The sequence below is a fragment of the Flexivirga caeni genome (genome assembly GCF_003724155.1).
In the GTDB taxonomy this organism is placed as follows: Bacteria; Actinomycetota; Actinomycetes; order Actinomycetales; family Dermatophilaceae; genus Flexivirga; species Flexivirga caeni.
This window is the reverse complement of sequence record NZ_RJJQ01000010.1, coordinates 110,502-165,762: the sequence shown is the minus strand read 5'-3', so window position 1 is coordinate 165,762 and position 55,261 is coordinate 110,502. Positions and strand designations below refer to the sequence as shown.

Annotated in this window: 56 protein-coding genes, 3 tRNA genes and 2 pseudogenes (2 of these 61 only partly in view); 37 read left to right on the top strand and 24 right to left on the bottom strand. The window is 68.7% G+C overall.

Annotation, left to right across the window (positions count from 1 at the left end; genetic code table 11):
* The 4 genes in view from EFY87_RS10995 to lon are tightly spaced (at most 37 nt apart) and all read right to left on the bottom strand, a layout consistent with a single transcriptional unit that may run on beyond the window.
* Window positions 1–265, bottom strand: partial view of an urease subunit alpha gene (locus EFY87_RS10995; protein ID WP_123271521.1) — the 5' portion only. 1,478 nt of this gene lie to the left of the window's left edge; the window shows 265 of its 1,743 coding nt (coding positions 1–265); its start codon is at window positions 263–265; its stop codon lies off the left edge, out of view.
* Window positions 258–599: an urease subunit beta gene (gene ureB, locus EFY87_RS10990; RefSeq protein ID WP_123271520.1), complete on the bottom strand. Its 342-nt coding sequence runs from the start codon at window positions 597–599 to the stop codon at window positions 258–260. Before ureB ends, EFY87_RS10995 begins: the two co-directional genes overlap by 8 nt.
* Window positions 596–925 carry an urease subunit gamma gene (locus EFY87_RS10985; RefSeq protein WP_123271519.1) on the bottom strand — a complete coding sequence of 110 codons (330 nt, stop codon included), beginning with the start codon at window positions 923–925 and terminating at the stop codon, window positions 596–598. Before EFY87_RS10985 ends, ureB begins: the two co-directional genes overlap by 4 nt.
* Window positions 926–962: 37 nt before the next feature.
* Entirely contained in the window at window positions 963–3,323 is a 2,361-nt protein-coding gene (lon, locus tag EFY87_RS10980; RefSeq protein WP_123271518.1) for an endopeptidase La, read from the bottom strand.
* A gap of 147 nt (window positions 3,324–3,470) precedes the next feature.
* Between lon and EFY87_RS10975 the strand changes: the two genes are divergently transcribed.
* On the top strand, window positions 3,471–4,373 hold the full coding sequence (locus EFY87_RS10975) for a serine hydrolase (protein WP_123271517.1): 903 nt from the start codon (window positions 3,471–3,473) through the stop codon (window positions 4,371–4,373).
* Between the two features lie 123 nt (window positions 4,374–4,496).
* Here the strand turns inward: EFY87_RS10975 and EFY87_RS10970 are convergent, their stop codons facing one another.
* Entirely contained in the window at window positions 4,497–5,069 is a 573-nt protein-coding gene (locus EFY87_RS10970) for a DinB family protein (RefSeq protein ID WP_123271516.1), read from the bottom strand.
* Between the two features lie 39 nt (window positions 5,070–5,108).
* Between EFY87_RS10970 and EFY87_RS10965 the strand changes: the two genes are divergently transcribed.
* Window positions 5,109–5,774 (top strand): class I SAM-dependent methyltransferase, encoded by a 666-nt coding sequence (locus EFY87_RS10965; protein ID WP_158607592.1) that lies wholly within the window; start codon window positions 5,109–5,111, stop codon window positions 5,772–5,774.
* 4 nt (window positions 5,775–5,778) lie between these two features.
* On the opposite strand, the gene EFY87_RS10960 is transcribed toward EFY87_RS10965, so the two are convergent.
* On the bottom strand, window positions 5,779–6,417 hold the full coding sequence (locus EFY87_RS10960) for a GNAT family N-acetyltransferase (protein WP_123271514.1): 639 nt from the start codon (window positions 6,415–6,417) through the stop codon (window positions 5,779–5,781).
* Between the two features lie 145 nt (window positions 6,418–6,562).
* Here EFY87_RS10960 and EFY87_RS20010 point away from each other — a divergent pair, with 145 nt between their 5' ends.
* Window positions 6,563–6,787, top strand: a complete 225-nt coding sequence (locus tag EFY87_RS20010) for a hypothetical protein (RefSeq protein ID WP_148043307.1) — start codon at window positions 6,563–6,565, stop codon at window positions 6,785–6,787.
* Here the strand turns inward: EFY87_RS20010 and thyX are convergent.
* From thyX to EFY87_RS10945, 3 genes are read right to left on the bottom strand one after another with little or no spacing between them, the layout of a single operon-like run.
* Entirely contained in the window at window positions 6,784–7,482 is a 699-nt protein-coding gene (thyX, locus tag EFY87_RS10955) for an FAD-dependent thymidylate synthase (RefSeq protein ID WP_123271513.1), read from the bottom strand. The two genes, EFY87_RS20010 and thyX, sit on opposite strands and share 4 nt — an antisense overlap.
* 27 nt (window positions 7,483–7,509) lie before the next feature.
* Window positions 7,510–8,070, bottom strand: coding sequence for a TetR/AcrR family transcriptional regulator (locus EFY87_RS10950; protein WP_158607591.1), 561 nt, complete (start codon window positions 8,068–8,070; stop codon window positions 7,510–7,512).
* A 44-nt stretch (window positions 8,071–8,114) separates the two neighbouring features.
* Window positions 8,115–8,501: a hypothetical protein gene (locus EFY87_RS10945; RefSeq protein WP_123271511.1), complete on the bottom strand. Its 387-nt coding sequence runs from the start codon at window positions 8,499–8,501 to the stop codon at window positions 8,115–8,117.
* A gap of 163 nt (window positions 8,502–8,664) precedes the next feature.
* Between EFY87_RS10945 and EFY87_RS10940 the strand changes: the two genes are divergently transcribed.
* Genes EFY87_RS10940 through EFY87_RS10930 form a run of 3 tightly spaced genes read left to right on the top strand, consistent with a single transcriptional unit; the run spans window position 8,665 to window position 11,675 of the window.
* Window positions 8,665–9,741 (top strand): DNA polymerase IV, encoded by a 1,077-nt coding sequence (locus tag EFY87_RS10940; protein ID WP_123271580.1) that lies wholly within the window; start codon window positions 8,665–8,667, stop codon window positions 9,739–9,741.
* A 44-nt stretch (window positions 9,742–9,785) separates the two neighbouring features.
* Window positions 9,786–10,607: an isocitrate lyase/PEP mutase family protein gene (locus EFY87_RS10935; RefSeq protein ID WP_123271510.1), complete on the top strand. Its 822-nt coding sequence runs from the start codon at window positions 9,786–9,788 to the stop codon at window positions 10,605–10,607.
* An 18-nt stretch (window positions 10,608–10,625) separates the two neighbouring features.
* Window positions 10,626–11,675 (top strand): serine hydrolase domain-containing protein, encoded by a 1,050-nt coding sequence (locus EFY87_RS10930; RefSeq protein WP_123271509.1) that lies wholly within the window; start codon window positions 10,626–10,628, stop codon window positions 11,673–11,675.
* 26 nt (window positions 11,676–11,701) lie between these two features.
* Here EFY87_RS10930 and EFY87_RS10925 read toward each other — a convergent pair whose 3' ends face one another.
* Window positions 11,702–12,442, bottom strand: a complete 741-nt coding sequence (locus EFY87_RS10925) for an AraC family transcriptional regulator (RefSeq protein WP_123271508.1) — start codon at window positions 12,440–12,442, stop codon at window positions 11,702–11,704.
* A gap of 53 nt (window positions 12,443–12,495) precedes the next feature.
* Here EFY87_RS10925 and EFY87_RS10920 point away from each other — a divergent pair, with 53 nt between their 5' ends.
* Genes EFY87_RS10920 through htpX form a run of 12 tightly spaced genes read left to right on the top strand, consistent with a single transcriptional unit; the run spans window position 12,496 to window position 23,426 of the window.
* Entirely contained in the window at window positions 12,496–13,692 is a 1,197-nt protein-coding gene (locus EFY87_RS10920; RefSeq protein WP_220093599.1) for an MFS transporter, read from the top strand.
* A gap of 57 nt (window positions 13,693–13,749) precedes the next feature.
* A complete protein-coding gene (locus EFY87_RS10915) occupies window positions 13,750–14,139 on the top strand; it encodes an NADH-quinone oxidoreductase subunit A (RefSeq protein ID WP_245988588.1) in 390 nt (129 codons plus the stop codon).
* Window positions 14,129–14,719 carry an NADH-quinone oxidoreductase subunit B gene (locus tag EFY87_RS10910; RefSeq protein ID WP_123271506.1) on the top strand — a complete coding sequence of 197 codons (591 nt, stop codon included), beginning with the start codon at window positions 14,129–14,131 and terminating at the stop codon, window positions 14,717–14,719. Before EFY87_RS10915 ends, EFY87_RS10910 begins: the two co-directional genes overlap by 11 nt.
* Window positions 14,716–15,255: an NADH-quinone oxidoreductase subunit C gene (locus tag EFY87_RS10905; protein ID WP_123271505.1), complete on the top strand. Its 540-nt coding sequence runs from the start codon at window positions 14,716–14,718 to the stop codon at window positions 15,253–15,255. Before EFY87_RS10910 ends, EFY87_RS10905 begins: the two co-directional genes overlap by 4 nt.
* Complete coding sequence (locus tag EFY87_RS10900) at window positions 15,252–16,214, top strand: complex I subunit 1/NuoH family protein (protein WP_245988587.1); 963 nt, start codon at window positions 15,252–15,254, stop codon at window positions 16,212–16,214. The genes EFY87_RS10905 and EFY87_RS10900 overlap by 4 nt, the downstream gene beginning before the upstream one ends.
* Window positions 16,211–16,678, top strand: coding sequence for a NuoI/complex I 23 kDa subunit family protein (locus tag EFY87_RS10895; RefSeq protein WP_123271503.1), 468 nt, complete (start codon window positions 16,211–16,213; stop codon window positions 16,676–16,678). The genes EFY87_RS10900 and EFY87_RS10895 overlap by 4 nt, the downstream gene beginning before the upstream one ends.
* Entirely contained in the window at window positions 16,675–17,205 is a 531-nt protein-coding gene (locus EFY87_RS10890; protein ID WP_123271502.1) for an NADH-quinone oxidoreductase subunit J family protein, read from the top strand. Before EFY87_RS10895 ends, EFY87_RS10890 begins: the two co-directional genes overlap by 4 nt.
* Window positions 17,202–17,507, top strand: a complete 306-nt coding sequence (gene nuoK, locus EFY87_RS10885; RefSeq protein WP_123271501.1) for an NADH-quinone oxidoreductase subunit NuoK — start codon at window positions 17,202–17,204, stop codon at window positions 17,505–17,507. Before EFY87_RS10890 ends, nuoK begins: the two co-directional genes overlap by 4 nt.
* Window positions 17,504–19,558, top strand: a complete 2,055-nt coding sequence (locus EFY87_RS10880) for an NADH-quinone oxidoreductase subunit 5 family protein (RefSeq protein ID WP_123271500.1) — start codon at window positions 17,504–17,506, stop codon at window positions 19,556–19,558. Before nuoK ends, EFY87_RS10880 begins: the two co-directional genes overlap by 4 nt.
* Window positions 19,552–21,054 (top strand): complex I subunit 4 family protein, encoded by a 1,503-nt coding sequence (locus EFY87_RS10875; protein WP_123271499.1) that lies wholly within the window; start codon window positions 19,552–19,554, stop codon window positions 21,052–21,054. Before EFY87_RS10880 ends, EFY87_RS10875 begins: the two co-directional genes overlap by 7 nt.
* Window positions 21,051–22,502: an NADH-quinone oxidoreductase subunit N gene (locus tag EFY87_RS10870; RefSeq protein WP_123271498.1), complete on the top strand. Its 1,452-nt coding sequence runs from the start codon at window positions 21,051–21,053 to the stop codon at window positions 22,500–22,502. Before EFY87_RS10875 ends, EFY87_RS10870 begins: the two co-directional genes overlap by 4 nt.
* A 39-nt stretch (window positions 22,503–22,541) precedes the next feature.
* Window positions 22,542–23,426, top strand: a complete 885-nt coding sequence (gene htpX / locus EFY87_RS10865) for a zinc metalloprotease HtpX (RefSeq protein WP_123271497.1) — start codon at window positions 22,542–22,544, stop codon at window positions 23,424–23,426.
* Between the two features lie 57 nt (window positions 23,427–23,483).
* On the opposite strand, the gene EFY87_RS10860 is transcribed toward htpX, so the two are convergent.
* Complete coding sequence (locus EFY87_RS10860; protein ID WP_181445474.1) at window positions 23,484–24,482, bottom strand: PDDEXK family nuclease; 999 nt, start codon at window positions 24,480–24,482, stop codon at window positions 23,484–23,486.
* Between the two features lie 174 nt (window positions 24,483–24,656).
* On the opposite strand from EFY87_RS10860, the gene pepN reads away from it, so the two are divergent.
* The gene (gene pepN / locus EFY87_RS10855) at window positions 24,657–27,167 is read left to right on the top strand and encodes an aminopeptidase N (RefSeq protein ID WP_123271496.1); all 2,511 of its coding nucleotides are present in this window, start codon (window positions 24,657–24,659) and stop codon (window positions 27,165–27,167) included.
* A complete protein-coding gene (locus tag EFY87_RS10850; RefSeq protein WP_123271495.1) occupies window positions 27,164–27,961 on the top strand; it encodes a serine hydrolase in 798 nt (265 codons plus the stop codon). The genes pepN and EFY87_RS10850 overlap by 4 nt, the downstream gene beginning before the upstream one ends.
* Window positions 27,962–27,968: 7 nt before the next feature.
* Here EFY87_RS10850 and EFY87_RS10845 read toward each other — a convergent pair whose 3' ends face one another.
* The 5 genes from EFY87_RS10845 to EFY87_RS10825 all read right to left on the bottom strand — a co-directional run bounded on the left by EFY87_RS10845 (window position 27,969) and on the right by EFY87_RS10825 (window position 33,844).
* Complete coding sequence (locus EFY87_RS10845; protein ID WP_158607590.1) at window positions 27,969–30,851, bottom strand: helix-turn-helix transcriptional regulator; 2,883 nt, start codon at window positions 30,849–30,851, stop codon at window positions 27,969–27,971.
* 62 nt (window positions 30,852–30,913) lie between these two features.
* The gene (locus EFY87_RS10840) at window positions 30,914–31,114 is read right to left on the bottom strand and encodes a hypothetical protein (RefSeq protein ID WP_123271493.1); all 201 of its coding nucleotides are present in this window, start codon (window positions 31,112–31,114) and stop codon (window positions 30,914–30,916) included.
* Between the two features lie 143 nt (window positions 31,115–31,257).
* A complete protein-coding gene (gene fabG / locus EFY87_RS10835) occupies window positions 31,258–32,013 on the bottom strand; it encodes a 3-oxoacyl-ACP reductase FabG (RefSeq protein WP_123271492.1) in 756 nt (251 codons plus the stop codon).
* Window positions 32,014–32,057: 44 nt separating this feature from the next.
* The gene (locus EFY87_RS10830; protein ID WP_123271491.1) at window positions 32,058–33,044 is read right to left on the bottom strand and encodes an NADPH:quinone oxidoreductase family protein; all 987 of its coding nucleotides are present in this window, start codon (window positions 33,042–33,044) and stop codon (window positions 32,058–32,060) included.
* Window positions 33,041–33,844: an SDR family oxidoreductase gene (locus EFY87_RS10825; protein WP_245988585.1), complete on the bottom strand. Its 804-nt coding sequence runs from the start codon at window positions 33,842–33,844 to the stop codon at window positions 33,041–33,043. Before EFY87_RS10825 ends, EFY87_RS10830 begins: the two co-directional genes overlap by 4 nt.
* Before the next feature lie 117 nt (window positions 33,845–33,961).
* Between EFY87_RS10825 and EFY87_RS10820 the strand changes: the two genes are divergently transcribed.
* On the top strand, window positions 33,962–34,555 hold the full coding sequence (locus EFY87_RS10820; RefSeq protein WP_123271489.1) for a TetR/AcrR family transcriptional regulator: 594 nt from the start codon (window positions 33,962–33,964) through the stop codon (window positions 34,553–34,555).
* A 48-nt stretch (window positions 34,556–34,603) separates the two neighbouring features.
* Here the strand turns inward: EFY87_RS10820 and EFY87_RS10815 are convergent, their stop codons facing one another.
* A complete protein-coding gene (locus tag EFY87_RS10815) occupies window positions 34,604–35,101 on the bottom strand; it encodes a YajQ family cyclic di-GMP-binding protein (protein ID WP_123271488.1) in 498 nt (165 codons plus the stop codon).
* 126 nt (window positions 35,102–35,227) lie between these two features.
* Here EFY87_RS10815 and EFY87_RS10810 point away from each other — a divergent pair.
* Together EFY87_RS10810 and EFY87_RS10805 are read left to right on the top strand one after the other, a co-directional pair.
* Window positions 35,228–35,311 (top strand) — tRNA-Tyr (locus EFY87_RS10810).
* Window positions 35,312–35,417: 106 nt separating this feature from the next.
* Window positions 35,418–36,737, top strand: a complete 1,320-nt coding sequence (locus tag EFY87_RS10805) for an MFS transporter (RefSeq protein ID WP_123271487.1) — start codon at window positions 35,418–35,420, stop codon at window positions 36,735–36,737.
* 46 nt (window positions 36,738–36,783) lie between these two features.
* Here EFY87_RS10805 and EFY87_RS10800 read toward each other — a convergent pair whose 3' ends face one another.
* Together EFY87_RS10800 and EFY87_RS10795 are read right to left on the bottom strand one after the other, a co-directional pair.
* Entirely contained in the window at window positions 36,784–37,602 is an 819-nt protein-coding gene (locus tag EFY87_RS10800; protein WP_123271486.1) for a G1 family glutamic endopeptidase, read from the bottom strand.
* 210 nt (window positions 37,603–37,812) lie between these two features.
* Window positions 37,813–38,685 carry a DMT family transporter gene (locus EFY87_RS10795; protein ID WP_123271485.1) on the bottom strand — a complete coding sequence of 291 codons (873 nt, stop codon included), beginning with the start codon at window positions 38,683–38,685 and terminating at the stop codon, window positions 37,813–37,815.
* Between the two features lie 121 nt (window positions 38,686–38,806).
* Here EFY87_RS10795 and EFY87_RS10790 point away from each other — a divergent pair, with 121 nt between their 5' ends.
* Window positions 38,807–40,270 carry an MFS transporter gene (locus tag EFY87_RS10790; protein ID WP_123271578.1) on the top strand — a complete coding sequence of 488 codons (1,464 nt, stop codon included), beginning with the start codon at window positions 38,807–38,809 and terminating at the stop codon, window positions 40,268–40,270.
* A gap of 303 nt (window positions 40,271–40,573) precedes the next feature.
* Here EFY87_RS10790 and EFY87_RS21345 read toward each other — a convergent pair.
* Together EFY87_RS21345 and EFY87_RS10780 are read right to left on the bottom strand one after the other, a co-directional pair.
* Window positions 40,574–40,849: pseudogene (locus EFY87_RS21345) on the bottom strand (class I SAM-dependent methyltransferase); the annotation flags it as partial.
* Window positions 40,850–40,939: 90 nt separating this feature from the next.
* On the bottom strand, window positions 40,940–42,436 hold the full coding sequence (locus EFY87_RS10780) for an AAA family ATPase (RefSeq protein ID WP_123271484.1): 1,497 nt from the start codon (window positions 42,434–42,436) through the stop codon (window positions 40,940–40,942).
* Window positions 42,437–42,766: 330 nt separating this feature from the next.
* Here EFY87_RS10780 and EFY87_RS10775 point away from each other — a divergent pair, with 330 nt between their 5' ends.
* Complete coding sequence (locus EFY87_RS10775; protein ID WP_123271483.1) at window positions 42,767–44,026, top strand: ATP-binding protein; 1,260 nt, start codon at window positions 42,767–42,769, stop codon at window positions 44,024–44,026.
* Between the two features lie 6 nt (window positions 44,027–44,032).
* Here the strand turns inward: EFY87_RS10775 and EFY87_RS10770 are convergent, their stop codons facing one another.
* Together EFY87_RS10770 and EFY87_RS10765 are read right to left on the bottom strand one after the other, a co-directional pair.
* Window positions 44,033–45,937, bottom strand: coding sequence for an acyl-CoA dehydrogenase family protein (locus tag EFY87_RS10770; RefSeq protein ID WP_123271482.1), 1,905 nt, complete (start codon window positions 45,935–45,937; stop codon window positions 44,033–44,035).
* Window positions 45,934–46,617, bottom strand: a complete 684-nt coding sequence (locus EFY87_RS10765; RefSeq protein ID WP_123271481.1) for a TetR/AcrR family transcriptional regulator — start codon at window positions 46,615–46,617, stop codon at window positions 45,934–45,936. Before EFY87_RS10765 ends, EFY87_RS10770 begins: the two co-directional genes overlap by 4 nt.
* An 83-nt stretch (window positions 46,618–46,700) precedes the next feature.
* On the opposite strand from EFY87_RS10765, the gene EFY87_RS10760 reads away from it, so the two are divergent.
* From EFY87_RS10760 to EFY87_RS10705, 12 genes are all read left to right on the top strand, one after another.
* Window positions 46,701–47,990 (top strand): acetyl-CoA C-acetyltransferase, encoded by a 1,290-nt coding sequence (locus EFY87_RS10760; RefSeq protein WP_123271577.1) that lies wholly within the window; start codon window positions 46,701–46,703, stop codon window positions 47,988–47,990.
* Window positions 47,987–49,357, top strand: coding sequence for a 3-oxoacyl-ACP reductase (locus EFY87_RS10755; RefSeq protein ID WP_123271480.1), 1,371 nt, complete (start codon window positions 47,987–47,989; stop codon window positions 49,355–49,357). Before EFY87_RS10760 ends, EFY87_RS10755 begins: the two co-directional genes overlap by 4 nt.
* Entirely contained in the window at window positions 49,354–50,211 is an 858-nt protein-coding gene (locus EFY87_RS10750) for a MaoC family dehydratase (RefSeq protein ID WP_123271479.1), read from the top strand. Before EFY87_RS10755 ends, EFY87_RS10750 begins: the two co-directional genes overlap by 4 nt.
* A gap of 77 nt (window positions 50,212–50,288) precedes the next feature.
* Window positions 50,289–50,361: transfer RNA gene (locus tag EFY87_RS10745), tRNA-Thr, on the top strand.
* A gap of 28 nt (window positions 50,362–50,389) precedes the next feature.
* A tRNA-Met gene (locus tag EFY87_RS10740) sits at window positions 50,390–50,463 on the top strand.
* 51 nt (window positions 50,464–50,514) lie between these two features.
* On the top strand, window positions 50,515–50,685 hold the full coding sequence (gene rpmG, locus EFY87_RS10735) for a 50S ribosomal protein L33 (protein WP_123271478.1): 171 nt from the start codon (window positions 50,515–50,517) through the stop codon (window positions 50,683–50,685).
* 89 nt (window positions 50,686–50,774) lie between these two features.
* The gene (locus EFY87_RS10730) at window positions 50,775–51,224 is read left to right on the top strand and encodes an FAS1-like dehydratase domain-containing protein (protein ID WP_123271477.1); all 450 of its coding nucleotides are present in this window, start codon (window positions 50,775–50,777) and stop codon (window positions 51,222–51,224) included.
* Window positions 51,221–51,643, top strand: a complete 423-nt coding sequence (locus EFY87_RS10725; protein WP_123271476.1) for a MaoC family dehydratase — start codon at window positions 51,221–51,223, stop codon at window positions 51,641–51,643. Before EFY87_RS10730 ends, EFY87_RS10725 begins: the two co-directional genes overlap by 4 nt.
* Complete coding sequence (locus EFY87_RS10720) at window positions 51,643–52,788, top strand: UDP-N-acetylmuramate dehydrogenase (RefSeq protein ID WP_123271475.1); 1,146 nt, start codon at window positions 51,643–51,645, stop codon at window positions 52,786–52,788. Before EFY87_RS10725 ends, EFY87_RS10720 begins: the two co-directional genes overlap by 1 nt.
* A complete protein-coding gene (locus EFY87_RS10715) occupies window positions 52,785–53,747 on the top strand; it encodes a phosphatase PAP2 family protein (protein WP_123271474.1) in 963 nt (320 codons plus the stop codon). The genes EFY87_RS10720 and EFY87_RS10715 overlap by 4 nt, the downstream gene beginning before the upstream one ends.
* A 41-nt stretch (window positions 53,748–53,788) precedes the next feature.
* Entirely contained in the window at window positions 53,789–54,163 is a 375-nt protein-coding gene (locus tag EFY87_RS10710) for a hypothetical protein (protein WP_123271473.1), read from the top strand.
* 37 nt (window positions 54,164–54,200) lie between these two features.
* Window positions 54,201–54,638 (top strand): NUDIX hydrolase, encoded by a 438-nt coding sequence (locus EFY87_RS10705; RefSeq protein WP_123271576.1) that lies wholly within the window; start codon window positions 54,201–54,203, stop codon window positions 54,636–54,638.
* Here the strand turns inward: EFY87_RS10705 and EFY87_RS10700 are convergent.
* Window positions 54,594–55,261, bottom strand: a pseudogene (locus EFY87_RS10700) (adenosine deaminase) (it continues 396 nt past the right edge of the window). The gene EFY87_RS10705 and the pseudogene EFY87_RS10700 sit on opposite strands and share 45 nt — an antisense overlap.

Sequence of the window (55,261 nt, the reverse complement as noted above, 5' to 3'; positions counted from 1 at the left end):
CGGTCGCGCCGGTGATGACGGTGTCGGGAGCGCCTTGCGCGCTGGTGGTGCTGCCCTGCGCCATCGACTCCCTGATCGACTTACCGCCGCCGAAGACGGCCTCATCGCCATACGACAGCACGGGATCGGCGCCATCGGCGGTGGTTCCCTCGGCCACCAGGTCGCGCTCGATCTGGATCCACAGATCAGTGTCGCCCAGGCGCACCTGGTCACCGACCGTCGGACCGTAGAGCGCGGCATATCGTGCGCGGTCGAGTTCAGCCATCGAGTGCACCGCCTGCCGGCTTGCCGAGCTGTATCCCGGGAACGATCCGGCGTCCCGCAATGCGCACGGCGTCGACCTGCCGGCTCACGCCCGGTTCCAGCCGCACAGACGTGCCCGACGGTATGTCGAGACGAAACCCGTGCGCAGCCTCGCGATCGAAGTCCAGCGCCGAGTTGGCGTCCGGCAGATGCAGATGCGAGCCGATCTGGATCGGCCGGTCGCCGGTGTTGAGCAGCACCAGGCTGATCCGGCCGCTGTCCGGGCGCGCGTTGAGCTCGATCAACCCGTCGGCGACGCGGATCTCGCCCGGCCCGGATGCGTTGGTGGTGCTCATGATTCGCCACCTGCTGCGCGTGGCTGGATCGGATGGTGCAGGGTGACCAGCTTGCGTCCATCAGGGAAGGTTGCCTCCACTTGCACGTCCTCCAGCAGCGCAGGGACACCGTCCATCACCTCGTCGGTGTGCAGCACGTCGCGGCCCGCCTCCATCACCTCGGCGACGGTAAGCTCGCCGTCCCGCGCGCGCTCGATGACCCAGGTGGCCAGCAGCGCAGCGGACTCGGGCTGGTTGAGCTTGACTCCGCGGCGCAGCCGGTCACGAGCGATCATGCCCGCCACCGAGAGCAACAGCTTCTCGGTGTCGGCCGGTGTGAGGTGCATGCGGGCCAGTGAAGCACCCGAATGTTGCGGTCAGGTTTCAGGCAGCGTCATGCGTGCTGTGCGTCGCGGCATCCTCGAGAACGGCGGCGATGATGTCGGCCACGTCGCTCACCGGCCGGATGTCGAGAGCGTCCCTCACCTCGTCCGGCACGTCGTCCAGGTCCGGCTCGTTCCGCTTGGGAATGAAAACCGTTGTCAGCCCAGCGCGCTGGGCGGCGAGCAGCTTCTGTTTGACGCCGCCGATCGGCAGCACACGACCGTTCAGCGTGACCTCTCCCGTCATGCCGACCTCGCTACGGACCGGGTGGCCGGTCGCCAGCGAGGCGAACGCGGTCACCATGGTGACGCCCGCAGAGGGACCGTCCTTCGGCGTCGCGCCCGCGGGCACGTGCAGGTGGATCGGGCCGGTCAGCGCCGAGGTGTCGATGCCGTGCTCGGAGCCGTGGGCGCGCAGGTAGGACAGTGCGATCTGTGCCGACTCCTTCATCACGTCGCCAAGTTGCCCGGTGAGGATGAGGTGTGGCTCGCCGGCCATGTCCTCGGAGCTGTCGGCTCTCGCGGCGGGCCGGGCTGCCTCGATGAAGAGCACGTCCCCGCCCATGCCGGTGACGGCGAGGCCGGTGGCGACGCCGGGCACCGCTGTGCGCTCGACGGATTCGGGTGTAAACCGCGGACGGCCGAGGTAGCCGACCAGATCGTCCTCGGTGACCTGCACGGGTGGCTCCGCCGTGCCGGTGGCGAGGTTGGTGGCGACCTTGCGCAGGATCTTGCCGATCAGCCGCTCCATCTGGCGCATGCCGGCTTCGCGGGTGTAGTCGCCCGCCATCTCGCGCAGCGCGGACTCATCGATCGTGACGTCCTCCGTAGTGAGTGCGGCACGTTCCAACTGCCTTGGCAGCAGGTGGGTTTCGGCGATGGCGACCTTCTCGTTGTCCGTGTATCCGTCGAGCGCCACCAACTCCATCCGGTCCAGCAGCGCGCTCGGCACTGTCTCGAGCGTGTTGGCGGTGGCGATGAAGACGACGTCGGACAGGTCGAGGTCGAGCTCGAGGTAGTGGTCGCGGAACGTGTGGTTCTGCGCGGGGTCGAGGACTTCCAGCAGCGCGGCCGCCGGGTCGCCCCGGAAGTCGGAGCCGACCTTGTCGATTTCGTCGAGCAGCACGACCGGGTTCATCGAGCCGGCTTCCTTGATAGCGCGCACGATTCGGCCGGGAAGGGCACCGACATACGTCCGCCGGTGGCCGCGGATCTCGGCCTCGTCGCGCACCCCGCCGAGGGCGACGCGCACGAACTTGCGGTCCAGTGCCCGGGCAACGCTCTCGCCGAGCGAGGTCTTGCCGACTCCGGGCGGCCCGACGAGCGCGAGCACCGCGCCGGAGCCGCGGCCGCCGATGACCTCCAGCCCGCGCTCGGCGCGACGGGCGCGCACGGCGAGGTATTCGACGATCCGGTCCTTCACGTCGTCCAGGCCGTAGTGGTCCGCGTCGAGTACTTCGCGCGCCGCTGTGATGTCGGTGCGGTCGGATGTCTTTTCGTTCCAGGGAAGTTCGAGGACGGTGTCGAGCCAGGTGCGGATCCAGCCACCTTCGGGGCTCTGCTCGCTGGAGCGCTCCAGTTTGCCCACCTCACGCAGTGCGGCCTCGCGGACGGTGTCCGGCAGGTCGGCAGCTTCGACGCGCGAGCGGTAGTCGTCGGCGCCTTCCGGCTCGTTCTCGCCGAGTTCCTTGCGGATCGCATCGAGTTGCTGGCGCAGCAGGAATTCGCGCTGGTTCTTCTCCATGCCCTCGCGGACGTCGGTGGCGATCTTGTCCGAAACCTCTTGTTCCGCAAGGTGATCGCCGGTCCACGTGATCAGCGTCTCCAGGCGCCGGTCGACGTCGGGCTCCGCAAGGAGCTGGTTGCGTTGCTGAGGGGTGAGGTATGGCGCCCACCCGGCCAGGTCGGCCAGCGCGTGCGGGTCGGTGGTCGACTCGACGTGGTCGATGACCTGCCAGGCGTTGCGCTGCTTGAGGGTCGCGACCACGAGTCGCTTGTAGTCAGTGGCGAGTTCGTGGGTGCGCTCGGTGGGTTCCGACGGCTCGATGACCTCGGCTTCGACCCACAGGGCGGCGCCTGGGCCGGCGACGCCGCGGCCGATGCGGGCACGGTCTGTGGCGCGCAGCACGGCGGCCGGTCCGCCATTGGGCATCCGGCCGACCTGTTCGATGGTGGCGATTGCGCCGACCGTCGGGTACGTGTCGTCGATGCGCGGCGCGAGCAGCAGCTGCTCCGAGCCGGCGGCGCGCGCGGCGTCGACCGCCGCGCGGGCTTCGTCGTCCAGCGCGATGGGCAGCGTCATACCGGGCGGCGCCACCTGGTCGTGCAGGAACAGAACGGGAAGTTCCAGTGGTGTGGTCATTGCACTCCTTGTGGGGCGTGTGGCGACGGGCCGGGCTCGCCGGCCGCGCCGACGACCCTGCTCGCGTCGACCGCGAAAGTTGAGTCTGCTTCACTCAAGGAGTTGGACGGGGGTTTTGTTCCCACCGACTCCGGCGATGATGTCCTCATGGCTGGACCCAACTGGACCGTTCCGGGCCTCGACGCCGCGTGGTGTGCCGCACCTGTGCTGGCCGACTCGCTGAGCGGGAGGCTCGTGGAGCAGCCGGTCAGCCCCGCCTCGGTGCTGAAGCTGCCGATCGCGCTGGCGGCTGAAGCTGCAATTGCGGCCGGTGACGTGGACGGGATGGCGCGGGTCACCTTGCGTCCGGAGCATCGCACTTCTGGTCCGGTGGGTATGTCGCTCATGGCCGACCCGGTCGAGATGAGTGTCCGGGATCTCGTGGTGCCGATGCTGACCATCAGCGACAACGTCGCCACGGATGCGTTGCTGAAGGTGGTTGGCGTCGACCGGATCAACAGCTTCACGACGGCTCTCGGACTGCCGCTGACGGCGGTCACCGGTGACCTTGCGATGACCCTCGACGGCGTCGCCCGCGACTGTGGGTTCTCCGGATACCCGCAGCTGGCCGCACACGATCCGGCCGTCGACGGTCCACCGAGCGAGTCGGACCTGCGGGCCGCCATCTACATGTCGGCCGCCCTCGACCCAGGACGTGGCTGGCGGACCACACCGGCGGAGATGGTGGCACTGCTGCGGTCGGTATGGCGCGACGAAGCGGCCGCGCCTGACGTCTGCGCGCGGGTGCGTTCACTGCTGGGACGGCAGCTGACCCGCAACCGGATCGCATCCGGATTCGGGCCGGGTTGGGCGGTCGCGGCCAAGAGCGGCGGCCTACTCGGCGTCGTGCGCAACGAGGTGGGGGTCATCACCGCTCCGGATGGCGAGAGCTTCGCCGTTGCGATCTTCACCAGGCGGCAACCTGATGCGACCCCGGACCCTGCCCGCACCGACGCCGCGATCGGCCGGCTCGCACGTGAACTGGTGGAGAGCCTGCGCCGCGCCCGCTGACGGTCGAAACACTCGATGACGGTGCTGCTGCGCCGTCACCGGCCGGTTCGGCCGTCAACCGTGACGCGTGTACTCGATGACGCGGAGCTGGTCGCGTCATCGGGTGTACGACTTGCGCCGAGTTCAGCTGAACTGATTGGCGATCTGTGTCAGTCTCCGGCAGTGTGCCGGCCAGTCTGAAGTTTCGGGGAGGTTGCTGTGTCCAGGTAGGAGACCCACTGCTCCATCGATTTGTTCGCGAAGGATGTCGGCGTGGCCGGCATGACGCTGCAGGTCAGCGGTCTTGTGCACCATGATCTCGTGAAGCGTCACCTGCTCGTCTCCCCAGTGCGCGACGTGTCCGATGGCTTCGAGGGGGAGGGTGTCGATGGTGGTGTCGGCAAACGCCTGCACGCGACGGTAGAGGTCGACGAGACCGTCGACCGTCTCGTCTTCCGTCGCGTACCAGCCGGCGCACGGGTCCGGATCATCAGGCGCGACAAGCTCGTTCGGGGTCGGCCACTCGCGTCCGAAGGTCGGCCCGAAGTAGATCACCTCAGTGTTGAGCGCGTGCTTGACCAGCCCCAGCAGGTTCGTGCCGGTGGCGGTTCGCGGTAAGCGAACATCGCGCTCGGACATTCCGTCGAGCTTCCAGATCAGCACGTCGCGTGCACCCTGCAGGTAGCTCTTCAGCGCGACCTTGGGGGTGGTGACCATGCTGCCAGCTTGTCACGGTGGCGAAACCCGGTGACGTGGGTGCCCGATGATGGTCTGGTGGACGGTATCGAGCGAGTGCGCGAGCTTGCGGTTGGTGCGGACGAGGGTGCGTCGCCGTGGTGGTACGAGCAGCTGTATGCCGAGGCACGAGTCGGTGCTTCGCGCGTCCCGTGGGATCACGGGGAGCCGACGCCATACCTGGTGGCCTGGCTGCGCGAGCGTTTCCCGTCCGGGCGCGGTTCCGGTCGCGCAGTGGTGGTCGGCTGCGCGTACGGCGACGATGCGGAGCTGGTGGCGTCCTACGGCTTCGCGGTGACGGCGTTCGACATCTCGGCGAGTGCGGTGGAGACCGCGCGTAGCAGGCACCCGGCTTCGGCGGTCGACTACCGGCAGGCCGACCTCCTCGGTCTGCCGGAGGATTGGCGCGGGGCCTTCGATCTGGTCGTCGAATGCACGACGCTGCAGAGTACGCCGGTGGCGCTGCACGAGCGAGGCGCTGTCAGTGTGGCGTCGTTGTGCGCTGTCGACGGCAAGATCCTTGTCATTGCTCGCTGTCCGGCGGATGGCGATCCGCCAGGGCCACCGTGGCTGCTGAGCGAGCGCGAGGTGTGGCAGGTCGCGGCCGGCGGGGTTCGGCTCAGCAGCCTGCAACGGATCAGCATGCGTGGTGGCGATCGCTGGGTGGGCGAGTTCGTCTGTGCGTGACAAGTCAGCTGCGCACGAAGAACGGACGGCACGCCTCGAATCCGGTGATTTCGACTGGGTAGTGAGAGCCGGCGTCGGACCAGTCGACTGCGGTGAGGGTCAGGTGCTGCAGGTCCACGATGCCGTGGCCGGTGTCGTGCGGTCGGATGCTCGCGTCCCGGTAGCCGAGACGGCGGCTCACTGCGAGAGATGCCTGGTTGGTGGTCACTGCCGAGGTGATCGCGGTTGTTGCGCCCAGGCACTCGAAGGCGAAGGCAAGCACCGCCGCGCGCGCGTGCCTGCCGAATCCGTTGCCCCGGCGTGGTTTTGCGATCCAGGACGCGCTGTCGACGGTGCGGTCCGCACGGAAGCTCGTGCCCTCGAGGGTCTGGATGCCGACGGGTTCCGCGTCCCGCCATACCCCGAAGTCCAGCGCCCACTCGTCAGGGGTCCAGCAGCCGCGGTGCCGCCAGATGCTTTGGATGAGCCGGCGTTCGCGGTCGGCTGCCGGCGCGAGGTCCGGCATCGGTGGATAGCCCGGATCGAGATCGAAGTCGTCCGGGAAGACCGCGAGCAGCGCGGGGAGGTCCTGGTCTCGCACCGGCCGGAGGGCGAGTTGTGATCCGGTGATGACCAGCCGGTCGAACGGCCACGGAGAAGTCATGCGGCAAGCCTGGCAGATGCTGCATTTGGCGGCTGTGGCGTATACGGATTGGGCTATCCGTATCTGACTGCTGGATGCGGGGGATACTCGGAAAAAACATCGAAATTGCGGGAAGTATCTCTTGTTATAGAACTAGAACACATGTATGATAACTGTAGTCGACAGCATCCACGGGTGCACCGACGTCGACCACGTCACCCTCTTCCCGGACGGACCCACCGCTGTCTGGAAACTGCAATGCCTGTGCCGCCACCACCGCGCCAAACACGAAACCGGCTGGAAAGTCACGATGACCCGCACCGGGGTCTGCACCTGGACCAGCCCCCTCCGGACGCGAACACGTCACCTGGCCCGGCGACTGACTCGCTAGCCGCGAGCGCCGAGATCCTCCCGCCATACCCGGTGGGTGATCGGCATCTGCTGCGCGAAGTGCTGCTCGATCTGGCTGGCGACCTCCCGGATCTCGTGCAACGCGTCGGGCGCGGTCCGTAAACCGAGGAAATGCATCAGGTTTCGCGGGTTCGTCGTCGCCCAGAAGCTCGTCATCAGGTTGACCGGCAGCACATCGCGCGCGACCTCGCGGGCGATGCCGGCATCGAGCAGCCGCCGGTATGCAGCATGTGCGCAGCGCGTCGACTCCGTGATGGTCTCCCGGACGAGGGCGACCTGCTGCTCGTCGCCCGGCTCGAACCGATAGGAACCCACCTTGCCCTCCTGCCGCAGCGGGCGATCCGCGGGCGGCAGATAGAACCTGTCCGGCAACTCGGTGTAACGGCCGCTGATCTCGTTGAAGGAGAACGTCCGGTGCCGCATGAATTCGCGCGCCACGAAGATCGGCGTCGTCACCACGAAAGTGAACTGCCCGTGCTCGAAAGGCGAGGTATGTCGATTGCGCCACAGAAAACGGATCAGTCCCTCGACCCGGCCCTCCTGCGCCTCCTTCGCATGCGCCGCGGCGTCCTGCGACACCCACGCCGCTCGGGCGACGTCCAGGTCGTTCGCGCTCGCCCGGTATAACTCCACGGTGGATGCAGAGGTGAACGTCGGTTCGCGTTTGGTGGGCATCGCCCCAGTATCAAGCACCGCGATGAGTCACGCTGGCGACGCGATCCCGCGTAGCAACAGGTCGGCGACCTGATCCGCGAACAGGCCCGCGTCGACGTCCGGATGATCCATCAGGTGACCGACCATCGTGTCAACCAAGCCCTGGTAGAGCACGGCGGTGGGCAGTGGGTCGAGATCCGCGCGAAAGGTGCCTTCGGTGACGCCGCGTTGGAAGATCTCTGCTTGCAGGCGGTGCGTTTCGTCGTATTCGCCGCCGCCGAGTCGCAGGCTGCCGTCGCCGGCGCGCAGATTGAGGGCTATATCCCGTAGTGCGCGCACCTCCCGCGGGTGGGTTGTCGGCAGCGTCGCCGCGCGGTGGATCGCGTCGCGGATCACTTCGTCCACCGGGCCGTCGAGATCGATCTTGCTGCCCACCGTACGGCGCAGCAGCACGAGCGTTTCGCGGGCGGCGTGTTCGAGCAGTGCATCCCGGTCATCGAAGTAGTGCCAAAGCAATCCCTTTGAAACGCCTGCCGTTTCGGCGATCGCGTCAGCCGTCGCGCCCGGGAACCCGGCCGTTGCGACGACCTCGATTGCGGCCCGCGCCAACTGCCCGCGCCGCTCGTCCGGGCTGAGGCGGCGGCGTGGTGGCGTCATAGCCGTTCCCGCACGACCAGGCCGATCGACACGAGCATCAGCAGCGCGATGACGATCATCTCGGTGCGCATCCAGACTGGAAACATCGAGAGCGTCGACTCAACGACGTTGACCATGAACAGGACCCCGCTGATGATGCCGATGGCGCGCAGCCCGGCGAGGCTGCCCCGCGAGGCGGCGCGGAGCCGCATCGGAAGCAGGATCGCGAACACAGCCACGATGATCGCATGCACCCACGCGTCTCGCGGTGCGTGATCGCTCGCGGTCGCGCTGAGCACGCCGAGAGCGACGATCGTGGCGAACACGACCACGGTGTAGGCGCCGATGACCAGGCTGAGGCGACGACGAGTGGTGGATGACAGTGCAAAAGATGTATTGACCATGGAGTCAATAGTAATGACTGGACGGTCAATAATGCAACCGTCGATGGCCGTCCCCGCCGACTGACGCAGCGCAGACCGAGTGACGCAGTTGCAATTGCGTCGCTCGGTGCCAAGTGCGTCAGTCGGTATGCCGTGGCAGGCTGGCGTCAGCGAGGTGAGCCGGATGACGCACTGGGTCCTCCATGTGGACATGGACCAGTTCCTCGCTGCCGTGGAGACCCAGCGACACCCCGAGCTCGCCGGCAAACCGGTGGTCGTAGGCGGGCGCGGCGATCCGAGCGAGCGGGCGGTCGTGTCCACCGCGTCATACGAAGCCCGTGAGTTCGGCATCCGGTCCGGGATGCCGTTGAAACTCGCCATCCGCAAGTGTCCCGAAGCGATCTTTCTGCCGGTGGATTTCCCTGTCTACGAATCGGTTTCGGCCACGGTGATGCAAACGCTGCGCGACTTCCCCGGCGCGACGGTCGAGCTGCTCGGCTGGGACGAGGCGTTCGTCGGCGTCGAGAGCGACGACCCTGTCGCGACAGCGCGGGCGATCCAGAGCGCCGTCCACGAAGCCACCGGGCTGCACTGCAGCGCCGGCATCGGCGACACGAAGGTGCGCGCCAAGAACGCCACCGACTTCGGCAAGCCGCGCGGCGTGTTCCGGCTGACGCGCGACAACTGGCTCGACGTCATGGGTGACAAGCCGGTCACGGCGCTCTGGGGCGTCGGTCCACAGACGTCGAAACGACTGGCAGCACACGGGATCCACACGGTGCGCGAACTTGCGACCGCGCCCGAGGAGATGCTCGCCGCCGAGTTCGGGCCCAACACCGGCCCGCACATCGGGCGGCTCGGACGCGGGACCGGGAGTGCCGTCGTCGACGACGCTCCGTGGGTTGCGCGAGCGCACGGGCGGGAGACCACCTACCAGCAGAATCTGGTCAGCCAGGACGAGGTCCAGGCCGCGCTGCAGGACCTCGCGATGCAGGTCGTCTCCGACATACGCGCCGAAGGCAGGGCATGCCAGCGGGTCCACCTGAAGATCCGCTTCGCGCCGTTCTTCACCTTCACCAGGGTGCGCAAACTGCCCGAGCCGACGTACGACGCCACAACCATCGCGGACACCGCATTCGCCCTCTACACAAGGCTTTCCGACGATCGTCCGGTCCGGTTGCTCGGTGTGCGCGCCGAGATGGTGCCGCCCGAGGGCGGGTATGACGCGCCACGCACGCATGGCCGCCGCGGTGGTCCCTGATCGGCATCGATGCCGCTGTCGGTGCTCGGACCTACAGTCGGGCAATGACGACGATCCAGGAACGCGCCGCACATTTCACCGCGCTGCACGACGACCTGCTGGTGCTGCCCAACTGCTGGGATGCCGGCTCGGCCGCCGTCATCGAGGCGACCGGGGCACCTGCGCTCGCGACCTCGAGTGCCGCCGTCGCCTGGGCGCTGGGCCGCCCCGACGGCAATCAGCTCGACCGGGACACCATGCTCGACGCGCTGCGGCGCATCTGCGCAGTCGCGACAGTGCCCGTCTCATGCGACATCGAGTCCGGGTTCGCATCCGACGACGCCGATCTGGCCGAGACGATCGCGCAGGTCATCGAGACGGGAGTGGTGGGGGTCAACCTCGAAGACCAGGTGGATGGCACGCTGCTGCCGATCGGCGACGCGGCCCGCCGGGTCAGGGTCGTCCGCGAAGCTGCCACCCGCGCAGGCGTGGACGCCTTCTACCTCAACGCTCGCACCGACAGCTACCTGCTCGGACGGGCCGACTTCGCCGACACCGTGGCCCGCGCCCACGCCTACCTCGACGCCGGCGCGAGCGGCATCTTCGTCCCAGGCACCGCTGACCCGGAGGTGGTAAAGCGGCTGACTGCTGCGATCCCGGCCCCGGTGAACGTGCTCGCCGGACCCGGCGCACCCAGTGTCGCGTGCTTGCGCGCAGCCGGCGCTCGCCGGATCTCGGCCGGCTCGTCGCTGGCTGGCGCGATCCTCGGACACCTCCGCCGGGCGACTCAGCAGCTGCTGACCGACGGAACCTACGACGAACTGGCGGGAGGTATGAGCTGGGCAGAACTCAATGCGCTGTTCGAGCAGTCCCCGCCGTCGCCGTGACGCGCATAGCCTGCAGACGTGATCGGGGCTGCGTTCGGGGTAGTGGTCGGTGTGGCGACCCTCGGGTGGGCCGTGCGACGGGTGGTTGGGTTGCTGTGCAACCTGTTACACCGTCCGGAGGCCGCGACCGGTGACCCGATACTGGCAGCGCTGCTCGACGAGCATACGTCGCGCCACACCCGCCGGCTGGGTGTCGCAGTGGTCGAATCGGCCGCTGACACGCCGGTTGGGGTCGCCACCGTCGCGGCGACCCCCGAATCCGTCTTCGAGATCGGCTCGATCAGCAAGGCGCTCACCGGCATGCTGATCGCCGACGCCGCGCAGCGCGGCGAGCTCGATCTCGCCGACCGCGTGGCGACACATCTGCCGGAGTTGGCGCGCCGCCCAGTTGGGGACTGCACGATCGGCGAGCTGGGCTCGCACACGAGCGGACTGCCCCGCCTGGCGCTCGGCCCTCGCGCGCTGCTGCAGGTGTTCGGACTCGTCGTCGTCGGGTTGAATCCGTATGCCGGACAAGGTGTCTCGTTCGTCATCCGGGGAGCCGCCAGGGCTCGGCTGCGCACTCGCGGGCGGAAGGCCTACTCCAACCTCGGCGCCGCCCTCGCCGGTGCCGTGCTGGAGCGGGCGACCGGCTCGTCATACCCAGACCTGGTGCGCGACCGCATCGTCAACCCGCTGGGCCTGACCCACACCTCGGCCGACCATCGCGCGCCCCGTGCAACCGGCCATACCAAGGCCGGCGAGTGGGCGCGACCCTGGCGGATGACCGGGTATGCCCCTGCAGGTGGCGTCACCAGCAGCCTCGCCGACCTCGCCACAGTCGCACGTGCCCTGCTGGCCGGAACGGCTCCCGGCATCGGATCGCTCGACCGCGACGACTGCTTCTGGGTGCGCGAGCGGGGCGCGGCCGGAGGGCCGGTCGTCTGGCACAACGGCGAGACCGGCGGCTATGCGGCATACCTCGGCCTTCGTCCGGAGGCTGGCCGCGCCGTGATCGTCCTCGCCGACGTCGCTGACATGTCGCTGATCATGCGGCTGACCCAGGCGATCGGCGCCCCGGCACGCTGACTCCGGTGGCGAATGCGGAGCCGGCCTTACCGGCGCCGGTACGAACCCGGCGTGACTCCGAGTGTGTGGGAGAAGGTGTCCACGAAGGCGCTCGTCGTCGCCCAGCCCGTCGCGTGTGCCGTGCTGGTGACGGAGTTGCCTTCGCTCAGCAGCACCATGGCGGTGAACAGTCTCGCCCGGGTTCGCCATTGCGGATACGACATGCCGAACTCTGTGCGGAACAGACGCGACAGGGTGCGCTCACCCGTGTTCACCCGTGCGGCCAGCCAGCCGATCGAGCGAGGGATCGACAAATCCGCCTCGATGATCCGGCAGGCGTCGGTGAGGCGCGGGTCTGTCGGCATCGGTAGCACGAATGGCTGCAGCGGCGCACGGTGCAGCCGATCAGAGATCACCGCACGCAGGTGATGTTCCTCCCGGGCAGGAGGTTTCTCTCCGGTCAGCGCCACGAGCGACTCGCGCAGTAGCGGGTCCACCGCGATCACGGTGGGTGCATCGGTGGGCAGCGGCCCCGATCCGGCACCGAACCCCACGGTGTGGAAGCTGCTGCGACCGTAGAACCTGTGCTCGTGCCAGGTGTGCGCCGGCACCCACAGCGCCCGGTCGCGGGACGCGACCCAGGCGCCGTGCGCGGTCCGGATCGCGACCACTCCCGAACTGACGTAGATCAGCTGGTGTTCGTCGTGGTGGTGCCGATCGATGACGTCACCGCCACGGTGCAGGAGTGTCGTGGTCGCCGCGATCGGCGTATGGCGGTTCTGCGACACAACTCGGCAGAATACTGGAAGCCCGCCGAGGCTGGTCGCGGCATCGTGGATATGTGACGTTGATCCCCGCCCCGCTCACGCACAGCCCGGGCGAAGACCAGCAGACGCCGTGGCGACGGATGCGGATCTGGGCGACGGCGCATGCAGTGGACGACTTCTTCCAGGGACTGGTGCCTGCGGCGATTCCCTACTTCGTGCTCGAACGACATTTCAGCTACGTCCAGGCGTCAGGGCTGGCGCTGGCAACCACGATCGGTAGTGCCCTGCCGCAGATCGTCATCGGCGTCCTCGCCGACCGTCGTCGCCTGCCGTGGATGGCACCCGCCGGAATGAGTCTCGCCGGGATTGGAGCCGGTCTGTCCGGTCTGGTGCCGTCCTATCCGGCCGTGTTCGGCCTGCTGCTCCTGGCCGGTCTCGGGATCGCGATGTTCCACCCGCCCGCAGGCCGCGACGCGCGCCGGGCCGCCGGCGCGAGCGCGACTGCGATGAGCTACTTCGCGGCCGGCGGCAGCGTCGGCTTCTTCGTCGGACCTGCGCTGGTCACCCCTGCATTGGACGGGCTGGGTATCGGCGCCACAGCGCTGTTCATCCCGCCCGCGGTGCTGATGGGCTTCATCCTGCTGCGACACAATCGCCGCTCGAGCGCGGCGAGCAGGCGCGTCACACCACGCGTCGGCGCTGACCGAGTCGGTCTCTTCGCCCTGCTGACGGCGGCCGAGATCATTCGCTCGGCAATCAGCAACGGCGTCAACACCTTCATCGCGCTCTACTGGATCAGGCATCTGGGCGCCTCCGGCACAGTCGGTGGTGCCGCCCTCACTCTGGAACTCGCCGGTGGTGTGGTCGGCACTCTGGTGGGCGGGCGCATAGCGGACCGAATCGGGCTGGTGCGCACGGTGCAGATCGGCAACGCCGCGTTGCTCCCCGCCATGTGGGCGCTGCTCGCATGTCACCAGCGGTACGGCGCGCTGCCTCTGGTGTTTCTGGTCGGATTGGTCACCAACATCCCGTTCGCGGTGCTGGTCAAGCTGGGACAGGATTACCTGCCGAGCCGCCCCGGCACGGCCGCGGGTGTCACCCTCGGTCTGGCGATCAGTGCCGGTGGGCTGTTCATGCCGCTGCTCGGAGTGGTTGCCGAGCACCACGGACCCGGAGGAGCGCTCGCTGTGCTGGCTACGGTTCCGATCGCCGCCGTGGTGTTGTCGTGCGCGTTGCGGGAGCCCGGCCGACCGGATGATGTGCCCGGCTGAACCACCTTCCGGGGGCGCCTCACTCATTCAGGCACCTTGGCTCGTTAGGCTTCCGGGGTGTCCTCGGGAGTAACCGGCTACTTGGTGCTGCTCGGCGTCGGTGTCGCCGGCGCCGTGCTTTTCGGTGCCGCCATGATCTCCCGGCGGCTGCTGGCGCCCCGCGCACCCGGCCTGGCGAAGCTGACGACGTACGAATCCGGTGTCGACCCGGTGCAGGGCGGCTGGGCGCAGACGCACTTCCGCTACATCACCTACGCCTTCCTCTACGTCATCTTCGCCGTCGACGCCGTCTACCTCTTCCCGTGGGCGCTGGTGCTGCGCGACCACAGCCTCGGCGTGGCGAGCCTGGTGGAGATGGCGATCTTCGTTGTCGTCGTCCTCGTCGGACTGCTGCATGCCGCTCGCCGCGGCCTGCTGACTTGGGGGACTCGCAGCGATGACCACTGATCTGCCGATGCCCAAGGTCGGCATGGCGCACGAAGTCGCGCCCAAACCGATGCGGGTGGTGCTCAACTGGGGCCGCCGCTACTCCCTGTGGGTCTTCAACTTCGGACTCGCCTGCTGCGCAATCGAATTCATCGCCGCCTCGATGGCCCGTCACGACTTCATCCGGCTAGGCGTCATACCGTTCGCACCCGGCCCGCGCCAGGCCGACCTGATGGTCGTCTCGGGCACGGTCACCGACAAGATGGCGCCAGCCGTCCGCCGCCTCTACGACCAGATGCCCGAGCCGAAATACGTGATCAGCTTCGGGGCGTGCAGCAACTCCGGCGGCCCCTACTGGGACTCCTACTGCGTCACCAAGGGCGTCGACCAGCTCATCCCGGTCGACGTCTACGTCCCCGGCTGCCCGCCGCGACCCGAAGGACTGCTGCACGGCATCCGGGTGCTGCAGGAGCAGATCGCCGCCGAGAAGCTGCAGGCGTCCGGGCTGCGCGCCAAGCTGACCGGGTATGCCGGCCGCAAGGTCACCGCCGCTGAGGCGACCCGGCCACTGGTGCAGCCGCCCGCCGAGGGAGCGTCATGACCGACGCGACCGCGCGCCTGCGGACCCTCGACTGCACGCCTGAGGATTGGCTGGATACCCTGCAGGAGCAGCGCGACGCAGGTTTCGCCTTCTTCGACTTCCTCACCGCCGTGGACAACACCGACGCTGGCGACGAGCCCGGTTTCGACGTCGTCGTTCACCTCTACGACCTGTCGCCCGGCGCGCTGCGCGAAGTGCTGGCGCAGACACACATCACCGACGGCGCCTCGCTGCCGAGTTGCACCCCGCTCTGGCCGGGCGCCGCCTGGCACGAGCGCGAAACCTTCGAGATGTTCGGCATCGGCTTCGACGGGTTCACCGAGACCGGCGGCGGAAAGCTGCGAAAACTGTTGCTGCCGGACGGTTTCGACGGCAACCCGCTCCGCAAGTCGTTCGTCCTCGCCTCCAGGGTCAGCAAGCCTTGGCCGGGCGCCAAGGAGCCCGGTGGCAGTGGCACTGATGGCAAGCCGGCGCGTGCCCCGCGCCGCCGGATGCAGCCCCCCGGCATACCCGACGAGAGCTGGGGACCGAGGTGAACGACTTCGTCGAGATCGTCATCCGGTCGGTCTGCGTGCTCGCCGCCTTCCTGGTGCTCCCGCTGCTGGTCGGCCAGACCGAGCACAAGGTCATGGGCCACATGCAGGGCCGCCTCGGCCCGATGGAGGCCGGCGGATTCCACGGCTGGGCCCAGCTGATTGCCGACGGCGTGAAGTTTGCCCAGAAGGAGGACATCGTCCCGCTCGCGGCCGACAAGCGCGTCTTCCGCATCGCCCCCGCGCTAGGCATCGTCGCCTACCTGCTCGCGCTCGCCGTCATACCCTTCGGTCCGCACTTCTACGGCGCGAACGTGCCGGGCAGCCTGGTCTGGCTGCTCGCCATCGGCGGCATCGGCACCCTCGGCACGCTCATGGCTGGCTGGTCCAGCGGCAACAAATACTCGCTGCTCGGCGGCATGCGCACCGCCGCCCAACTCGTCTCCTACGAGCTGCCGCTGATCCTGGTGTGCGCGTCGTTCGCGATCGCGGCCGGCTCGCTGTCGCTGGTCGGCATCGCCCATGCCTGGAACCCCTGGTGGCTGATCTGGCAGCTGCCGGGCGCCCTCGTCTTCCTCGTCGCCGCCACTGCCGAGCTGCAGCGCCCGCCGTTCGACATGCCGGTCGCCGACTCCGAACTGGTCATGGGCCCCTTCACCGAATACACCGGGCTGCGGTTCGCACTCTTCCTGCTCGCCGAGTATGCCGGCATCGTCGTGATGTCGTTCCTGCTCGCCGCGCTCTGGCTCGGTGCCTGGGCCGGCCCGCTGCCGGACTCGCTCGGCTGGCTCTGGATGTTGATCAAGGGAGGGATCTTCGCGTTCGTGATCATCTGGATCCGGGTTGCTTGGCCGCGGCTGCGCGAGGACCAGCTGCAGCGCGTCGCTTGGCTCGGTCTGGTCCCGATCGCGTTGCTACAGCTGGCAATAACCGCAGTCGGAGTGGTGGTGACTTCCCGATGAGCAAGTTCCTCGGCGGCCTCGCCAAGGGTATGGCGACCACGGCGCGCACCATGGTCACGCACGCGCACACCCAGCAATACCCGCATGTTCGGCCCGACCTGCCCGATCGCAGCCGCGGCGTGATCGCGCTGCTGGAGGAGAACTGCACCTCCTGCATGCTCTGCGCGCGCGAGTGCCCCGACTGGTGCATTTACATCGACTCGCACAAGGAGACCGTGCCGCCTGGACCGGAAGGCGGGCGTGCCCGGCAGCACAACATGCTCGATCGCTTCGCCATCGACTTCAGCCTGTGCATGTACTGCGGGATCTGCATCGACGTGTGCCCGTTCGACGCGCTCTTCTGGAGCCCCGAGTTCGAGTATGCCGACGGCGACATCCGGAACCTGTTGCACGAGAAGGAAAAGCTGGGGGAGTGGATGCGCACCGTGCCGCCGCCGGAGGCCGTGGAGGGTGACGTGTCGTGACGACATACGACGTGCTCTTCACTATCGCGGGCACGATCAGCGTCGCTGCCGCGCTGCTTGCGGTGAGCACCAAACACCTGGTGCACTCGGCGCTGTGGCTGATCGTCAGCCTGGCGTCGCTGTCGGGCTGCTATCTCGTGCTCGGCGCCGAATTCGTCGCGCTGGTGCAGTTATTGGTGTATGTCGGTGCCATCGTCGTGCTGGTGCTCTTCGCGCTCATGCTCACCCGCGCACCGATCGGGCGCAGCGCCGAGCACGATACGTCACGGGTGCAGCGCGCCGCCGCATTGGTTGTCGGTGCCGCGACCGCGGCACTGCTGGCCAGCGTGCTGATCAGCGCGTTCGGCAACGACAAGAAGCGCGTGAACGGCGGCGGCACGCACCTGCTGGCCGCGCGACTCTTCGGCAGCTGGGTGTGGCCGTTCGAGGTGCTGTCCGCGCTGCTGCTGGTGGCGCTCGTCGCCGCACTTGCCCTGGCACGGTTGCCGATCGGGCCACGGGGCGACGCCGACGGGGTGCCGCGATGATCCACCCCGTGCTGCCGATGATCCTCGTCGGACTGCTCTTCGGCATCGGCCTCTACGGCGTGCTCGCCCGGCGCAACGCCATCCTGGTGCTGATCGGAGTCGAGCTGATGCTCGCGGCCGCCGGGTTGCTCTTCGTGACGGTCGGTGCGCTGACCAGCGACACTCTGCGTGCCGGTCAAGTCATGACCATCTTCGTGATCACCATCGCGGCGGCCGAGATCAGCGTCGCCCTCGGCGTGATCCTTGCCGTCTTCCGCGCCCGGGGCAACATTGACCTGACCGAAGCGGGTGAATCCGAATGATGCTGGGCGACGGCCGCTTCGACAGCTCGACGCTCGCGCTGGACTTCGCGCTGCAGCCGAGTCACCTGGTCGTGCTGCTGCCCGCGGCGATCCCGGTGCTGGTGATCCTGCTGACCCGTCGCAGCGCGGCAGCGTTCGTGGTCTCCGCAACGCTGAGCTTCCTCGGTCTCGCCGCGGCAATCGCCCTGCTCGCGCAGCAAGCGCGCGGCGGCGCGGTCGCCTCGCCCGGCACGATCGGGCAGCTGCCCGTCGGGCCTGGCTTCAGCATCCCGCTGCACCTGCAGGTCGACCGGCTCTCCGTGCTGGTCGCGGTCGCCGTCGGGCTGGTCTCGTGGGCGGTGCAGCTCTTCACCCGGTGGTATCTCTACAGCGACCCGCGCTACCGCCAATTCGCCGCAACGGTGGGCCTTTTCACCGCCGCGATGCAGCTCGTGGTCCTGTCCGGGGACCTGCTGCTGACCCTCATCGGCTGGGAGCTGATGGGCTGGTGCTCCTACCTGCTCATCGGGCACGAGTCGGAGCGTTCGAAGGCCCGCCGGGCGGCATACAAGGCATTCCTGGTCACCCGGATCGCCGATACCCCGCTGGTCATCGGTCTGGCGATCCTCGCGCTCGGCGCCCGCAGCACCGACCTCGGCGTCGTCGTCACCCACTGGACCCATGCCGCCGCCCACCACCACACGGCACTCGCCGCCGCGCTGCTGTGCCTGATCTGCGCGGTCGCCGGCAAGTCGGCACAGGTGCCGTTCCAGGACTGGCTGCCCGACGCGATGGAAGGCCCGACCCCGGCCTCGGCGCTCATCCACGCGGCGACCATGGTCGCCGCGGGCACCGTCGTGCTCGGCAAGCTGGTCGCACTGCTCGAACTGTCCGATCCGGCGCGGCTGGTGCTCACGATCGTGGCGTCGGTCTCGATGGTCGGCGCCGGCGTCCTCGCCTTCCTGCAGCATGACCTGAAACGACTACTCGCCTGGTCGACCGTGTCCCAGGTCGCGCTGATGCTGCTCGGCCTCGCGGTCGTCACGCCGCGTGCCGGCGCCGATCTCGGCATCGCCCACCTGCTGTCGCACGCGATGTTCAAGGCGCTGCTCTTCCTGATGATGGGCTGGCTGTCGGTGCTGGTTGCGGGCACAACCGTCGAGCGGCTGTCCGGCGTGCTGAGCAAGTACCCGGGATGCCGCCGGATGGTCGGCATCGGTCTGCTCGCGCTTGCCGGTGTCCCGCCCTTCGCGGGTTTCGTGTCCAAGGACCTGATCATCGACCAGGCAGCCCGTGGCGGCATCGACGGAGACACGAGCGCGCGCATCGCCTTCGCCGCGCTGGCGTGCGTGGTGCTGCTGACCGCGGCGTACAGCATGCGGATGTGGCTGATCCTCATTCACCGCACCGGTGCCCAGCGAGTGCAGGCACTCGAAGTGGTCGAGGACAGCTACGCCGTGCAAGAGGTCGGCATCGTCGACATGCTCGTCGGACTGCCACCTGTCGACCAGCACGGCCGCCCGATCGATGGCGCCGTCGCGCAGCCCGCGCCGATCGCGGAGGTGGAAGAGGAGGATGACCTGCTGGTCCACCAGCAACCCGGCGGTGGTGCGCGCTTCGGGTTGCAGCTGCTCGCGCTGCTCTCGGTGGTCGGCGGGTTGCTGATCTTCTCCCCGATGCTCGACGTCGACTGGAAACATCCGAACGGCTGGCTGATCGGTGCCGGTCTGTTGCTGATGGGCGCGGTCGCGTTGCTCGTGCGGATGATGTCGGTCGGCACGGTGTATGGCGACGCCGCCGCGCGTGTGCCGGTCTTCGTGCGTGCTGCGGCGTCCCGGGGCTTCGACGTGGACCGCATCTACGTCGCGGTCGTCCGGCCGGTCGTCGGCCTGGCGCACGTGGTGACCCGGCTGGAGGGCCGACTGGATGCCGGAGTGCAGCGGCTTCCCGAGGCGTCGGCAGCGCTTGCTCGCCGCACCGCCCGGCTGCACACGCACCGTCCGACCACCGGACTGCTCGCGGTCTCGGTCGGGCTCGTGGCGGTCGGTCTGATGGGCGTGATCCTGTGGTAGCCGCACTCCTCGTCGCCCCGCTTGCGCCGATCGTCGCCGGTCTGGCACTGGTTGTCGGCGACCGCAGCGCCCGCGCGGTGAGCCGCCACACGGCATACATCGTCTCGCTGGTCGTGACCGTCCTCGCGTTGCTCGCGTGCGTGGTCATCGCTGTGCAGCGCCCGGTGCTCGACCGGCAGTGGGTGCCCGAGATCGGCATGCGCCTGCACCTGGCGGTCGACGGCATCAGCGTCCCGCTGCTGCTCATGACGGCTGCTGTCGGCGTGCTCGTCGTGCTGCATGCGCGGCATGAGCAGCCCGAAGGCGGCACTCCCGCAACGTTCTTCGGCTGTCTGTTGCTTGTGATCGGTGGCGGCATCGCCAGCTTCCTGGTGCAGGACGCGATCAGCTTCTTCGTCGCCTTCGAGGTCGTCCTGGTGCCCATGTGGGTGCTGATCGGCCGGTTCGGCGACCGGCGTGACGCCCGCGAAAGGTCCCGTGCCGCAAACACCTTCGTGCTCTACACGGTGCTCGGCTCGACGCTCATGCTCGTCGGGATCCTGACCATGACCTTCGCCGCAGGCACCAGTGACTTCGCCGGACTGGCAGCGCACCGACTGCCCGCCGGACAGCAGACCGCGGTCGCGCTGATCCTGCTCATCGGGCTCGGCATCAAGGTGCCGATGTGGCCGCTGCATTCCTGGCTGCCGCGAGCGCACACGGTCGCGCCGACCGCCGGCTCCATGCTGCTCGCGGCGGTGCTGCTCAAGATGGGCACCTACGGACTGGTCCGGCTGGTCATCGCGCCGCTGCCCGACGGCGTCCAGCGACTCGCCCCATATGTCGCGACGCTCGCGGTCATCGGCATCATCTGGGGCGGCCTGGTGTGTCTGGTCGAACGCAGCCTGAAGCGACTGGTGGCGTGGTCGTCGGTGGCGCACATGGGATTCGTGCTGCTCGGGCTGATGAGCGGCACCGCGATCGGGCTGCAAGCGGCGCTCTACGCCAACATCGCCCACGGGGTGATCTCTGCGTTGCTCTTCGCCGTGGTCGGCGGACTCAAACACCGCTGGGGCAGCGACGATCTGGACACGGTGCGCCGGTCACTGCGCGACATCTCCCCGCGGCTGAGCCTGGCCCTGGTGATCGGCTTCGCCGCGTCCATGGGGCTGCCCGGACTGGCGGGCTTCTGGGGTGAGGTACTGGCCATCTTCGGGGCGTGGAGCCCCGGCGGGGACCGGCCGCTGGGCTGGTTCCGGGTGCTGGCCGCGGTGGCGTCGGTGGGTGCGGTGCTCGCGGCCGCCTATGCGCTGCGCGTGCTGCGGATCGTCTGGCAGGGCCGCGCCGAGGGCGGAGCGCCGCCCGCCGCCGAGCCGGAAACCGATGCGCACGGCAACGAATGGCTGGTCGCCGGCGCCCTAAGTGTTGCCGCGATCGCGCTGGGCGTCGTACCCGTCGTGCTGCTGCACACCACCTCTGACGCAGTCACCCACCTGATGGCGGTGACCGGGCGATGAAGCTGACCTATCACTGGTGGCTGCTGGCGCCAGTGCTCATTCCGGCCGTTGGCTGCGTACTGCTGCTCGTGCTGGACGCGCTCCTGCCACGGCTGGGCCGGTCGCACTGGGCCATCGCCGCGGTGCTGCTGCTCGCCGGTGCGGCCGCCGCGGTGCCGGGGGTGCTGCCCTCCGCGGACGACCCGCGCGACACCCTGTGCCTGCCGCATGGGGGCGCCTGCCTCTACTCCGTCGATCACGTCGGCGCCGGGCTGCAACTCGCGGCACTGGTGAGCGGTGCGGTGATCGCGTTGCTGGCATTGCCGATCCGCGTGCCCGCAGAGCGGGCAGCCGTGCAGGCGACGCTGCTGCTCGCGGCGACCGCCGGTGCCACAGGCGTGGTCGCGTCGCGGGATCTCGGGTCGTGGCTGGTCATGCTCGAGCTCGCGACCCTGCCGGCGATCGCGCTGGTCGCGCTGCGCGCCCGCCGCGCCGCGGTCGACGGTGCGCTGGCGCTGCTGACGACCGCGCTCGTCAGCTTCGCGATCACCGCGATGGGCGCCGCGCTGTGGTTCGCCGCCACCGGGTCGGCATTGCTCAGCGGCGACGCCGTGCTGCACGCCGCACAGGATCCCGACTCGCGCCGGATCCTCGTGCTGGCAGTGGTTTTCATCCTCGCCGGGCTCGGTTTCAAACTCTCGCTCGTCCCGTTCCACGCCTGGACGCCGGAAGCCTTCAGCGGGGCGTCGGTGCCGATCGGCGGCTTCCTGGCGGTCACCTCCAAGATCGCCGCGCTCGCCGCGCTGCTGGTCATCTTCCGGGGGGTGACCGTGCTTGGCACCTCCGCGCTCGCCGCTGTCGGTGTCCTGGCTGCGGTCTCGATGACCCTCGGCAACGTGATGGCGCTGCGGGAACGCAATGCGCTGCGCTTCCTCGCCTGGTCGACCGTCTCCCAGGCCGGCTGGGTCGTGCTGCCGCTCGCCGCGGTGTCATCGCGGGCCGTCCGGTCGGCCGCCGCCTACCTCATGGTTTATGCGCTCGCAACCCTCGTCGTCTTCGCCGTGGTGACGGCGCTGGCGCATGCCGACGGTCGTGCGGACGCGACCGATCTGTCGTCATACGGGGGGCTGCTGCGACGCCGGCCGTTGCTCGCCGTCACCCTCGCGCTCGGGCTGCTGACCCTGATGGGCCTGCCGCCGGCCGTGATCGGCCTGGTCGCCAAGGTGGCTGCGATCGGCCCTGTGGCCGGTGGGCGCATGTGGATCCTGGCCGTGATCGCGGCGCTCAACGCGATGCTGGGAGTCGCCGTCTACCTGCGCTGGCTGCGCATCCTCTTCGGGGCGCGCAAGGACCCGGAGCACGCCGACGCGCTGCATCCGCTGCACCGGATCCTGGTCATCGTCGGCGCCGCCGCGCTCGCGGTGACCAGCATTGCGCCGCAGTGGCTGCTGCAGTTCGTCGGCCGCTGAGGCCGGAACAAACCGGGTGGTCAGGCGCGTTTGCCTGGTATGCACCGTCACTTCAACGGCCTCAAGACGGCCGCGTTGTTCGGCGGCATCTGGGTCATTCTGCTCGCGATCGGCGCGCTGGTCGCCGGGGGTCGCTACATCTGGATCTTCGCGCTGATCGGCGTCGCGACAACGGCGTACAGCTACTGGAACTCCGACAAGCTGGCCATCAAGGCGATGCGTGCCTATCCCGTCAGCGAGATCCAGGCGCCGGAGATGTACCGCATCGTGCGGGAGCTGTCGACCAAGGCGGGCAAGCCGATGCCGCAGCTGTTCATCTCGCCGACCGATGCACCGAACGCGTTCGCCACCGGCCGCAGCCCGCAGCACGCCGCCGTGTGCTGCACGCAGGGCATCCTCGACCTGCTCGACGAGCGGGAGCTACGCGGTGTGCTCGGCCACGAGCTGATGCACGTCTACAACCGCGACATCCTCACCTCGTCGATCGCCGCGGCGCTGGCCGGCATCATCACCTCGATCGCGCAGATGATGATGTGGTTCGGGATGTTCGGCGGCGGCAACAACGACGACGACCGGCCCAACCCGCTGGCAATGCTCGCGATGGCCTTCCTCGCCCCGGTCGCGGCCAGCATGATCCAGCTCGCCATCAGCCGCACGCGTGAGTACGACGCAGACGAGGACGGGTCCAAGCTCACCGGTGACCCGCTCGCGCTCGCGTCCGCGCTGCGCAAGCTTGAAGCCGGCACTGCCCGCACCCCGCTGGCGCCGGAGCCCAAGGTCGTCAACACCAGCCACATGATGATCGCCAATCCGTTTCGCGCACAGGACGTTTCCCGCCTGATGTCGACCCACCCCCCGACCGAGAAGCGCATCCAGCGGCTCGAGAACCAGGCCTACGGTCGCCAGATCCGTGGCGTCGGCTGACCGAGGTTCGTCCTCGCCGGCAGGCGCTGGGTCCAGTAGTTCGTGCGCAATGCCGCACTATCCACTGGACCTGGAGCGGGCTGCATGCCGGCGACCCGCCTCGATCCGTAGCGCATCGTAGGTATGACGCACCTGGAGCATGAATCGGTCCGGTACGAGACGCAGGCCGATGACCGGTATCCGCAGCATTCGCTCGCCCGCGGTGACTCGGTCGTTCTGGCGGAGCGCGTCATCGATGGGATTGAGTGCGAGCAGGTGATGTCCACCGTCCACCTCGACCACCAGGCCGACGTCGTCCCATGACACATCCAGATAGACCCGCCCGTGCGGCCCCTCACGCACCGCCTGATGTGACGGCGGTGGCAGTCCGGACTTCCGGGCCAGACGAGTGAAGTCGAGTTCGCCGAGGGACTGGGCGCCGTCCGTGACGTCGGTGATGACCGCATCGAGCAGTGTCCGCCGGGCAGATCGGTGAACGCTGCGCCACGCTAGCTGCAGTCTCGGCGCAGAGGTGAGGCGTTGCTGCATCGGCAGGCAGATGAGCAGTGCTGCCTGCCGGTCGGTTGCCGCCCACTGCGCGGCGTGGATCGTGGCGATCTCGGTCCCGACCCGTGGAATGCCGCTGCCTGTCACAGCCGGCGTGACTCGCGGCAGATGCCGGCGGACACCCTGGAGCGGATAGGTTCGGCTGGTTTTCGGCAGGGTGACGTCGATGACGGACGTCTCGAAGCTCGTCATACCGGCAGCCAACAGGGCGCTCGCGCCGTCGAGGCGCGCACCCGAGCCGCTCTCCCACACCGCCCGCCACCACTGAGCGACCACTCCGATCTCGGGCGACCCCACCGCAACGGTGTGTCGGCCGACCCTGAACCACCGCCCCGCCGCAACCTCGTTACGCACACCGAACCGGTCTATGCCGTGCTCTGCCAAGGTGGTCCGGTGCACCACACCACCGTGCTCGCCGGCCAGCGCTCGGGCCGTCGCGCGTCGTTCCGTGCCGCGAACCACTGGCCTGTCACACGCCGCTCCACGCATCAACCCTGCTTCCTGTGTCATCCGAGGATTCTGGGGTTGGATAGCCGTCCGCAGGCAGCACGGGGGGCTCCCTGTGGACGACCACGTCTCGGGCGCGGGGATGTGGGCCAGCGTCGCTGCCGCGCTGCCAGCCCAGTAGATGGTGCGCCATACCGCACGATCTACTGGATCGATCGGCATGACAAGCTCACTCCCATGGGTTCTTTGTTGCGCACCGAGGCGCAGGAGCGCGCCGGACTGATCGACGTCACCGGCTACGACCTCTCGCTCGACCTCGACCAGGGGGATGAGAACTTCGGGTCCGCCGTCACGATCACCTTCACCTGCCGACGGCCGGGCGCCGCGACCTTCCTGGACCTGCAGGCGGAGACCGTCACATCGATCGCGCTCAACGGGGTGGCGCTCGACCCCGCGTCGGTGACGGACGGACGCGTGATTCTGCCCGGTCTGCAGGGCGAGAACACCGTGCAGGTGGAGTCGGTGATGCGCTACCGGCACGATGGCGAGGGGCTGCACCGGGCGGTCGACCCCGCGGACGGGCGGCACTACGTCTACGGCATGTCGTTCCTGGACGCGGGGCCGTCCATCTACGCCTGCTTCGATCAGCCCGACCTGAAGGCGCCGTATGACGTGCGCGTGCGCGCCCCGCACGACTGGATCGTCGGCGGCAACGGTGCGGCGAAGCAGACCGCACCGGGCGAATGGACCCTCGCAACGACCCCGCCGATGTCGACCTACTTCGTCACCGTCTGCGCCGGGCCGTATGCCGCCGAGACCGACGAGCACGACGGCATCCCGCTCGGCATCTATGTGCGTGCTTCGCTCGCCCGGCAGTTGCGCGAGCAACGCGACGAGATTTTCGAGGTGACCAAGCAGTCCTTCGACTACTACCACCAGCTCTTCGGGATCCGTTATCCCTGGGGCAAATACGACCAGTTCTTCGTGCCGGAGTTCAACGCCGGCGCGATGGAAAACCCCGGTTGTGTGACGCTGCGCGACGAATACATCTTCCGTGGCGCGCACACTCGCACCCAATTGCTGACCCGCGCCAACACGATCGCGCACGAGATGGCGCACATGTGGTTCGGTGATCTGGTCACCATGCAGTGGTGGGACGACCTGTGGTTGAACGAGTCGTTCGCCGAATACATGGCGCACCGCACCTCGGCCGAGGCGACGCGGTATGCCGAGGCATGGGTCGACTTCGGCATCGCGCGCAAGACGTGGGGGTATGGCGTCGACCGCAGCCCGTCGACACACCCGGTTGCCGGGGCCTCCGCGCCGGATGCGAAGTCCGCGCTGACCAACTTCGACGGGATCTCTTACGCCAAGGGCGCCTCGGCGCTGCGTCAGCTCGCCCTCTATGTCGGGGACGGAGCCTTCGTCGCGGGAGTCCGGAAACACTTGACCGACAACAGTTTCGGCAATGCGACGATGGACGACTTCCTTGCCGCTGTCGAGCACGCCAGCGGCCGGTCGCTGGCCGAGTGGACGCGAGGCTGGCTGCGCAGCTCCGGGGTGGACGACATCAGGCTGGAGGTCGAGGAACATGACGGCGTCGTAGCCCGCGCCGAGCTGGTCGTGACGAGACCGGCCGGCTCGACGTCGTTCCGCTCCCACGTGCTGGATGTGGCGTCGATCAACGAGGGCGTCGCGATGGCGACGATCCGCGTGCATGCCGACCGACCTCGAACGGACCTGCCTGATCTCGCCGGGACAGCACGAGGTTACCTGCTGCTGCCGAACTCGTCCGATCTCACCTGGGCGACGACGCAGCTGGACGTGGAGTCGCTCGCAGCCGTGCCGGGGGAGCTGCTGGCGACCGATGACCCCCTGGTGCGGCTGGCCGTCTGGTCTGCACTGCTCGGGGGCGCCGACACCGGGCGGGTCGACCCGCAGCGTGTGGTTCATGTCTTCGCCGAATGCTGGCCGCACGAGGACACGACCTCACTCAGCGACATGTTGGCTGGTCTGGTGCGGGTGCTCTACCCCTATCGCCTTGTCCCGCAGGCAGATTCGGCACACGTGCAAGCCATGTTGGCGGACGCCGGGTTACGTCGACTTGATCTCGTCGAGGATCCACAAGCGGCGCTCACCCCCGCCCGGCTCGTCGCTGCCACGACGACCGACGCGGACCTGCTCGCGCGATGGGCAGCCGACGACGGCCGGCCGGGCTCAGCCGCCGGTGACACCGACTTCGGCTGGCAGGTCGTCCGGCGACAGGCAGCGCTGGGCCTGATCGACGCAGCCGCGATCGACACGGCACGGGCTCGGGACGACAGTCTCAGCGGTCATCTGTCCGCACTTTCCGCGCGCGCCGCGCGGCCGACCGACGAGGCCAAACGGTGGGCCTGGGACCAGCTGTATGGCGAGCGGGCACTTTCCAACTACGAGGCACTCTCGCTTGCCGAGGGCTTCTTCGCCGGGTACGGCGAGAACGGCGCCGATGAGTTGCTGCGAGGGTATGTCGACCGGTTCTTCGGCGAATTGCCCGCCGTGCCGAGGAAGCTGGGCGACATGGCTGCGGAGAAGTTCGTGATGGCCGCGTTCCCGCACCGCGCCGTCGAGCCGGCTGTGGCGGACGCGGCGCGCGCCGCTATTGCGAATCCGGACAACACCCCTGGGGTGCGTCGGGCGCTCGCAGACTCGCTGGACCGGCTCGACCGGGCACTGGTCGCCCACGAGAAGTTCGGCGGAACAGTATGAGCGTCCGGTGGAGCATCCTCGTCATACCCGTCGACGAGCCCGGCGCGAAGCCGTGGCTGGAGCAGTCGCCCGACCAGGTGTGCAAGACGGCGTCCGTGGGCAAGTTGCTGCTGCTCGCCGAGGTGGCGCGACGGATCGACACCGGTGAGCTGACCGCCGATCACCGGGTGACCAAGGACGGTGCGCGGTTCGTGCGCGACTCCGGCCTGTGGCGTGTGCTCGACCAGGCCGACCTGACCGTCGTCGACGCCTGTCGGCTGGTCGGTGCGGTGAGCGACAACCTCGCCACGAACGTGCTGCTGGATCTCGTCGGGCTGGATGCCGTTGCGGCATACGGCGATTCAACCGGTGCAGGCGCGATGGAGCTGCTTGACTACGTGCGCGGCGAGGCGCGCGACCTGTCGATCCCCGGCACGCCGCCCACGCTGTCACGTGCCAGCGCCGCATCGCTGGTCGCCTACGTCCGCCGGCTGTATGACGGTGCCGTCTCGCCCCGCGTCGAGGAATGGATGTCGCTCAGCACCGACCTGTCCATGGTCGCGTCCGCTTTCGCGGAAGATCCGCTGGCGCACAACACGATCGGCGACGAAGGGCATCCCGCACTGATCAACAAGACCGGCACCGACGACGGCATCCGGGCGGACGTCGGACTGGTCCGGCGCAGTGGCCGCGCGGTCGCCTATGCGGCGATCGCCAACTGGCCGACCGACGAGTCAGCCCCGGGGCTCGCCGCAGTCATGGACCGAATGCACCGCATCGGCGCAGAGATTCGCGACCGGCTCGCGCAGGGTTGACCGGCGCTCAGTCCAGCAGACCCCGTTGTCGCGCCAGGTCCGCGGCTTCGGTGCGGGTCGCTGCGCCCAGCTTTGCGAGGATGTTCGACACGTGCACACTCGCGGTCTTGGTGCTGATGAACAGTTTCGCGGCGAGTTGCCCGTTCGTCATACCGGCGGCGACAAGCTCGAGGACGTCGCGTTCGCGAGGGGTGAGCACCCCCTCCCGTGCCGGCGCATCATCGGCTCTCGCCCGGGTGCGCAGTTGCGCCACGAGGTGCGCGGCCCCGAGCCGGCGGGCCGTCGCCAATGCGCGATCGGCGACGGCGCGCGCTTGACTGTGCTCACCCGACGAGTGCAGGACACGCGACAGCAGCAGCTCGATGGTCGCCTGTTCGTACGGAAAGCCGGCGAGCTCGAAATCGGCTGCGGCCTGACGGTATTCATCGGCGGCAACTGAGTCGTCCCCGTCGAGGCGGGCGAGCTCGGCGCGAGCGCGCGCGAACCATGCGTGGGACTCGGAGCCGAGCGCGTCACGACTGCCACGCAGGGCCAGCACAGCAGTGAGATCCTCAGCGAGCCCCGACACTCGCGGCGCCCAGGCGGCAGCCTCTCGCGGCTTACCGGCCACTGCGTCGGCGATCGCCGTCAGCAGGAGCGCCGCCATCCGGATCTGGGCGTCGAACACTGCCAGCCGCCATACCTTCCGGACCGTCGCGGTTGCCTCGTCGTAGATCGCGACTGCCGCCGTCAGGTCGCCCGTTGCGGCAAGGGCCTCGATCGTCGCCGGAGCGTCCGTCACCACGGTGAACATGTCCTGGTGCCAGAGGGGGTGCACCTCCTCGTGCCCAGCAAGCACCCGGTCGAAGTCGCCGCGCGCCGCGGCGATCGTCTGCCGCACCGCAGACGCGGATGCCCTTGCCACCGAAGGCAATCCGTCCGCGCCGGCCAGCAACTCGTCGGCGTGCTGCCAGTCGCCGAGCTTCGCCGCGAGCACCGCGGCGAAGATGACCGAGTCGAGCCCGTAGAGCTCGGTGCGCGCATTGGCCTCGGCCGCTCGGCGCACGGCCTTCTCGTAGGTCGCCATCGCCAGCTCGTGCTGATCGGTGCGCGACTGCAGTCCGGCCAGTTGATGCAGAGCCCGCAGCTCTGCGCGGATGTCGCCGTCGGCGGCGGCTCGAGCGCGCACCTCGTCGAGTGTGGCGAGGGCCGTTCTGAGGTCCCCGGCGAGCCCGTCCAGTTTCGCCTGGGTCGTCATCGCGTCACTGACGATCGACGGTTCGTCCACGGCGCGACCGATCAGCAGTGCCTCGCCCGCGGTCACGGTGGCCTCGTCGAGCCGGCCGAATGCCAGCAGATAGTGGGCCTTCAGCGCCAGCAACTGACCGACCAGGATGTCGTCATCCGCCTCGCGTGCCCAGCCTGCCGCTGTGTCGAGAACGCGGTCGGCCTGGTCAGGCAGATCCGGTGCCGACAGGCTGACGTGCATCGTCGGGGGGTCGGTCAGCAGGAACGCGGATAGGTGCAGCCGGATCATCCGCCCCCGCTCGACCGGGCTGCCGTCGAAGGTGCGCAGCGCGTCCCGCATGAGTTTCGTCGCGCGCTGCGGGTCACCGGCCGCCAGCAGCGCTTCGGCCGCTCGCTGCGGCAGATCATCCGGGACGCCGGTGAGCCCCGCGTGCGCGGCCGCCAAGGCCATCGCGCCCTCGAAGTGACGGGCGGCATTGGCCGGCGCGGCGCGATCGAGAGCCTCCTGGGCGGCTGCCACCCGCGCCCGCAAGGCCTCGCCGAAGCGCGACGCCCGCTCGGCATGGACGGCGAGAGCGGCCGCGGTGCCCGGACCCCCACGCGCCAGCAGTAGGTCGGTCAGGCGATCGTGCAACTGCACGCGTTCGCCCGGCAGGAGGTCGTCATACATCGCCTCGGCGAGCAGCGCATGCCGGAAGTCGTAGCGGCCGCCGCCGTCGATGACGAGCACGTGCGCGTCGACCGCGGCACGCAGGGCTCGGTGCAGTCCGGTCGCGGACAACCCAGTCAGTTGCTGCAGTGTGTCCTCCGTCGTGCCGGTCCCCACGATCGAGACGGCGCGCAGCACTTGGCGGGTGTCGTCGTCGAGCGCGTCCGTCCGGACAAGGAGCAGGTCGGCGAGATCCGCGGGCAGCAGTTGGTCGTCGGTCTCGGAGCACGGCATCGATGCGGCCACGAGTTCCTCGGTGAAGAAGGGGTTTCCGCCGGATCGGCGAACGATCTGCCGCGCGGCGTCATCCGGCAGGTCGGGCCGCAGGTGGTGGACCAGCGCGCTGGCCGGATCAGTCTCGAGCGGCTCCAGCAGGAGCCGCCGGACGCGTGGTAGGCGGGACCATACGGCAAGGGAGGAGCGCAGCGGGTGGCGGCGATGTAGGTCGTCCGTGCGATAGGTCGCGACCAGGTGCACGCCCGGCGGCACACCGTGAGTCAGCAGGTAGGTCAACAGTTCTCGCGTCGACCGGTCCGCCCAGTGCACATCCTCCAGCACGACCAGCGCGGGTGCGACCTGTGCGAGGTCGTCGATGATCGTGGTGACCGCGTCGAAGAACTCGATCGGCCGCAGCCCCTCCGTGGGGGCGATCGCGGCGACGGACGCCAGCTCCGCGGTCGCCGGCAGCGCGCGCACTGCCCGGACGATATCGGTCACCGGCAGGTATGGCGCAGCACTCTCGCCCAGATCCAGGCAGCGCCCGACGAAGACGTGGCCACCAGCCTGCCTGCAAGCCTCGGCCACTTCTTGCAGGAGCCGGGTTTTGCCGATGCCCGCGTCGCCGCCGACCAGGGTGATCGACGACTGCGCGCGGTCCCCGAGCAACCGCGTGAAGTCGTCGACCTCCTCGGCGCGGCCGAAGATCGGCCCGGCGGGTGCGGAGTCGGAAATCATCCCGTCATTGTCCCCGGTTCGCTTCCACAGCGGGCCAGGACCGGGCACGACGGATGCGGTCATTACCAGCCGAGCCGGCCGGACACGACCCGGCCCGAGCCGGCGTGCGCGCCGCGGCGCTGCTGAGCCGGCGGTGTCCGTCGCCCGAACAGGCGACTGACACTCAACTCCCAGCCGTGCGCGACCGCGAAGTCGTGCGCGATCTGCTCTCTTCGGTAGGCGAGTTCGGCGTCGACGGTGGATGGGATGGTGGTGAACCTCATGGCGAGTTCCTCTCGATGTCGTGGCACCGGCTGCCTGGTGCTGCCCTGCCGTATGACGTCGAGATTGCTCGTCTGAGGTAGCCGCCCGCGTCGGGCGGATGCCCTATTTCCCTGCTGAGGCGGTGCCTCAGACGAGATACCGATCAGTCGTAGGGACCGCCAGCAACATACAGGACCTGGCCGCTGACGAAGCCGGCGGCTTCGCTGCAGAAGAAGGACGCGGCGTTGGCGATGTCAGCAGGCCGGCCGACCCGCTGCACGGGGATCTCCTTGGCGGCCAGCTGCTGGAACTCCTTGAAGTCGATGCCGACGCGCTCGGCCGTCGCCTTCGTCATGTCGGTGACGATGAAGCCCGGTGCGATCGCGTTGGCGGTGACGCCGAACTTGCCCAGCTCGATGGCGAGGGTCTTGGTGAAGCCCTGCAGGCCGGCCTTCGCCGCCGAATAATTGACCTGTCCGCGGTTGCCCTGTGCGGACGTGCTCGACAGGTTGACGATGCGGCCGAACTTCGCCTCGGTCATGTACTTCTGGGCCGCGCGGGTCATCAGGAAGCTACCGCGCAGGTGCACGTTCATGACGGTGTCCCAGTCGTCCACGGACATCTTGAAGATCAGGTTGTCGCGCAGCACTCCGGCATTGTTGACCAGCACGGTCGGCGCACCGAGCTCGGTGGCGACGCGCTCGACGGCCGCGCCAACCGACTGCTCATCGCTGACGTCGCAGCCGACGGCGAGCGCCGTGCCCCCGCCGGCAGTGATGCGCTCGACGACGGACAGGCACGCGCCTTCGTCGAGGTCGAGTACGGCGACGGCATATCCGTCGCTCGCGAGTCGCTCGGCGATGGCGGCGCCGATGCCCCGCGCCGAGCCCGTGACGATCGCGGTTCGTGTCTCCGGCATGGTTCTCCTTCGGTGATTTTGGTGGTTGTGGGGCGGTCCGGCCGTCACACTGTCGGGTGCCAGACCAGTCGGCCGATGCTGCGGCCGGCGGCCAGGCGAGTCAGCCCGTCCGGCAGTTCGTCAAAGGCCAGCCGGCCTGAGATCAGCGGCTCGATCTGTCCCTTGGCGGCCAGCGCGCTCAGGTGCTCATAGCCCTCGGCGATCACCTCAGGGCGCATGGTCTGGTAATAACCCCAGTGCAATCCGAGGACCGCGTAGTTCTTCAGCAACAGGTGATTGAGCGGTGGCGCCTGGATCCGGCCACCGCTGAAGCCGACGATCACGATGCGGCCCTCGAAGGCGACGCATCGGGCCAGCAGGTCGTAGGCGTCGCCGCCGACCGGGTCGAAGATGACGTCGGCGCCGTGCCCGCCGGTCACGTCCCTGACCCGGCTCACGACGTCGTCGGTGGTGCGGTCGATGACCACGTCGGCGCCGAGCTCGCGCGCCGCCTCGGCTTTCGCGGCGCCGCCAACGATGGCGATCACCGGATTGCCCGCGAGCTTCGCCAGTTGCACGGCCGCGGAGCCGACGCCGCCGGCTGCCGCTTGCACGAGCACCCATTCGCCGGGCTGCAGGCGCGCCCGGCGGAAGAGCGCAGCCCACGCCGTCTGGTAGGCGATGGTCAGCACGGCTGCCGCGTCGTCGTCGAGTTGTGCTGGAGCCAGCGCATTCTCGGCAGGCATCAGCGCCGACTCGGCGAACCCGCCATGCGGTATGGCGGACATCCCGATCACGCGATCGCCGATCGACCGGCCGGTGACACCCTCGCCGACGGCGGTGATCTCGCCGCACAACTCGACACCGGGTGTGAACGGCAAATCGGGCCGGACCTGGTAAAGCCCTTGGCACATCAGCACATCCGGGAAGTTCAGGGCGGCGCTCAACACGCGCACGGCGACCTGGTCCGGACCGGGCATTGGCTCCGGGAGCTCGGTGATCTGCACCGCGTGCGCCGGCTCGCCCAGTTCGCGCACCTGCCAGGCTCTCATCGTGCTGCTCCTTGTCCGTCGGCCCGTGCTTGCAACCGCTGCATGCCGCGCAGCCACCGGTCGGTGTCCGTGGCGCGCAGCGCGAAATAGTCGGCGACCTCGGGGTGCGGCAACACCAGGAAGTCGCCATGCGCCACGGCCTGCACCAATGCCTCGGCGACATCTGCCGGTTCGAGCGTGCCGTCGTGACCGATCGTGCCGGCCAGGGGGTCTTCACCCGGGCCGGGATACATGTCGGTGCGCACCCCCTGCGGGCAGATCGCGTGCACGTCGATGCCGCGGTGGCCGTAACTGGCGGCCAGCCATTCGGCGAAGGCCTCGGCACCGTGCTTGGTGACGGCGTATGCCGGCTGGCCGAGCACGGTCAGCAGTCCGGCTGCCGATGCGGTGACGATGAACCGGCCGGAGCCGCGCTCCAGCCAGCGCGGGACGAGCAGGCGCGCGGCGCGCACGTGCGCGAGCACGTTGACCTGCCAGGAGAGCTCCCAATCGGCGTCCGGCGCCGTCAGCCCGCTGCCGCGTGCCACCCCCGCGTTGCCGACCCAGACATCGATGTCACCCAACTGGGCGAGCGCGCCCTCGATCGCGTCGGACACGCCCTGCTCGGTGCCCAGGTCCACCGGAATCGACCGGATACCAAGCGTGTTCGCGGTCTCCTGGAGTGCGGCTTCGAGCAGATCGACCGCCACGACGTGTGCTCCGAGCTGGTGCAGGCGTTCGGCGATCGCGGCGCCGATGCCGCGCGCCGCGCCCGTGACGACCACCCGCTGGCCCTGCCACGAGGTGAGTGGTGTGGGCACAATCGCTCCTTCGGCATGGTGAGGATGCACGCTGACTAAGCGCTTGCTTAGCGTCGCATGCTGCGCCATGCTCGTCAATGCAATGGCGGCCCGCCGTTGCAGGCGAGGAAAGGCCCCATGACCGAGACCACGAGCGATGCCCAGCGCCGGTTGCTCGATGCGGCACGGAACTCCTTTGCTGCCAGGGGGTTTCATGGGACGACAACCCGTGACATTGCTGCCGCCGCGGGTATGTCGCCGGCCGCGGTCTACGTGCATTACCGGACCAAGGAGTCGCTGCTCTACGCGATCTCGCTCGCCGGGCACGAGTCGACGCTGCGTGCGCTGCGCGAAGCGCAGCGGTCCGCGGACGACCCGGCGGGCAGGCTGGCCGCGACCGTCCGGCGACTGGTGCTCGGTCACGTCACCGGGCACACCATGGCGCGGGTGGTCAACTACGAGCTTGCTGCGCTGAGCCCGGAGCACCGGGTGGTGATCGACGAATTGCGTTACGACATACAGCAAGTCATCCGGGGTGCGCTTGCCGACGGCACGGATTCCGGCGAATTCGACTGCGTCGACATCGGTATGACGACCAACGCGATCATGGGCATGTGCATCGACGTCGCGCGGTGGTATGACGAGCGCGATGCCTGGCTGCCCGAACGCATCGCCGACCACAGTGCCCGGATGGCGCTGCGCATGGCTGGGCACCGGGGCAGGAAGTGCTGACTCGGCGGCGGGTGGGGAGCCGGGCCACGCGAACGCCGCCGACGGACCTCAGCGGTAGTTGGTGAACTGCAGCGCCACATCCAGGTCGGCGCTCTTGAGCAGCCGCTGGACCTCCTGCAGGTCGTCGCGGGACTTGCTCGTGACGCGCAGCTCGTCGCCCTCGATGCGCGACTTGACCGACTTGGGGCCTTCGTCGCGGATGATCTTGGAGATCTTCTTGGCGTTCTCCTGGCTGATGCCGTCCTTGAGCGTCGCCTCCAGCCGGTAGTCCTTGCCGGACAGCTGTGGTTCGCCATCGTGCGAGAGCTCCAGCGACTTCAGCGAGACGCCGCGTTTGACCAGCTTGGTCTGGAAGACGTCCAGCACCGCGAGGGTGCGCTCGGCCGAGTTCGCCTTCATGAGGATCTTCTCGCCGGACCACTCCAGCACCGCGCCGACACCGCGGAAGTCGTAGCGCGTGGAGATCTCCTTGGCCGCCTGGTTCAGCGCGTTGCTGACCTCCTGCTTGTCCGTCTTGCTGACGATGTCGAACGACGAGTCGGCCATGATCTCTAGCTCCTTGGGGCGAGTGCGGTCTCCGCCAGAGTATGCCGCGCCGGCGCTCACCTGCCGCCCGCGGGACGCCGATTGGCCCGGGCACCGCGATGCTTGTTATCCTCATCCACGCACCACGCCAGGTTGCCCGAGCGGCCAATGGGAGCGGACTGTAAATCCGTCGCGAAAGCTACCTAGGTTCGAATCCTAGACCTGGCACCATGTGCACGAAGGGCCCCGGCACTGTCGGGGCCCTTCGTCATACCATTGCCGCAGTCGGCGAAATTCGATGGCCAGCAGTCGACCCCGTCGGTAGGTTCCTGTTCTCGTGAGCGAGACAGCCGACCATGGCCCGCGGCGCAGGGCCATCCGGCTGGACCTCAGTCCGTTGCGGCGCCCGGAGTTCCGGCGGCTGTTCAGCTCCGCGACCGTCGCCTATCTGGGCTCGATGGTCGGCTACGTCGCCATACCGTTCCAGCTGTACCGGCTGACCGGCTCGAACTTCGCGGTCGGGCTGGTCGCTGCGGTCGAACTTGTGCCGCTGGTCATCTTCGGGCTCTGGGGCGGCGCGCTCGCCGACCGTCTCGACCGCCGCACGATCATGCTGGCGACAGGTGGCGCCGAGGTGCTGCTGAGCGCGGTCCTGCTTGCCAACTCGCTGCTCGCGAAGCCGCAGATCTGGGCCATCTACGTCGTCGCCGGCCTGCTGGCCGTCGCCTCGTCGCTGCAGCGCCCGAGCCAGGAGGCGCTGATGCCGCGCACTGTGCCGCACGACCAGCTCACCCCAGCGGTGGCCGTGTGGTCGATGGCCTGGCAGCTCGGCTCATTGCTCGGGCCGAGCCTCGGTGGGCTGTTGATCGCCCGCTGCGGGGTGAGTTATGGGTATGCCGCCTGGGTCGTGGCCGCTCTCGTTTCGACGCTCCTGCTGCTGCGGCTCGGTCATTACCGGCCGACCGCCGAGGAGCATGAGGAACCCGGGTTCGCCTCGATCCGGACCGGCCTGCGCTACGCGCTGTCCCGCAAGGACCTGCTCGGCACCTACGTCATCGACATGGTCGGGATGTTCCTGGCGATGCCCATGGTGCTCTTCCCGGCGTTCGCGCTGCACAGCTTCGACCGGCCGGATCTGCTCGGGCTCTTCTACGCCTGCGAAGGCGTCGGGTCGGCGATCGCGACGATGACGAGCGGCTGGATGCAGCACGTGCACCGGCACGGTCGCGCGATCACCCTCGCCGCCATTGGCTGGGGTGCGGCGATCGGGCTCGCCGGGCTGGTGCCCGGGCACGGACCGTTCTGGGGCTCGGCCGGCGTGTGGATCGCCCTGGGCGTGCTTGCTGTCGCCGGTGCACTGGACCAGGTCAGCGGCACCTTCCGGTCCGTCCTGTGGAACCAGACCATCCCGGACGGGTTGCGCGGCCGGCTGGCCGGCATCGAGATGCTCTCCTACTCACTCGGGCCGCTCGGCGGCCAGTTGCGCTCGGGCGCGGTCGCCGACTGGCTGGGCGTGCGCACCGCCATCGTGTCCGGCGGCGCCCTGTGTATGGCGGGGGTCGGTGCCTCCGCTGCCGCGTTGCGCGGATTCTGGAGCTACGACAACCGCACCGACCCCCACGCCGTTGCCGCACGCGAGAGCCGCGCCGCCCAGTGACCGAAGTCCACCGGGCGGCGCGGAAACCGCTGCCGTCAGGACGTTTTCACTCCTGCAGGTAGCTGATCGAGAAGCTCTCGCCATCCGCGCCCAGCGCGCTGGTCTGGTCCTCGTACCCGTTGTCGTTCGACGCGTCCATCGCGATCGGGCTGTAGTTGCCCAGGGCGCTGCCGTTGACCGTCGACCCGCTGAAGTCGACCTCTCCGAAGTCCGGGTAGGAGCTGGTCGGCGACTCGATGACGAAGTCGGCGCTTGCGTTCGCACCGTCATACGACTTGGTGGTCGTCTGGGTCCAGCCCTGGGTGTTGTCGGTCAGGACCAGCGTGTAGGACGTGCCGCTGCGCGTCACCGTGGCGGTGATGGTGTCGCCCGCGCTCACCGGGTTGTCGTAGTAGACGGGAGCAGCCGGATAGACCTCGTACCAGCCCTGGTAGACCGGCGATCCGCTGGAGCAGTCGGTGGCGACGCCGGTCTGCTCGACCGAGCTGCTGCCGTAGCCGTCGATGCCGACCCACGGAGCCATCAGGTCATTGCTGGAGTTGCAGCTGACGCTCGGCTCGGTCCACGACGTGCTGGTCGAGCTGAAGCCGGAACCGGTCGCGACCATGCCCGACCAGTTGTAGCCGTTGACGTTGTAACCGTGGCGGGTCCCGGCCAGTGCGCGGGCCCGGGCGGTGCGGCCGAGGATCGGGTGCTCTGCCGGGGTGCCGATGTGCGCGCCGAACCGCGCGTGGGCCAGCCCGGGTGTCAGGGCGTGTCCGGTTGCGGCATGTGGCGCCGCGCTGGCACCGCTGAAGCCTGCGACAGCCGTGAGGGCGACCGCGCCGAGGGTGCCGGCGAGCAGACGGGCATTGATGCGTTGCATGGAATCTCCTGATGGTGTGAGCCGGGCAGCGGCGGTCGCCGCATCGCCCGTGCGGCACCGTATTCCTGTCGGCACGCGTCCAAAATGGTTGCAACACAACGATTTACGTTTGGCTGACCATCTTCTGACTCAGCTGCGTCCGGCCAGACCGAAGCGCAACGATCGCCATACCGAGTCTTGAATGCAGTGAGTTCGCAGGCGGTTTCCAGATCACGCCGCGATCAGCACGATCCCGGCCAGCACGACCACGACTCCGGCGAACTTGCGGGCCGGGGACGACTCGTGGAAGAGCTTCCATGCGAGGAGCGAGCCGACCACGATGCTCGACTCGCGCACTGGCGCCACCAGTGCGACCGGTGTCGTCGTCATGGCCTGTAGGACCAGCACGTAGGCCAGCGGCGACAGCAGTGCGACGCACAGGACCTCCGGCCAGTGTGCGCGCACGACCCGCGACAGCTCGGCGCCGCGGCCCCGCAGGCCGGGCACCATCAGCGCGGCCTGCCACACCGTGCTCATGGCGAAGTAGGGGATCGGCAGCAGTGCGAGGTCGGTCATCGAGTGGTCGTCCCACAGCGTGTATGCCGCAATCATCAAGCCGGTCAGCGCGCCCCACTGGACGCCCTTCCACACCGAGGCCGAGTGCGGCTGCGCCAGGCCCGCCGCACGAGCCGAGGCGACCACGGCGACGCCCACGACGATCACTAATCCGCCTGCAACCGCGAGGATTCCGGGGCGTTCGGCGAGCACGATGACGGCGAAGAGCATGGTGATCAGCGGCCCCGTGCCGCGGGCGACCGGATAGACGACGCTCAGGTCGGCCTTGCGATAGCCGCCCTGCAGGGCCAGGCCGTACAGGATGTGCAGCACTCCGGACAGGGCAGTGGCGCCGAGCATGGTCCAGCCGGCGCCTTTGTCGTGCATCGCCAGCACGATCACCCCGACCGGCAGCCAGATCACCGCCGACAGCAAGCCGTAGGCGAAGACGAAGACGTAACCACCGTTCTCGACCCGCTTGGCCGCGATGTTCCAGATCGCGTGGAGCACAGCTGCCGTGAGCACGAGGATCAGCGCGGTGGTGGACACCCCGACGACGCTATCGAAACCATCCGAGCGCCCGGTGAAATCACCGCGAAACCACGCTGAAAGTGGCCGCTTCTAGCGTTCGGTGCAGACCGATCACCCCGAACCTGCCCTGGAGGCCGTCATGACGAACGCCACGCTCACTCCCACGAAACCGCCTCAATCCCGAACGTATCCGTCGATCCGTGCCGCCTGGATCCCGCTCGCCGCACTCTGCCTGGCCTTCTTCGTCGAGATGGTCGACAACACGCTGCTGTCGATCGCCCTGCCAACCATCGGACGCCACCTCGGCAGTGACACCACCGCGCTGCAATGGGTCACCGGCGCGTATTCGCTGACCTTCGGCGGCCTTCTGCTGACCGCCGGATCGATCGCTGACCGCTTCGGTCGTCGCCGCGTGCTGCTCATCGGGCTCGCCGTCTTCGGCATTCTCAGTCTCGGTGTCGTATTCGTCCACACGACAGGCGAACTCATCGCGCTACGCGCCGCCCTGGGCATCGCCGCCGCAGCGATGGCGCCGATCACCAACTCGCTGGTCTTCCGGCTCTTCGACGACAAGCAGCTGCGGATGCGCGCGATGACGGTGATGATCGTCGTCGGCATGTCCGGTTTCATTCTCGGCCCGCTGCTCGGCGGCACTGCGCTGGCCCACATCAGCTGGCAGTGGCTGCTGCTGGTGAACGCGCCGGTCGCTCTGATCGCCTGCATCGGCGTATGGCGCGGCGTCGCTCCTGATCGCCGCGAAGACCTGACCGACGACACGCTCGACCTCGTCGGGGCGGCGTTGAGCATCGCGATGATCGGCCTGGCCTGCTGGTCGCTCACCAGCGGAGTGCAGCACGGCTGGCTGTCGCCGATCACGCTTGCCTCGATTGCCGGCGCCATCCTGGCCGCGGTCGCCTGGGTATGGCACGAGCGCACCGGCAAGGCACCGATGCTCGATCTGTCGATCCTTGCGGGCGGCACGGTCCGGGGCGCGCTCATCGCCCAGATCGGCACCGCAATCGCCATGGCAGCAGTGATGTTCGGGCTGATCCTGCACTTCCAGTACGCCTACGGATGGAGCCCGGTCCGGGCTGGTCTGGCCAACCTGCCGATGATCGTCACGATGCTGGTCGCCACCCCGTTGTCGGAGTGGCTCGGCAAGCGATTCGGCCACCGCGTCGCCTGCTTCGTCGGTGCCGCCTGTCTCACCATTTCCCTCGCCGGTATGGCGTGGGGCGTCGAGCACGGCTACCTCGCCATCGCCGCCAGCATGGTCGTGATGACGATCGGTCTGCGGACGGTCATGACGATCTGCGCGGTCGCTCTCGTCGAGGCGATGCCGGAGAACCGCACCTCGATGGGCACCGCGCTCAACGACACCGCGCAGGAGGTCGGCACGAGTATCGGCACCGCGCTCGTCGGCACGCTGATAGCGGCCCTGGTCACCACCGTCCTGCCGGCCGGCACCTGGAGCGACGCCCTGGTCGCGTCGTTCTTCCGCGGCGAGCGCATCACCTACGGCATCCTCGCCGTCGTCGTCGGCGCCATCGCCGCCTTCGGGGCACTGTCGCTCACCAACTCCCGCGACGTCGAGGAGCACTGAGCTTCCTCGCGTGCAACGCAGGATCAGGTAGCGCGGCACCTCCGCGGGCGGCTCGATCACCTCGGTCAGCTGCAGTCCCGAGCGGAGCACCGCGTTCAGGTAGGTGGCCAGCGTGCGGTGGTGAGCGCCGACGTGCCCGCGCACCCCGTCGCCGCCGGTCGTCCACCAGCCTTCCGAGGAGTAGCCCCGGTCGGGCGGCCAGCTCGACAGGGCACCGGCCGCCTCCAGTCCGGGAAAGCACGGATGCAGCAGCGAAATCAGCGCCCATCCTTGTGGATTCACCGTCGTTGCAATGGTGGCCAGCGCGGCGTCCAGGTCGCCGATGTCCATGAGCGCCATGTTGCAGACGACGCCGTCGAACACCTCGCCGTCCCACCAGCCGGTGTTCGTCGCGTCCCCGTGCAGCCATCGCACTCTGGTGCCATCGGCGTGCTGAAGCATCTGCGCGGATGCGTCGACAGCGGTCACCTCGGCGCCACGGTCCGCGAGCGCGCGGCTGACGGCGCCCACCCCGCACGCCAGGTCGAGCACCCGCTGGCCCGTCAGGTCATCGGGTAGATAGGGCACGCAGACGGGCACCCAGTCGTGGGTGGCCTCGGCATACCACGGAGCGATCGCGTCGTAGCGGGTCTTCACCGGGCCGAGCCTAATCCGCGGTGCCGGGTGGAGTCAGTCCCGATAACGGGGACCATAGGCGAACCAGCCAGCTGATCCTTGCTTCGCAGGGGACGGCCCGCCGCCCGAGTCCTGGGTCGACGGCTCGTCCGATCCGGATACTCCGTCCTCGCCGAGGCCGAGCAGCGAACGCGTCACCGACTGGGACTGGTCGAGCAGATCATCGAGCGCGGTGTGTATGTCGCTTGCCGTCACCTGCCGGGCACTACCGGTGGTGATGCCGGCCAGCACCGCGCGACGGATCAGTTCCTTCAGGAACGAGGCGGTGACCCCGTCGGTGCGGTCGACGACCTGCGCGAGGTCGTCGGCGCTCAGGTCATCGAGAACGCCGGCGCCATACAGCCGCAACAGTTTCAGCCGGGCGGACGCACCCGGGCGATCGATCTCGACCGCGACGTCGACCCGGCCGGGCCGTTGCACCAGGGCTCGTTCCAGGACCTCTGCACGGTTGGTCGTGAGCACGAAGAGCATGTCGCTGTCCGCGGCCGACCCGTCCATTGCTTCGAGCAGTGAGAACAAGATCGGGTTGTGCTGGCCGTAGGACCGGTCCGTTGCGACGAGGTCGACATCCTCCAGGACAACGACGCTCGGGGCGAGTTCGCGGGCAAGCACGGCGACCGCACCGACGGCCTGCAGTGCCTCCCCTTGCAGCAACAGGCGGGTTGCGTCGCGCCGGTGCTCGATCAGATAGCGCACGGTGTGGGTCTTGCCCGTCCCCGGGGGACCGAACAGCAGCAGGCCGCGCTTGAGGTGCTGTCCGGCAGCGCGAAGCTCCCGTGCGTGGGCGGTGATGTCCAGCGCGTGGCGGTCGATGCGGGCGAGCACCTCCTCCGGCAGGATCACGTCCTCGCGGGTCACCTTCGGGAGGTCCGCGAAGGACAGGACGAGGCCGCCCATCGGGTCGCTCTCAACGACCACGGCATGGCCGCGATACACATTGAGCTCACCTCTGAGCCGGTCGAATTCAGTCATCAGCCGCTGAGTGGGTCGCGTGTCCAGACCGGCGATCTCGATCCGCAGCGCCGGTGGCTCATGCCGCTGCGGACCGCTGACCAGCACCGCGTACTTCCCGTGCTCGTCGCGCACCAGCAGTAGCGCGCGCTTCCAGCAGGCAAGTGTCTGTCCTGGCCCGCTGGGCAGGTCGACGACGTCCGGTGCGCCGGTGCGCAGCGGCGGGAGTCCGTCGCCGGAAAGCAGTTCGCCCAGGTCGAACCCCGAATAGTTGGGCGGCGACGAGAGGCCGACAATCGTGACTTCGCGACCTGGTGCAACGATCCACTGGTCCAGTGCTCGTTGCAGATTGACGCGTTCGACGGCGGACCACTCGCGGCTGACGATGGGGAACTGGCTGCTGGTCAGGTGGTCCCGGAGCTGCTCGACCACCGGCAACCGGCGCCGGCCGACCACCTCCATCGACCAGTCCATGAACTGCCGAAAGTTACGCGCGAACTCCCGGGCTTGTGTCTCGGCGCTTTGCTCGTCCCCCGTCATTGCTGCAGCCTACTGACTGCGCCGCGCGGACCATCAGTCGTCGAGGTCGAACGCCGCGTGAAACGCATCGGCGTCAGATCGCGCTCCGGGCGAGCACTGGCACCGGGCGTGGCTTGTCGACTCCGGCCAGCCAGATGGGGTGGGTCATTCGAGTTCCGCGGAGCGGACGCGCGCGGCATTCTCTGCCAGCCATCGCGGGTACGGGTCGGACTCGCACACCGAGCGGGTGTCCCGCGAATCGGCGAGCTTGATGTAGCGAAACGGCGAGTTCGGTTTGGCGAATCAGCGAGTTGGCTACTGCGAATCGGCGAGTTCAGTTAGCCTGAGTGCGTGGCGGAGTTCATCGACAGGCATGCATCTGCGGTCGCAACCGAGCTGCTCGCGCACTTCCCGGGCCTTGTCATCGAGGGGGCGCGGCAGGTCGGCAAGAGCACCCTCGCAACACGGATCGCCGAGCCGGACGCGGTCATCCGGAACCTCGATCACGAGCAGACACGCGCGGCCGCAGCCGCTGATCCGGCCGGTCTGGTGGCCGAAGCAGGGGATCGACAGCTGGTCATCGACGAGATCCAGCGACTGCCAGAACTCACCCTTGCGGTCAAGGCGGCCATCGACGCGAACCGTCGGCCGGGCCGGTTCATCCTGACCGGCTCATCGAGCCTGTTGCGCGTCCGCGGGACTGCCGACAGCCTGGCGGGCCGCGTTGCTCGTCTTCCGCTGTACGGACTCAGTCAGGGCGAGGTGAAAGGTCACCGCGACGATTTCGCCGACGTAGTCACCCGTGCACCCGAGTCGATATCGACTGCCACCTCGACACTCGCCCGGACCGACTACGCGCAACTGCTCGCCATCGGCGCATACCCGGACCTACGCAACGCGTCGGAGCGGATCCGCAGCGCGTGGATCGACGGATATCTGCAAGGCATCATCGGTCGCGATCTCCCCGAACTCAGACGAGAGGTTCGGCCGGCGCGGACGATGTCCCTGCTGCGTACCCTCGCCGGACGTCAATCGGCCGAGCTCGTCAAAGCGAAGCTCGCCGAGGAAACTGCAGTACCGCCGCGCACCATTACCGGGTACCTCGACCTGCTCCAGGACGTCTGGCTGGTCGCCAGCATCCCGCCGTGGACGCCGAACATCGCCAAACGCGAGATCGGCCGGCCGAAAACGATCGTCATCGATTCGGCCGTCGCGATGTGGCTCGCCAGGCTCACCCCGGCTCAGCTGACCCGGCTCGAATACGGCGAGGCATTCGGTGCCCTGCTGGAGGCATTCGTCGCCGCCGAACTCCTGCGGCAGCACACCTGGTCAACCCGCCGCTTCGACGTATTCCACTACCGCGACAGGTCCGGGGACGAGGTCGATCTCGTCCTGGAATTCGATGACGGCTCCGTCGTGGGGGTCGAGGTGAAGTCGGCCATGGGCTTCACCGCCAAGCAGTTCCGCGGGCTGAGTCGGCTGCGGGACCGGCTCGGCGATCGATTCCTTGCCGGCGTCGTACTCAACACCGGATCAACTGGATACCGATATGCCGATCGGCTCTTTGGCGCACCGGTCTCCGCGCTGTGGGATCTCGGCGCAGGCACCTGAGCGACGTCAGTGCACGATGGGCGCAGTGATGAGTTCCGCCGGTATGCCGAGGGCGTCGACCAGCGTCGCCACCTGCGGGCGCAGCTCCTGGCACAGGTCGTTGATGGCGGAGGTGACTGCGCGGCTGCGCGCTGTCGTGAGCCGGCCGTGCTCGAGGAACCACGCCTTGTCCTCTTCGATCGAGCTGAGGGCATAGAGGATCAGGACTCGTTCGAGCAGGCCCTTCGCCGGTCCGTCAGGCATGCCCTGCTGCGCTTCGGCGGCAGCCTCCAGGACGCATCGGTCGATATGCGTGCGGGCCGCCAGCAGCACGTGGTCCTGGGCGCTGTTGAACAGCTCGAAAGCGTTGTCCTTGTTCGCCTTCCGCAGGCGACCCCCGAGCGTCTCCAGCACGTGGTTGGCGCGTTGCTCGAACATCGAGACCGCCCACGCCAGGCTGTCGGTCGCGGAGTCGTCGTCGCGGCGGGTCGCCACGTCGACGAGCCGCTGGATGCCCGCGCGGCCGGTCGTGCGCTCGACGATGCGCTCACCGACCTGACCCGCGACCTTGCCGACCATGCCGGGCACGTCGAGGTCACCCCACATCGCCTGATAGTCGGTCAGCAGCCCCTTGGCGGCCAGCTGCAGCAGGACGGTGTTGTCGCCTTCGAACGTCGTGAAGACGTCGACGTCGGCGCGTAGCTGGGTCAACTGGTTCTCGGCCAGGTACCCCGCTCCGCCACACGCCTCGCGGCACACCTGGATGGTGTCGAGCGCGTGCCACGTGGTGACGGCCTTCAGTCCCGCGACCCGGGACTCGAGTTCGCGCTGACCTTCCTGATCGCGCTCTGCGCCGGTGTCCCCCTGCAACTCCTGGAGTCGCTCCGTGACCGCGTTCTGCGCGAAGCTCAGTGCGATCGACTTCGCCAACCGGGGGAGCAGTTTGCGCTGGTGCGCAAGGTAATCCAGCACCACGATCTCGTCCTGCCCATCGGCAGCAGCGAACTGGCGACGGGCCGCGCCATACCGGAGGGCGATCGCGAGCGCCTTCTTCGCGGCGGCACCGGCTCCGCCACCGACGCAGACCCGGCCGCGCACCAGCGTGCCGAGCATGGTGAAGAACCGCCGGTTCGGGTTGTCGATCTCGGAGACGTAGCGCCCGTCGTCGCCGACGTCACCGAAAGCGTTCAGCAAGTTCGCTTTCGGCACGCGCACGTGGTCGAACGCGAAGGTCCCGTTGTCGACACCGGGCAGGCCGCCCTTGGGTCCGTTGTCGCCGATCGTCACACCGGGCAACGGTTTTCCCGCGTCGTCGCGGACCGGAACGAGGACGGCGTGCACCCCGTGGTCGCCGTCGTCCGTCGTCAGCTGGGCGAACACCACGGCTATCCGCGCGTCGCGTGCGGCGTTGCCGATGTAGGTCTTGACGGCGCTGTCGGATGGCGTGTCAATGACGAATTCGCGCGTCGAATCGTCATATGTGGCAGTGGTTTCGAGCGCTTGCACGTTGCTGCCGTGCCCGACCTCGGTCATCGCGAACGAGCCGAGCAGCCGCCCGGTCATGATGTCTTCGAGGTATGCCGCGTGGTGTCGCCGCGTGCCGAGTCGCGCGACGGCGCCACCGAAAAGACCGAACTGCACGCCGGTCTTGACCAGCAGCGAGAGGTCGCCATACGCCTGCATTTCGAAGAGCACGCACGAGGCGGCATAGTCGAGTTCGCCACCGAACTCGGCGGGGAACCCCACACGGCCGTAACCCATTCCGGCGATCGCCAGCAGCGAGTCGGTGGTCCGAGCGCGATGTTCCTCGAGGGACAGGCCGGGCGGGGCGAGCAGCACCTCGGCGGGGAGCTCGGCGCGAGCGCGGCGGCGCAACTCGATCCAGCGGCCGTCGAGGACATCGCGCAACTGGTCGGCGATCGGGTCGGTCATGAGATGCTCCTGCTGTCGAGGTTGAGTGCGCCGGACAAGCCGTACGTGGCGAACTCGGCGAGATGACGGACGACCACGGCGCGCGGCGGCCGGTCGGGATCGGCCAGCCACCGGTCGGCCGACTCGCGCACGAACCCGATCAGGCCGTGCGCCCAGATGTGGGCCGCGGTGGCCGGCTGGTCGGCCGCTTCGAGCGCCTCGGCGAAGATCGGCTCCAGCACCCCGGCGATGGTGTCGCTGATGCCGATCACCGGGTCGTCCTCGAGTGCGACGTTGAGCGCCGGTCGGCGGACGACGAAGCGGTAGACCTCCGGGTCGCGCTCGACCTGGGCGAAGTAGCTGTCGATAACCGCCTCGATCACCGCGCGCGGATCGTCCGCGAGTGGGCCGGAATTTGTTGCCTCGCCAGCAGATTGAAGCACCTGCCGCAGGTCGCCGAGCACGTTGTTGTCCACGCTGGCGCAGACCGACAGGTAGAGCCCGAGCCGGTCGCCGAAGTGGCGGTAGATGACGGTCTTGCTGGTGCCCGCCTGCGCTGCGATCTCGTCCATGCCGACGCTCGCGCCGTGCACCTGGATCGCCTTGATCGCCGCGTCGGTCAACTCGCGCCGCCGCTGCTCGCGGTGCGCGCTCCAGCGTGCGTCGCGACCGTCGATCCGGGTGTCGTTCGGGGACGTCATACCAGGGACGATACCCGAAACCGGCTGTACCTGCTACTCTCAGTACCGGTAATCGTTTCACTGTGATCCGGGAGCAGATCTTCATGACGAATCGTGGCGTCCGTGACGTCTATGTCCTTGGCGGGAACCGCATCCCGTTCGCGCGCTCCGGCGGCAAATACCTCAAGGCGTCCAACCAGGACATGCTGACCGCGGCACTGGACGGCCTCGTCGCCCGGTTCGGCCTGGCCGGCGAGCAATTGGGCGAGGTGGCCGCTGGCGCGGTGCTGAAGCACTCGCGCGACTTCAACCTGACCCGCGAGTCGGTGCTCGGCTCGCACCTGTCGCCCACCACCCCGGCATATGACGTCCAGCAGGCGTGCGGCACCGGGCTGGAGGCGACCGTCCTGGTCGCGAATAAGATCGCGCTCGGCCAGATCGATTCGGCAGTCGCCGGCGGAAGTGACACGACCTCGGATGCGCCTCTGGCAGTGAATGATTCGCTCCGGCGCACGCTGATGAAGGTCAACTACGCCAAGACCCCGCAGCAACGGATCTCCGCGCTGGCCAAGGTTCGGCCCGGCCAGCTGGCACCCGATCAGCCGAGCAACGGTGAACCGCGCACCGGCCTGTCGATGGGGGAGCACCAGGCGATCACCACCAAGGAGTGGGGCATCACCCGGGAGGCGCAGGACGAGCTCGCCGCGCGCAGTCATCAGCATCTCGCCGCGGCATACGCGCGCGGCTTCTTCGACGACCTGCTGACGCCATACCTCGGGGTCACCAAGGACACCAACCTGCGCCCGGACAGCACGCCGGAGAAGCTGGCCACACTGAAGCCCGCCTTCGGCAAGGGCGAGGGCGCGACCATGACGGCGGGCAACTCGACGCCGCTCACCGACGGTGCGTCGGTCGTGCTGCTCGGGTCGCGGGAGTGGGCGGACGCGCACCACATCACCCCGCTGGCGCGATTCGTCGACGCCGAGACCGCGGCCGTCGACTTCGTCACCGGCGACGAGGGGCTGCTGATGGCGCCGCCATACGCCATTGCCCGTCTCCTGCAGCGCAACAACCTGACGCTGCAGGACTTCGACTTCTACGAGATCCACGAGGCGTTCGCGTCGACCGTGCTCTGTCACCTCGCCGCGCTGGCGAGCAGGGAGTTCTGCGTGGAGAAGCTCGGCCTCGACGGGCCGCTCGGCGAGATCGACGTCGAGAAGCTGAACGTCAACGGCTCGTCGCTCGCCGCCGGGCACCCGTTCGCCGCGACGGGTGGTCGCATCGTGGCGACCACTGCAAAGATGTTGCACGAGAAGGGATCCGGGCGAGCCCTGATCTCCATCTGCGCCGCCGGCGGGCTCGGCGTCGTGGCGATCCTGGAGGCTGCGGAATGACGAAGGACAGCTACTCGAACCTGGTCAACACCAACCCGGTCGGCAAGAAGCTCGCCGGCCAGCTCGGGCTGCCCCGCCCGGCGATCCTGCGCCGCTACGAGGAGGGCCAGGACCTGCTGGTCGGGCCGGCGGCCGTCGCCGGCATCGGCGCGGCGCCGGTGCTCATCGCAGCGACCGCGATCCTCAAGGCGTCGGCCGCGGTCGTCATACCCGCCACACCCGAGACGTCGTATGACGCGCGCCTCGGCGCGATCGTCTTCGACGCCACCGCCGCGCGTAGCCTGGACCAGCTCGACGAGCTGCGCGCCACGGTGGCACCGGCGATCAAGAAGCTCGGTGCGTCCGCGCGACTGGTGATCATCGGCAGCACCCCGGCCGAGCTCGAGGACGCCGAGGCCGCCGCCACCCAGCAGGCGCTGGAGGGCATCACGCGCTCCATCGGCAAGGAACTCCTGCGCGGCAGCACCGCCAACCTGCTGTGGGTCGACCAGGCCGCGCAGGGCGACGCCTCGGTGCTCGCCGCACCGCTGCGCTTCCTGCTGTCGGCGCGGTCGGCATACGTCGACGGGCAGCCGATCCGGGTGCGGGCCGCGGACGTCCCCGAGGTGACCGACTGGCGCCACCCCCTGACCGGACGCGTCGCTGTGATCACCGGCGCCGCGCGCGGGATCGGTGCCCGGATCGCGAAGGTGTTCGCCCGGGCCGGCGCGACGCTGATCCTGGTCGACATCCCCGCTGCCGGTGACGCGTTGAGCAAGGTCGCCAACGACCTGGGCGCGACCGCGTTGCAGCTCGACGTGACCGCAGCCGATGCCGGGGCGAAGATCGCCGAAGCCGTGGCGCGCAAGAGCGACACGCTGGACGTGATGGTGCACAACGCTGGCATCACCCGCGACAAGCTTTTCGTCAACACCGACGAAAACCGTTGGGGCAGTGTGCTTGACGTCAATCTGCGGGCGCAGTTCCGGATCAATGCGACACTGCTCGATCCGTCGGTGCGCGGCGGCCTGGCCGATGGTGGTCGCATCGTCGCGGTCGCCTCGATCAGCGGCATCGGCGGCAACCGTGGGCAGGCCAACTACGCGGCCTCCAAGGCCGGTGTGATCGGCATGGTGCGGCAGCTGTCGCAGAACCTCGCCAGCCGGCAGATCACCGTCAACGCGGTGGCGCCCGGCTTCATCGAGACCGAGATGACGGCCCGGATCCCCTTCGCGACCCGTGAGGTGGGGCGCCGGCTCAACTCGCTGCTGCAGGGCGGTCAGCCCGGAGACGTCGGCGAGGCGATCGCGTTCTTCGCCGAGCCCGGGGCGGCAGGCGTCACCGGTCAGGTGTTGCGCGTCTGCGGCCAGAGTCAGCTCGGCGCATGAAAACCGTTGAGCTGCCAGGCTCCCCGAGCCTGCCGAAGGTCTTCGCGCGTGCCGTGGCGTCTTCCCGGGGGCGCGACGGGAAGGGCGGTCTCCCGGACTTGCAGGTCGTGCGACGCGGCGTGCCGATCGACACCGGCGCGCTCGCAGACTACGACCACGTGTGCGGTTATGCGCTGCGCGACGCGGTCCCGGCGACCTACCTGCACAACCTGGTGTTCCCGCTGCAAGTCACCCTCTTCGCCGACAAGTCCTACCCCTATCCGCTGGTGGGGTCGGTGCACCTGGACAACACGCTGACCCAGCACCGCCCGGTGCGGATCGGCGAGGAACTCGACCTGGCCACCTGGGCGACGAACGCGCGGCCGCACAAGCGAGGGGTTCAGGTCGACGTGGTGTCCCGTGCGCACGTCGGCGACGAACTGGTCTGGGAGGGGCTGGCGACATACCTCTATCGCGGGCAGCGGGTCGACGGGTCCGTGTCCGAGCAGCCGGCCGGGGCCGACGCCGTCGACGGTCCGGGGATGGTATGGCGGCTACCCGCAAACCTCGGTCGCCGGTTTGCCGCGGTGAGCGGGGACGTCAACCCGATCCACCTGAACTCGATCACCGCGAAGGCGATGGGATTCCCGACCACGATCGTCCACGGCATGTGGAGCCAGGCGCGCATGCTGGCCGCGATCGAGAACCGGCTGCCCGCGGCATTCGTGGCGATGGCGTCGTTCCGGCGGCCCGTGCTGATCCCCGGCACCGTGCGTTTCGTCGCGCGGCGGCAGGGATCGGACTGGGTGCTCGCACTGCGCGACAACAGCAAGGGGACGGTGCTCGTCCGTGGGGAGGTCTCGCCGATTTCGTGATCGAAGAGGCCGTGGGGTAGCCTTTTCGCTGCGCTGCCTGAGCAGGGCGACCACGTTGTCGCGCTCGGGACAGGCAGGCCCCTATAGCTCAGTCGGCAGAGCGTCTCCATGGTAAGGAGAAGGTCAACGGTTCGATTCCGTTTGGGGGCTCTGAGGTGGACAACCGTCCATCCGCCGAGGCGGGGTAGCTCAGCTGGTTAGAGCGCACGACTCATAATCGTGAGGTCGCGGGATCGAGCCCCGCCCCCGCTACAACGTCCGACATACGCACTACAGACCGAGAATTTCCGAGAGCAGGTTGCCGTGGCCAGCAAGAGCGCAGACATCCGTCCCAAGATCACCTTGGCGTGCACGGAGTGCAAAGAGCGCAACTACGTGACGAAGAAGAACCGTCGCAACAACCCCGACCGCGTGGAGTTCATGAAGTACTGCCCGCGGGAGAAGAAGCACACGCTGCACCGCGAGACCCGTTGACGGTCCGCGACCTACGCGTCGCAAGCGCCCCGGCCCCGCGTGGGTCCGGGGCGCTTCGCTGTCTCGCGCCTCCCAGTAGGCTGGCGCCCATGGCAGTCAACCCTGAGGTCGCGGGGCGGACCTACCCGCCGTCCGCGCCGTACGTCGTGTCCCGTGCCAAGATCGCCGAATTCGCCCGAGCGGTCGGCGCGACCGACCAGGTGCACTTCGACCCGGACGTCGCGCGCAGCCGCGGCTATGCCGATGTGATCGCGCCCCCCACCTTCGCGGTGATGATCACCCAGCAGGGCGATCGGCACGTGATGAACGACCCCGACGCCGGCATCGACTACAGCCGGCTGGTGCACGGCGAGCAGGGTTTCGAGCACCACCGCCCGCTGGTCGCCGGTGACGAGGTGCAGGCGACGACGACCATCGAGAAGGTGCGCCAGGCCGGCGGCCACTCGATGGTCACCATGGGCACCACCCTGACGACGCCGGACGGCGAAGTCGTGACGAGTTCGACCTCCGTCGTGGTGATCCGGGGTGACGAAGCATGAGCGGACAGATCGAGGCGGGCACCGTCATACCGTCGCGGACCATCCACGTCGACCGGGCGACCCTGGTGCGGTATGCCGGGGCGAGTGGCGACTTCAACACCATCCACTGGGACGAGCAGTTCGCCCGGTCGGTCGGCCTGCCCGACGTGATCGCGCACGGCATGTGGACCATGGGCGCTGCGATCCAGCCGGTCGTCGACTGGCTCGGCGACGCGGGACGGGTCACGGCATACAGCGTGCGCTTCAGCGCCCCCGTGCCGGTGCCGCATGACGGCGGCGCCGACATCGAAGTGGGCGCCGCGGTGACCTCGGTCGACGGCGACACGGCATCCATCGACATCACCGCGACCTGCGATGGCCGCAAGGTGCTCGCGAGGGCCCGGGCGACGGTGCGGCTCGCGCCCTCGCAGATCGCCTGATGCGGGAAGCTGCCGGAGTCGACCTCGCCCCGCTGACGACGATGCGGGTCGGCGGACCGGCCGGCAGGCTGGTCGTCGCCGAGACCACCGACGAGCTCGTCGACGTCGTGCGTGAGGTGGACGACGCGGACGAGCCGCTGCTGGTGCTGTCGGGCGGGTCCAACCTGGTGATCTCCGACGACGGGTTCGCCGGCACCGTGCTGCGCGTCGCGAACTCCGGCATCGAGGTCGAGTCGGCGGACGCGTGCGGCGGCGTCTACGTGCGGGTCGCGGCCGGTGAGGAATGGGACGACTTCGTGGCGCGCTGCTGCGCTGAGGGCTGGTCCGGGGTGGAGACGCTCTCCGGCATACCGGGTCTCGCGGGAGCGACGCCGGTGCAGAACGTCGGCGCCTACGGACAGGAAGTCGCGCAGACGATCGCGTCGGTGCGCACCTGGGACCGGCAGGAGCAACAAGTGCGGACGTTTGCGAGCGCCGAGTGCGAATTCGCTTACCGCCATTCGATATTCAAAGGGTCATCGTTCCGTGGTGGTGGCCGGTATGTCGTCCTCGACGTGCTCTTCGCGCTGCGCCCGACCGAGCTGTCACAGCCGGTCGCCTACGCGGCGCTCGCTCAGGGGCTCGGCGTCAAGATCGGCACGCGCGTGCCGCTGGACGAGGCGCGGGAAGCCGTGCTGGAGCAAAGGCGCCGGCGCGGCATGGTGCTCGACGCGGCCGATCACGACACCTGGTCGTGCGGGTCGTTCTTCACCAACCCGATCATCGGTGCTCGGGATTTCGCGGCGCTGGAGGCGACGACCGTCGAACGGTTCGGCGCGGACGTGACGCCGCCCGGCTGGCCCACAGACGAGTCCACCCCACGAAGTTCTCCTCCGCTACGCTCCCCCGATACTTCGCGGGGACCCCGGGGCACAGGCGTCAAGACGGCCGCCGCCTGGCTGATCCAGCACGCCGGCTTCGAGAAGGGGCACGGTCTGCCGGGTCCGGTGTCGCTCTCCACCAAGCACCCGCTGGCCATCACCAACCGCGGCGGCGCGACGGCGGCCGACGTTGTCGCCCTCGCACGCGAAGTGCGCGACGGGGTGCGGGCCGAGTTCGGGATCACGCTGGTCAACGAGCCGGTCTTCGTCGGCCACGACTTGTGACGGAACAGCACCCCGTCGTCGTCGTCCGCCGCGAGCTGGTCTGGTCGCGGATCCGCTGGGCGCTCTTCGCGGTCTATCTGGCCGCGATCGTGCTCTGGTCGGTGCGGCATCACGTAGAGACCGGTCGCGTCCAGCTGATGAGCATGGCCGTCGTCGGAGTCGGCATCAGCGTCATCGGGCGCGGCTGGCGGGCGGCTGGCCGGCTGCTGCTCGACTGGGTGCCATTCGCGCTGGTGCTGATGCTCTACGACGCCACTCGCGGATTGGTCACCACACTCGGCGTGCCCGTCCACGAAGCCGACTCCGCGCACGCGGAGGCGTGGCTTTTCGACGGCCACATACCGGCCGTCTGGTTGCAGCAGCAGCTCTACGACCCCGGCCAGGTGCACTGGTATGACGCACTGTGCACGCTGGTCTACACCTCTCACTTCATCGCGACGCCGGCGCTCGCCGCGGTGCTGTGGGTGCGCAACAGGGAGCGGTGGAAGGCGTTCGTCACCCGGGTGATCGTCTTGTCGCTCGCCGGTCTGATCACCTACACGGTCTTCCCCGAAGCGCCGCCGTGGATGGCCAGTCGCGACGGCTACATCGGCACTGTGCTGCGGCTCTCCGCGCGCGGCTGGGAGTACCTGCACGTCAACCAGTTCCATGAGCTGGTCAGTCGCGCACAGGGCCGCGGCTCCAACCCGGTCGCGGCCATGCCGTCGCTGCACCTGGCGTTCTCGGTGATCGTGGCGGTCGCGATCATGCGCGGGATCCGCTCCCGGCTGCGCTGGCTGCTCCTGCTCTATCCGGCCGTGATGGCGTTCACTCTCGTCTACACCGGCGAGCACTACGTGATCGACCTGATCGCGGGTGTTGTGTATGCCGCAGCTGTCGAGTTCAGCGTCCCTCGCGTGGAGCGCTGGCTGCGTCACCGACGCCAGTCGCCGCCACCCGGCGGAGGGTTTCCTGGTTAGCGGGTCGGGTGGATCATGGAAGTGGCCCTTGGGAGGTCGCGATGTGGCGTCTCGTCGAATACGCAGTGGTCTGTGTGGTCCCGGCGGCGATCCTGGTCGGGTGTGACAAGGCCGTGCGTGCCTGGATCAACCGCGATCATCCGCGGCGCGACACCGAGCCGGCTCCGGCTCCGCGCGACATCGCCCGGCTGTCGTCGGACTTGACCCGGCTGCATGTCGAACTCGAGGCGTTGCGCGTTTCGCGGGCCGCGGCGCGCGTGCACCGGCTGCGCGCGACCACCCTGGCGTATGACGACGTGCTCGAATCATGTTGCATCGCATTGCAAGTCACCGATGGGCTGCCGCCCCGGGAGTGGTCGTCGGTCGAACGCCTCGAGGTCGAGGCCACGCTGGAGGAAGCCGGGCTGCGCTGGTGACCGATGACGCGCAGCGCGGCGTGCGAGGATGCCGCGCATGCACTTCACCGAGTACGACACCCGCCTCGCGGCATACGGCCTGATCGTCCGGGACGAGCAGATCCTGCTCGCTTGGTACAACGGCAAGGGGCAGGGGAGGGCAGGCTGGACGCTGCCGGGCGGAGGCGTGGAGTTCGACGAGTCGATGGAATCTGCTGTCGCCCGTGAGGTTTTCGAGGAGACCGGCTACCGTGTCTCGGTCGGCGGCCCTATCGCCACGGACCACTTCGCCGTGACGATGGACGAGGTGCGCGGGCGTCCCTTCAAGTCTCAACGGGTGCTCTTCGACGCCACCATCACCGGCGGTGACCTGGGCACGACGGAGGTCGACGGCACCACCGACTTCGCCCGGTGGATTCCGCTGGATGAGACCGGCGCGATGGGCTATCGCTCACGCATCGTCGACATCGCGCTGGGGATCGTCGCCGGGCGCTGACGCCAGCCAGGCGTCGATGCCGGCGTATGCCGTGGCCCGCACCTCCGGCGGCGCGAACGACGCGTCGACTGATGAACGGGCCAGGGCGGCGAGCTCGGCATCGGTGAAACCGTGGTCCTCGCGGGCCGAACGGTATTGATCGGCAAGGCGATTGCCGAAGAGCAGTGGGTCGTCGGCGCCGAGCGCGACGGTGGCGCCGGCATCCACCAGGGTCCGCAACGGCACGTCGGCGGGCGAGCGGTAGACGCCGAGCGCGACGTTCGACCCGGGACACACCTCCAGGGCGACGCCGGAGTCGACCACCCGGTTCAGCACCGACCGGGATTCGACCGAACGCACGCCGTGGCCCAGCCGGTCCGGGTGCAGCGATCCGAGCGTCTCGGTCACCGCGTCCGGGCCGAGCAACTCTCCCGAGTGCGGGACGCTGGCGAGCCCGGCCCGCCGGGCGATCCGGAACGCCGGTGCGAAGTCGCTTGTCACACCTCGGCGTTCGTCGTTCGACAAGCCGAAGCCCAGCACCTCGCCGGGACGGTCACCGCGTGCCGCGCGGCGAGCCGGGCCAGGGCGCGCGCATCCATCGGGTGCTTCAGCCGCGACGCGGCGACGATGATGCCGACTCCGAT

Bases quoted from the DNA above. Each gene is read 5' to 3' on its own strand.
- EFY87_RS10860 (WP_181445474.1), bottom strand. From the start codon at position 24,482: ATGACACAGGAAGCAGGGTTGATGCGTGGAGCGGCGTGTGACAGGCCA.
- EFY87_RS10840 (WP_123271493.1), bottom strand. From the start codon at position 31,114: ATGAGGTTCACCACCATCCCATCCACCGTCGACGCCGAACTCGCCTAC.
- pepN (WP_123271496.1), top strand. From the start codon at position 24,657: ATGGGTTCTTTGTTGCGCACCGAGGCGCAGGAGCGCGCCGGACTGATC.
- nuoK (WP_123271501.1), top strand. From the start codon at position 17,202: ATGATCCACCCCGTGCTGCCGATGATCCTCGTCGGACTGCTCTTCGGC.
- EFY87_RS10845 (WP_158607590.1), bottom strand. From the start codon at position 30,851: ATGATTTCCGACTCCGCACCCGCCGGGCCGATCTTCGGCCGCGCCGAG.
- EFY87_RS10815 (WP_123271488.1), bottom strand. From the start codon at position 35,101: ATGGCCGACTCGTCGTTCGACATCGTCAGCAAGACGGACAAGCAGGAG.
- EFY87_RS10760 (WP_123271577.1), top strand. From the start codon at position 46,701: ATGACGAATCGTGGCGTCCGTGACGTCTATGTCCTTGGCGGGAACCGC.
- lon (WP_123271518.1), bottom strand. From the start codon at position 3,323: ATGACCACACCACTGGAACTTCCCGTTCTGTTCCTGCACGACCAGGTG.
- EFY87_RS10710 (WP_123271473.1), top strand. From the start codon at position 53,789: ATGTGGCGTCTCGTCGAATACGCAGTGGTCTGTGTGGTCCCGGCGGCG.
- EFY87_RS10720 (WP_123271475.1), top strand. From the start codon at position 51,643: ATGCGGGAAGCTGCCGGAGTCGACCTCGCCCCGCTGACGACGATGCGG.
- EFY87_RS10730 (WP_123271477.1), top strand. From the start codon at position 50,775: ATGGCAGTCAACCCTGAGGTCGCGGGGCGGACCTACCCGCCGTCCGCG.
- EFY87_RS10765 (WP_123271481.1), bottom strand. From the start codon at position 46,617: ATGACGTCCCCGAACGACACCCGGATCGACGGTCGCGACGCACGCTGG.
- EFY87_RS10820 (WP_123271489.1), top strand. From the start codon at position 33,962: ATGACCGAGACCACGAGCGATGCCCAGCGCCGGTTGCTCGATGCGGCA.
- EFY87_RS10905 (WP_123271505.1), top strand. From the start codon at position 14,716: ATGACCGACGCGACCGCGCGCCTGCGGACCCTCGACTGCACGCCTGAG.
- EFY87_RS10790 (WP_123271578.1), top strand. From the start codon at position 38,807: ATGACGAACGCCACGCTCACTCCCACGAAACCGCCTCAATCCCGAACG.
- fabG (WP_123271492.1), bottom strand. From the start codon at position 32,013: ATGCCGGAGACACGAACCGCGATCGTCACGGGCTCGGCGCGGGGCATC.
- EFY87_RS10940 (WP_123271580.1), top strand. From the start codon at position 8,665: ATGACGCACTGGGTCCTCCATGTGGACATGGACCAGTTCCTCGCTGCC.
- EFY87_RS10895 (WP_123271503.1), top strand. From the start codon at position 16,211: ATGAGCAAGTTCCTCGGCGGCCTCGCCAAGGGTATGGCGACCACGGCG.
- EFY87_RS10750 (WP_123271479.1), top strand. From the start codon at position 49,354: ATGAAAACCGTTGAGCTGCCAGGCTCCCCGAGCCTGCCGAAGGTCTTC.
- EFY87_RS10935 (WP_123271510.1), top strand. From the start codon at position 9,786: ATGACGACGATCCAGGAACGCGCCGCACATTTCACCGCGCTGCACGAC.
- EFY87_RS10975 (WP_123271517.1), top strand. From the start codon at position 3,471: ATGGCTGGACCCAACTGGACCGTTCCGGGCCTCGACGCCGCGTGGTGT.
- ureB (WP_123271520.1), bottom strand. From the start codon at position 599: ATGAGCACCACCAACGCATCCGGGCCGGGCGAGATCCGCGTCGCCGAC.
- EFY87_RS10850 (WP_123271495.1), top strand. From the start codon at position 27,164: ATGAGCGTCCGGTGGAGCATCCTCGTCATACCCGTCGACGAGCCCGGC.
- EFY87_RS10800 (WP_123271486.1), bottom strand. From the start codon at position 37,602: ATGCAACGCATCAATGCCCGTCTGCTCGCCGGCACCCTCGGCGCGGTC.
- EFY87_RS10880 (WP_123271500.1), top strand. From the start codon at position 17,504: ATGATGCTGGGCGACGGCCGCTTCGACAGCTCGACGCTCGCGCTGGAC.
- EFY87_RS10770 (WP_123271482.1), bottom strand. From the start codon at position 45,937: ATGACCGACCCGATCGCCGACCAGTTGCGCGATGTCCTCGACGGCCGC.
- EFY87_RS10910 (WP_123271506.1), top strand. From the start codon at position 14,129: ATGACCACTGATCTGCCGATGCCCAAGGTCGGCATGGCGCACGAAGTC.
- EFY87_RS10970 (WP_123271516.1), bottom strand. From the start codon at position 5,069: ATGGTCACCACCCCCAAGGTCGCGCTGAAGAGCTACCTGCAGGGTGCA.
- EFY87_RS10960 (WP_123271514.1), bottom strand. From the start codon at position 6,417: ATGACTTCTCCGTGGCCGTTCGACCGGCTGGTCATCACCGGATCACAA.
- EFY87_RS10725 (WP_123271476.1), top strand. From the start codon at position 51,221: ATGAGCGGACAGATCGAGGCGGGCACCGTCATACCGTCGCGGACCATC.
- EFY87_RS10705 (WP_123271576.1), top strand. From the start codon at position 54,201: ATGCACTTCACCGAGTACGACACCCGCCTCGCGGCATACGGCCTGATC.
- EFY87_RS10830 (WP_123271491.1), bottom strand. From the start codon at position 33,044: ATGAGAGCCTGGCAGGTGCGCGAACTGGGCGAGCCGGCGCACGCGGTG.
- EFY87_RS10780 (WP_123271484.1), bottom strand. From the start codon at position 42,436: ATGACGGGGGACGAGCAAAGCGCCGAGACACAAGCCCGGGAGTTCGCG.
- EFY87_RS10945 (WP_123271511.1), bottom strand. From the start codon at position 8,501: ATGGTCAATACATCTTTTGCACTGTCATCCACCACTCGTCGTCGCCTC.
- EFY87_RS10870 (WP_123271498.1), top strand. From the start codon at position 21,051: ATGAAGCTGACCTATCACTGGTGGCTGCTGGCGCCAGTGCTCATTCCG.
- EFY87_RS10985 (WP_123271519.1), bottom strand. From the start codon at position 925: ATGCACCTCACACCGGCCGACACCGAGAAGCTGTTGCTCTCGGTGGCG.
- EFY87_RS10755 (WP_123271480.1), top strand. From the start codon at position 47,987: ATGACGAAGGACAGCTACTCGAACCTGGTCAACACCAACCCGGTCGGC.
- htpX (WP_123271497.1), top strand. From the start codon at position 22,542: ATGCACCGTCACTTCAACGGCCTCAAGACGGCCGCGTTGTTCGGCGGC.
- thyX (WP_123271513.1), bottom strand. From the start codon at position 7,482: ATGCCCACCAAACGCGAACCGACGTTCACCTCTGCATCCACCGTGGAG.
- EFY87_RS20010 (WP_148043307.1), top strand. From the start codon at position 6,563: ATGATAACTGTAGTCGACAGCATCCACGGGTGCACCGACGTCGACCAC.